Annotated in this window: 67 protein-coding genes (1 of these 67 only partly in view); 56 read left to right on the top strand and 11 right to left on the bottom strand. The window is 57.4% G+C overall.

All coding sequences use genetic code 11. The features are described 5' to 3' along the window. The 40 genes from rplC to pgsA form a co-directional block, all read left to right on the top strand. A protein-coding gene (gene rplC / locus WMO20_RS10665; protein WP_349186829.1) for a 50S ribosomal protein L3 crosses the window boundary here: on the top strand, positions 1-300 show its 3' portion. It extends 333 nt beyond the left edge of the window; 300 of the gene's 633 nt are visible here — the last part of the coding sequence; its start codon lies beyond the left edge, outside the window; the stop codon is at positions 298-300. Positions 301-314: 14 nt separating this feature from the next. After that, on the top strand, positions 315-938 hold the full coding sequence (gene rplD / locus WMO20_RS10660; RefSeq protein WP_005921886.1) for a 50S ribosomal protein L4: 624 nt from the start codon (positions 315-317) through the stop codon (positions 936-938). Then, positions 938-1,234 carry a 50S ribosomal protein L23 gene (rplW, locus tag WMO20_RS10655; protein ID WP_005921885.1) on the top strand — a complete coding sequence of 99 codons (297 nt, stop codon included), beginning with the start codon at positions 938-940 and terminating at the stop codon, positions 1,232-1,234. Before rplD ends, rplW begins: the two co-directional genes overlap by 1 nt. Positions 1,235-1,311: 77 nt before the next feature. Next, on the top strand, positions 1,312-2,142 hold the full coding sequence (rplB, locus tag WMO20_RS10650) for a 50S ribosomal protein L2 (RefSeq protein WP_112090935.1): 831 nt from the start codon (positions 1,312-1,314) through the stop codon (positions 2,140-2,142). A gap of 17 nt (positions 2,143-2,159) precedes the next feature. Further along, positions 2,160-2,426: a 30S ribosomal protein S19 gene (gene rpsS / locus WMO20_RS10645; protein WP_005921883.1), complete on the top strand. Its 267-nt coding sequence runs from the start codon at positions 2,160-2,162 to the stop codon at positions 2,424-2,426. An 18-nt stretch (positions 2,427-2,444) separates the two neighbouring features. Further along, entirely contained in the window at positions 2,445-2,780 is a 336-nt protein-coding gene (gene rplV / locus WMO20_RS10640) for a 50S ribosomal protein L22 (RefSeq protein WP_097785327.1), read from the top strand. A 12-nt stretch (positions 2,781-2,792) separates the two neighbouring features. Beyond that, positions 2,793-3,497: a 30S ribosomal protein S3 gene (gene rpsC / locus WMO20_RS10635; protein ID WP_005921881.1), complete on the top strand. Its 705-nt coding sequence runs from the start codon at positions 2,793-2,795 to the stop codon at positions 3,495-3,497. After that, positions 3,497-3,937, top strand: coding sequence for a 50S ribosomal protein L16 (rplP, locus tag WMO20_RS10630; RefSeq protein WP_005921880.1), 441 nt, complete (start codon positions 3,497-3,499; stop codon positions 3,935-3,937). Before rpsC ends, rplP begins: the two co-directional genes overlap by 1 nt. Beyond that, positions 3,927-4,112: a 50S ribosomal protein L29 gene (gene rpmC / locus WMO20_RS10625; RefSeq protein ID WP_005921879.1), complete on the top strand. Its 186-nt coding sequence runs from the start codon at positions 3,927-3,929 to the stop codon at positions 4,110-4,112. Before rplP ends, rpmC begins: the two co-directional genes overlap by 11 nt. A gap of 12 nt (positions 4,113-4,124) precedes the next feature. Then, complete coding sequence (gene rpsQ, locus WMO20_RS10620) at positions 4,125-4,382, top strand: 30S ribosomal protein S17 (RefSeq protein WP_005921877.1); 258 nt, start codon at positions 4,125-4,127, stop codon at positions 4,380-4,382. Between the two features lie 43 nt (positions 4,383-4,425). Next, complete coding sequence (rplN, locus tag WMO20_RS10615; protein ID WP_005921875.1) at positions 4,426-4,794, top strand: 50S ribosomal protein L14; 369 nt, start codon at positions 4,426-4,428, stop codon at positions 4,792-4,794. A 13-nt stretch (positions 4,795-4,807) separates the two neighbouring features. Then, positions 4,808-5,122: a 50S ribosomal protein L24 gene (rplX, locus tag WMO20_RS10610; RefSeq protein WP_015537247.1), complete on the top strand. Its 315-nt coding sequence runs from the start codon at positions 4,808-4,810 to the stop codon at positions 5,120-5,122. Between the two features lie 17 nt (positions 5,123-5,139). Further along, positions 5,140-5,685, top strand: a complete 546-nt coding sequence (gene rplE, locus WMO20_RS10605; RefSeq protein ID WP_112090933.1) for a 50S ribosomal protein L5 — start codon at positions 5,140-5,142, stop codon at positions 5,683-5,685. A gap of 17 nt (positions 5,686-5,702) precedes the next feature. Next, a complete protein-coding gene (locus WMO20_RS10600; protein ID WP_005921866.1) occupies positions 5,703-5,888 on the top strand; it encodes a type Z 30S ribosomal protein S14 in 186 nt (61 codons plus the stop codon). A gap of 112 nt (positions 5,889-6,000) precedes the next feature. After that, positions 6,001-6,399 carry a 30S ribosomal protein S8 gene (gene rpsH / locus WMO20_RS10595; protein WP_005921861.1) on the top strand — a complete coding sequence of 133 codons (399 nt, stop codon included), beginning with the start codon at positions 6,001-6,003 and terminating at the stop codon, positions 6,397-6,399. Positions 6,400-6,416: 17 nt separating this feature from the next. Beyond that, positions 6,417-6,968, top strand: coding sequence for a 50S ribosomal protein L6 (gene rplF / locus WMO20_RS10590; RefSeq protein ID WP_112090932.1), 552 nt, complete (start codon positions 6,417-6,419; stop codon positions 6,966-6,968). 18 nt (positions 6,969-6,986) lie between these two features. Beyond that, on the top strand, positions 6,987-7,346 hold the full coding sequence (gene rplR / locus WMO20_RS10585) for a 50S ribosomal protein L18 (protein WP_005921856.1): 360 nt from the start codon (positions 6,987-6,989) through the stop codon (positions 7,344-7,346). Positions 7,347-7,365: 19 nt separating this feature from the next. After that, positions 7,366-7,866, top strand: coding sequence for a 30S ribosomal protein S5 (rpsE, locus tag WMO20_RS10580; RefSeq protein ID WP_005921854.1), 501 nt, complete (start codon positions 7,366-7,368; stop codon positions 7,864-7,866). A 14-nt stretch (positions 7,867-7,880) separates the two neighbouring features. Then, a complete protein-coding gene (gene rpmD, locus WMO20_RS10575; protein ID WP_005921851.1) occupies positions 7,881-8,066 on the top strand; it encodes a 50S ribosomal protein L30 in 186 nt (61 codons plus the stop codon). A gap of 20 nt (positions 8,067-8,086) precedes the next feature. Further along, positions 8,087-8,527, top strand: coding sequence for a 50S ribosomal protein L15 (rplO, locus tag WMO20_RS10570; protein WP_349186827.1), 441 nt, complete (start codon positions 8,087-8,089; stop codon positions 8,525-8,527). 1 nt (position 8,528) lies between these two features. Next, complete coding sequence (gene secY, locus WMO20_RS10565) at positions 8,529-9,824, top strand: preprotein translocase subunit SecY (protein ID WP_112121781.1); 1,296 nt, start codon at positions 8,529-8,531, stop codon at positions 9,822-9,824. 120 nt (positions 9,825-9,944) lie between these two features. Beyond that, positions 9,945-10,577, top strand: coding sequence for an adenylate kinase (locus tag WMO20_RS10560; protein ID WP_005921841.1), 633 nt, complete (start codon positions 9,945-9,947; stop codon positions 10,575-10,577). Between the two features lie 2 nt (positions 10,578-10,579). Further along, positions 10,580-11,371, top strand: coding sequence for a type I methionyl aminopeptidase (gene map / locus WMO20_RS10555; protein WP_005921840.1), 792 nt, complete (start codon positions 10,580-10,582; stop codon positions 11,369-11,371). A gap of 625 nt (positions 11,372-11,996) precedes the next feature. Beyond that, complete coding sequence (locus WMO20_RS10550) at positions 11,997-12,227, top strand: hypothetical protein (protein ID WP_316540194.1); 231 nt, start codon at positions 11,997-11,999, stop codon at positions 12,225-12,227. Between the two features lie 34 nt (positions 12,228-12,261). Further along, the gene (infA, locus tag WMO20_RS10545) at positions 12,262-12,513 is read left to right on the top strand and encodes a translation initiation factor IF-1 (RefSeq protein ID WP_005937979.1); all 252 of its coding nucleotides are present in this window, start codon (positions 12,262-12,264) and stop codon (positions 12,511-12,513) included. A gap of 35 nt (positions 12,514-12,548) precedes the next feature. Beyond that, entirely contained in the window at positions 12,549-12,662 is a 114-nt protein-coding gene (gene rpmJ, locus WMO20_RS10540) for a 50S ribosomal protein L36 (protein WP_005921832.1), read from the top strand. A gap of 82 nt (positions 12,663-12,744) precedes the next feature. Beyond that, positions 12,745-13,116, top strand: a complete 372-nt coding sequence (gene rpsM, locus WMO20_RS10535; RefSeq protein ID WP_005921827.1) for a 30S ribosomal protein S13 — start codon at positions 12,745-12,747, stop codon at positions 13,114-13,116. A gap of 14 nt (positions 13,117-13,130) precedes the next feature. Continuing rightward, entirely contained in the window at positions 13,131-13,541 is a 411-nt protein-coding gene (gene rpsK, locus WMO20_RS10530; protein WP_005921825.1) for a 30S ribosomal protein S11, read from the top strand. A gap of 20 nt (positions 13,542-13,561) precedes the next feature. Beyond that, positions 13,562-14,164 carry a 30S ribosomal protein S4 gene (rpsD, locus tag WMO20_RS10525; protein ID WP_005921823.1) on the top strand — a complete coding sequence of 201 codons (603 nt, stop codon included), beginning with the start codon at positions 13,562-13,564 and terminating at the stop codon, positions 14,162-14,164. Positions 14,165-14,275: 111 nt separating this feature from the next. Further along, positions 14,276-15,232 (top strand): DNA-directed RNA polymerase subunit alpha, encoded by a 957-nt coding sequence (locus WMO20_RS10520; protein WP_015537248.1) that lies wholly within the window; start codon positions 14,276-14,278, stop codon positions 15,230-15,232. A 27-nt stretch (positions 15,233-15,259) separates the two neighbouring features. Continuing rightward, positions 15,260-15,601, top strand: a complete 342-nt coding sequence (rplQ, locus tag WMO20_RS10515; RefSeq protein WP_005921819.1) for a 50S ribosomal protein L17 — start codon at positions 15,260-15,262, stop codon at positions 15,599-15,601. Between the two features lie 329 nt (positions 15,602-15,930). Next, a complete protein-coding gene (locus WMO20_RS10510) occupies positions 15,931-17,244 on the top strand; it encodes a hypothetical protein (protein WP_349186826.1) in 1,314 nt (437 codons plus the stop codon). A gap of 17 nt (positions 17,245-17,261) precedes the next feature. After that, the gene (locus tag WMO20_RS10505) at positions 17,262-17,966 is read left to right on the top strand and encodes a response regulator transcription factor (protein WP_349186824.1); all 705 of its coding nucleotides are present in this window, start codon (positions 17,262-17,264) and stop codon (positions 17,964-17,966) included. A gap of 90 nt (positions 17,967-18,056) precedes the next feature. After that, positions 18,057-19,481 (top strand): sensor histidine kinase, encoded by a 1,425-nt coding sequence (locus tag WMO20_RS10500; RefSeq protein ID WP_349186823.1) that lies wholly within the window; start codon positions 18,057-18,059, stop codon positions 19,479-19,481. Positions 19,482-19,613: 132 nt separating this feature from the next. Further along, a complete protein-coding gene (locus WMO20_RS10495; protein ID WP_249235008.1) occupies positions 19,614-20,561 on the top strand; it encodes a DUF1385 domain-containing protein in 948 nt (315 codons plus the stop codon). After that, a complete protein-coding gene (locus WMO20_RS10490; RefSeq protein WP_349186822.1) occupies positions 20,555-21,526 on the top strand; it encodes a N5-glutamine methyltransferase family protein in 972 nt (323 codons plus the stop codon). The genes WMO20_RS10495 and WMO20_RS10490 overlap by 7 nt, the downstream gene beginning before the upstream one ends. A gap of 116 nt (positions 21,527-21,642) precedes the next feature. Then, positions 21,643-22,821, top strand: coding sequence for a recombinase RecA (gene recA / locus WMO20_RS10485; protein WP_349186820.1), 1,179 nt, complete (start codon positions 21,643-21,645; stop codon positions 22,819-22,821). Beyond that, positions 22,822-23,331, top strand: coding sequence for a regulatory protein RecX (locus WMO20_RS10480; RefSeq protein WP_349186818.1), 510 nt, complete (start codon positions 22,822-22,824; stop codon positions 23,329-23,331). Positions 23,332-23,387: 56 nt separating this feature from the next. Further along, the gene (gene rimO, locus WMO20_RS10475; RefSeq protein WP_316540189.1) at positions 23,388-24,713 is read left to right on the top strand and encodes a 30S ribosomal protein S12 methylthiotransferase RimO; all 1,326 of its coding nucleotides are present in this window, start codon (positions 23,388-23,390) and stop codon (positions 24,711-24,713) included. A gap of 20 nt (positions 24,714-24,733) precedes the next feature. After that, on the top strand, positions 24,734-25,333 hold the full coding sequence (pgsA, locus tag WMO20_RS10470) for a CDP-diacylglycerol--glycerol-3-phosphate 3-phosphatidyltransferase (protein WP_112090921.1): 600 nt from the start codon (positions 24,734-24,736) through the stop codon (positions 25,331-25,333). 583 nt (positions 25,334-25,916) lie between these two features. Here the strand turns inward: pgsA and WMO20_RS10465 are convergent. Continuing rightward, positions 25,917-27,080, bottom strand: coding sequence for a trigger factor (locus WMO20_RS10465; protein WP_349186817.1), 1,164 nt, complete (start codon positions 27,078-27,080; stop codon positions 25,917-25,919). Between the two features lie 263 nt (positions 27,081-27,343). On the opposite strand from WMO20_RS10465, the gene WMO20_RS10460 reads away from it, so the two are divergent. From WMO20_RS10460 to WMO20_RS10425, 8 genes are all read left to right on the top strand, one after another. Further along, positions 27,344-28,516, top strand: a complete 1,173-nt coding sequence (locus tag WMO20_RS10460; RefSeq protein WP_217296458.1) for an NAD(P)-dependent malic enzyme — start codon at positions 27,344-27,346, stop codon at positions 28,514-28,516. Positions 28,517-28,531: 15 nt separating this feature from the next. Next, positions 28,532-29,371, top strand: coding sequence for a fumarate hydratase (locus WMO20_RS10455; RefSeq protein ID WP_349186816.1), 840 nt, complete (start codon positions 28,532-28,534; stop codon positions 29,369-29,371). A gap of 162 nt (positions 29,372-29,533) precedes the next feature. Continuing rightward, a complete protein-coding gene (locus tag WMO20_RS10450) occupies positions 29,534-30,088 on the top strand; it encodes a Fe-S-containing hydro-lyase (RefSeq protein WP_308564891.1) in 555 nt (184 codons plus the stop codon). Positions 30,089-30,294: 206 nt separating this feature from the next. Further along, positions 30,295-30,684 carry a metal-dependent transcriptional regulator gene (locus WMO20_RS10445; protein ID WP_249241230.1) on the top strand — a complete coding sequence of 130 codons (390 nt, stop codon included), beginning with the start codon at positions 30,295-30,297 and terminating at the stop codon, positions 30,682-30,684. Positions 30,685-30,872: 188 nt separating this feature from the next. Continuing rightward, positions 30,873-32,051 (top strand): GGDEF domain-containing protein, encoded by a 1,179-nt coding sequence (locus WMO20_RS10440; RefSeq protein ID WP_349186814.1) that lies wholly within the window; start codon positions 30,873-30,875, stop codon positions 32,049-32,051. Positions 32,052-32,330: 279 nt separating this feature from the next. Beyond that, positions 32,331-35,627 (top strand): DEAD/DEAH box helicase, encoded by a 3,297-nt coding sequence (locus WMO20_RS10435; RefSeq protein WP_349186813.1) that lies wholly within the window; start codon positions 32,331-32,333, stop codon positions 35,625-35,627. 15 nt (positions 35,628-35,642) lie between these two features. Continuing rightward, a complete protein-coding gene (locus WMO20_RS10430; protein WP_349186811.1) occupies positions 35,643-36,632 on the top strand; it encodes a dipeptidase in 990 nt (329 codons plus the stop codon). Between the two features lie 159 nt (positions 36,633-36,791). Then, positions 36,792-37,565, top strand: coding sequence for a TSUP family transporter (locus WMO20_RS10425; protein WP_349186809.1), 774 nt, complete (start codon positions 36,792-36,794; stop codon positions 37,563-37,565). Positions 37,566-38,079: 514 nt separating this feature from the next. On the opposite strand, the gene WMO20_RS10420 is transcribed toward WMO20_RS10425, so the two are convergent. After that, on the bottom strand, positions 38,080-38,937 hold the full coding sequence (locus WMO20_RS10420) for a DegV family protein (protein WP_112090912.1): 858 nt from the start codon (positions 38,935-38,937) through the stop codon (positions 38,080-38,082). 200 nt (positions 38,938-39,137) lie between these two features. Here WMO20_RS10420 and WMO20_RS10415 point away from each other — a divergent pair, with 200 nt between their 5' ends. The 5 genes from WMO20_RS10415 to glpK all read left to right on the top strand — a co-directional run bounded on the left by WMO20_RS10415 (position 39,138) and on the right by glpK (position 44,805). Further along, positions 39,138-39,527 (top strand): CPBP family intramembrane glutamic endopeptidase, encoded by a 390-nt coding sequence (locus WMO20_RS10415; protein ID WP_349186808.1) that lies wholly within the window; start codon positions 39,138-39,140, stop codon positions 39,525-39,527. Positions 39,528-39,540: 13 nt separating this feature from the next. Further along, entirely contained in the window at positions 39,541-40,041 is a 501-nt protein-coding gene (locus WMO20_RS10410; protein WP_316540178.1) for a nucleoside deaminase, read from the top strand. Between the two features lie 371 nt (positions 40,042-40,412). Continuing rightward, on the top strand, positions 40,413-41,291 hold the full coding sequence (ymfI, locus tag WMO20_RS10405) for an elongation factor P 5-aminopentanone reductase (protein ID WP_435387767.1): 879 nt from the start codon (positions 40,413-40,415) through the stop codon (positions 41,289-41,291). 51 nt (positions 41,292-41,342) lie between these two features. Next, entirely contained in the window at positions 41,343-42,716 is a 1,374-nt protein-coding gene (locus WMO20_RS10400; RefSeq protein WP_112090909.1) for a sigma-70 family RNA polymerase sigma factor, read from the top strand. Between the two features lie 586 nt (positions 42,717-43,302). Beyond that, on the top strand, positions 43,303-44,805 hold the full coding sequence (glpK, locus tag WMO20_RS10395) for a glycerol kinase GlpK (RefSeq protein ID WP_112090908.1): 1,503 nt from the start codon (positions 43,303-43,305) through the stop codon (positions 44,803-44,805). A gap of 194 nt (positions 44,806-44,999) precedes the next feature. Here glpK and WMO20_RS10390 read toward each other — a convergent pair whose 3' ends face one another. Together WMO20_RS10390 and WMO20_RS10385 are read right to left on the bottom strand one after the other, a co-directional pair. Continuing rightward, positions 45,000-46,343, bottom strand: coding sequence for an MATE family efflux transporter (locus WMO20_RS10390; RefSeq protein WP_349186806.1), 1,344 nt, complete (start codon positions 46,341-46,343; stop codon positions 45,000-45,002). A 343-nt stretch (positions 46,344-46,686) separates the two neighbouring features. After that, positions 46,687-47,019: a winged helix-turn-helix transcriptional regulator gene (locus WMO20_RS10385; RefSeq protein WP_005943481.1), complete on the bottom strand. Its 333-nt coding sequence runs from the start codon at positions 47,017-47,019 to the stop codon at positions 46,687-46,689. Between the two features lie 142 nt (positions 47,020-47,161). Between WMO20_RS10385 and WMO20_RS10380 the strand changes: the two genes are divergently transcribed. Continuing rightward, complete coding sequence (locus WMO20_RS10380; protein WP_080788749.1) at positions 47,162-47,515, top strand: cupin domain-containing protein; 354 nt, start codon at positions 47,162-47,164, stop codon at positions 47,513-47,515. A gap of 172 nt (positions 47,516-47,687) precedes the next feature. On the opposite strand, the gene WMO20_RS10375 is transcribed toward WMO20_RS10380, so the two are convergent. Next, positions 47,688-48,938 (bottom strand): recombinase family protein, encoded by a 1,251-nt coding sequence (locus WMO20_RS10375; RefSeq protein WP_349186805.1) that lies wholly within the window; start codon positions 48,936-48,938, stop codon positions 47,688-47,690. 116 nt (positions 48,939-49,054) lie between these two features. Here WMO20_RS10375 and WMO20_RS10370 point away from each other — a divergent pair, with 116 nt between their 5' ends. Next, on the top strand, positions 49,055-49,183 hold the full coding sequence (locus WMO20_RS10370; RefSeq protein WP_242852859.1) for a DUF6061 family protein: 129 nt from the start codon (positions 49,055-49,057) through the stop codon (positions 49,181-49,183). Between the two features lie 222 nt (positions 49,184-49,405). On the opposite strand, the gene WMO20_RS10365 is transcribed toward WMO20_RS10370, so the two are convergent. From WMO20_RS10365 to WMO20_RS10340, 6 genes are all read right to left on the bottom strand, one after another. Next, on the bottom strand, positions 49,406-50,518 hold the full coding sequence (locus WMO20_RS10365) for an ABC transporter permease (RefSeq protein WP_349186804.1): 1,113 nt from the start codon (positions 50,516-50,518) through the stop codon (positions 49,406-49,408). 14 nt (positions 50,519-50,532) lie between these two features. Next, the gene (locus WMO20_RS10360; RefSeq protein WP_349186803.1) at positions 50,533-51,897 is read right to left on the bottom strand and encodes an ABC transporter permease; all 1,365 of its coding nucleotides are present in this window, start codon (positions 51,895-51,897) and stop codon (positions 50,533-50,535) included. Between the two features lie 17 nt (positions 51,898-51,914). After that, the gene (locus WMO20_RS10355) at positions 51,915-52,580 is read right to left on the bottom strand and encodes an ABC transporter ATP-binding protein (RefSeq protein ID WP_015536575.1); all 666 of its coding nucleotides are present in this window, start codon (positions 52,578-52,580) and stop codon (positions 51,915-51,917) included. 182 nt (positions 52,581-52,762) lie between these two features. Then, positions 52,763-53,794: a sensor histidine kinase gene (locus WMO20_RS10350; RefSeq protein WP_349186802.1), complete on the bottom strand. Its 1,032-nt coding sequence runs from the start codon at positions 53,792-53,794 to the stop codon at positions 52,763-52,765. Beyond that, entirely contained in the window at positions 53,791-54,483 is a 693-nt protein-coding gene (locus WMO20_RS10345; RefSeq protein ID WP_195386457.1) for a response regulator transcription factor, read from the bottom strand. The genes WMO20_RS10350 and WMO20_RS10345 overlap by 4 nt, the downstream gene beginning before the upstream one ends. 211 nt (positions 54,484-54,694) lie before the next feature. Further along, positions 54,695-54,832 (bottom strand): helix-turn-helix transcriptional regulator, encoded by a 138-nt coding sequence (locus WMO20_RS10340; RefSeq protein WP_081027757.1) that lies wholly within the window; start codon positions 54,830-54,832, stop codon positions 54,695-54,697. 267 nt (positions 54,833-55,099) lie between these two features. Between WMO20_RS10340 and WMO20_RS10335 the strand changes: the two genes are divergently transcribed. Next, positions 55,100-55,326: DUF3847 domain-containing protein (locus WMO20_RS10335; RefSeq protein ID WP_349186801.1), on the top strand; the 227-nt coding region annotated here is incomplete at its 3' end.

Raw genomic sequence — 55,326 nt, 5'->3', positions numbered from 1 at the left:
GGCGTTTCCAAGGGCAAGGGCTACCAGGGCGTTATCAAGCGCTTTGGCCAGCACCGTCTGCGTGAGAGCCACGGCACTGGCCCGGTGGCACGTCATGCAGGTTCTATGGGCGCTATTTCCAACCCCTCTCGCGTGTTCCCCGGCAAGCGCCTGCCCGGCCACATGGGCTATGTGCGCGTTACCGTGCAGAACCTGACCGTTGTCAAGGTTGACACCGAGAACAATCTGATCGCTGTCAAGGGTGCGGTTCCCGGTTCCAAGGGCACCATCATCACCCTGGCCAACAGCGTCAAGGCGTAAGGAGGAAAGCTACAATGGCAAAGTTTAATGTAGTCGATATGAACGGTCAGCACGTTAGCGAGATCGAGCTTTCCGACGCCGTGTTCGGTATCACCCCGAATGAGAAGGCTGTCCACATTGCTGTGGTGAACTTCCTGGCCAACCAGCGTCAGGGCACCCAGAACACCAAGATCCGCATGGAAGTTTCCGGCGGCGGCAAGAAGCCTTGGCGTCAGAAGGGCACCGGCCACGCTCGTCAGGGCTCCATCCGTGCTCCGCAGTGGACCCACGGCGGCGTTGCTCTGGGCCCCAAGCCCCGCAGCTACAACTACCACATCAACAACAAGGTCAAGCGTCTGGCTCTGCTGAGCGTCCTGTCCGACAAGGCTGCCAATGGCAACATGGTCGTCGTTGACAAGTTCGCTTGCGACGAGTACAAGACCAAGGCTGTGGTCGCTATGCTGAACGCTGTGGGCGCCGGCAAGAAGAACCTGCTGGTCAACGAGACTGTCGATGCAAAGTTCGTCAAGAGCGCTGGCAACATCGCCGGTGTCAAGACCACCTTCGCAGGCAGCGTGAACACCTACGATGTGCTGAACGCCGACAAGCTGATCATCAGCGTCGACGCAGCTAAGAAGCTCGAGGAGGTGCTTGGCTAATGAAAACCGCACATGATATCGTCCTGAAGCCGGTCATTACCGAGAACTCCATGGCTGGCATCGCTGACAAGAAGTACACCTTCAAGGTCGCTACCGATGCTACCAAGGTCGAGATCGCTCAGGCAGTTGAAGTTCTGTTCCCCGGCGTCAAGGTCGCTAAGGTGAACACCGTCTCCGTCCGCGGCCGCTTCCGCCGTCAGGGTATGCACGCCGGTTACACCGCTGCATCCAAGAAGGCTATCGTGACCCTGACCAAGGACTCCAAGGAGATCGAGTTCTTCAACAGCATGGTCTGATAGAACCCGCCGAGGGTTCCTCTATGGGGATATGACCCCGATAATAATTCATAAGATAAACAAAGGAGAATAGCACAATGGCTATCAAAAAGTATGGCCCCACTACTCCGGGCCGCCGCGGCATGACCGTCACGGATTACAGCGTCCTGAGCAAGGTCGCTCCTGAGCGCAGCCTGCTGGAGCCCATGAAGAAGCACAGCGGCCGCAACAACACCGGTCGTATCACCGTCCGCCATCAGGGCGGCGGCAACCGCACCAAGTATCGTGTCATCGACTTCAAGCGTCAGAAGACCGATATCCCCGCTACCGTTAAGACTCTCGAGTACGATCCGAACCGCAGCGCATTCATCGCTCTGGTCGAGTACACCGACGGCGTCAAGAGCTACATCATTGCTCCCGATGGCCTGAAGGTGGGCGACGTGGTCGTCAGCAGCAAGTCTGCCGATATCAAGCCCGGCAACTGCCTGCCCTTCGAGAACATCCCCGTCGGTACCATCATCCACAACATCGAGCTGTATCCCGGCCGCGGCGCTCAGCTGGTTCGTTCCGCTGGCAACATGGCTCAGCTGATGGCTAAGGAGAATGGCTACGCTCTGGTTCGTCTGCCCTCCGGTGAGATGCGCAACGTGCCCGTGAACTGCACCGCAGTCATCGGTCAGGTTTCCAACATCGACCACGAGAACGTCAACCTGGGCAAGGCAGGCCGCAAGCGCCACATGGGCGTGCGTCCCGGCAGCCGTGGTACCGTTATGAACCCCTGCGACCATCCCCACGGTGGTGGCGAGGGCCGCGCACCTGTTGGTCACTCCGGTCCTATGACTCCCTGGGGCAAGCCCGCTCTGGGTCTCAAGACTCGCAAGCATCATAAGCGCTCCGATAAGCTGATCGTGAAGCGTGCAGGTAAGTAAGAGAGGAGTTTAAGACAATGGGTAGAAGCATTAAAAAAGGACCTTTCGTCCAGGCTGCTCTTATGAAGCACGTTGAAGCGATGAACGCTTCCGGCAAGAAGCAGGTCATCAAGACCTGGAGCCGCGCCTCCACGATCTTCCCCGAATTCGTTGGTCACACCTTTGCCGTCCACGACGGCCGCAAGCACGTGCCTGTGTATGTGACTGAGGACATGGTTGGCCACAAGCTGGGTGAGTTCGTTCCCACCCGTACCTTCAAGGGCCACACTGGTAATTCTAAGTAATAGAGGGAGGAACACAACATGGAAGCTCGGGCAATTCTTCGTTATGCCCGCATTAGTCCTCGTAAGGTGTCTATCGTTATGGACCTGATCCGTAACAAGCCCCTGGACGAAGCGCTGGCAATCCTGCAGTACACCCCGAAGGCAGCTTGTGAGCCCCTTCTGAAGCTGGTGAAGTCTGCAGCCGCTAATGCGGAAAACAACTTCAATATGGACAAGAACAACCTCTACGTCGCCGAGTGCTTTGTTTGCCCCGGCCCGACGCTGAAGCGCATGATGCCTCGTGCACAGGGCCGCGGCTACCGCATCCTGAAGCGCACCAGCCACATGACCGTTGTTCTGAAAGAGAAAGAGTAAGGAGGGAAAACAATGGGCCAGAAAGTAAATCCGCACGGCATTCGTGTCGGCGTTATTAAAGACTGGGACAGCCGCTGGTTTGCCTCCAAGAAGGATTTCAGCGATAACCTCGTCGAGGATCACAAGATCCGCACTGAGCTGAAGGCTCAGCTGAAGGACGCTGGCGTCCCCAAGATCGAGATCGAGCGCACTGTGGATCCTTCCACTTCCGCTCCTCGCGTTAATGTTAACATCTACTGCGCTAAGCCCGGTATGGTCATCGGCAAGGGCGGCGAAGAGCGCATCGCCCTGCAGAACAAGCTGACCAAGGAGTATGGCAAGACCGTTATCGTCAATGTCATCGAGGTGAAGAGCCCCTCCACCAACGCACAGCTGGTTGCTGAGGACATCGCTCGTCAGCTGGAGAACCGCGTCACCTTCCGTCGTGCTATGAAGCAGTGCATGCGCAATGCCATGAGCCCCCGCGATCGCGCAACCGTTCCCGCAAAGGGCATCAAGGCAATGTGCTCCGGCCGTCTGGGCGGCGCTGATATCGCCCGCACCGAGAGCTACCACGAGGGCACCATCCCCCTGCAGACCCTGCGCGCCGACATCGATTACGGCTTTGCAGAGGCTGCTACCACCTACGGCCGCATCGGCGTTAAGGTGTGGATCTACAAGGGCGAGGTCCTCAAGAGCGCAAAGACCGCTCCTAAGAAGGAAGGAGGCAACAAGTAATGTTACTGCCTAAGCGTGTTAAGTACCGCCGCGTTCAGCGCGGCCGCATGACCGGCAAGGCTACCCGCGGCAACGTGGTGTGCCAGGGTCAGTACGGCCTTGTTGCTCTGGAGCCGGCATGGATCTCCTCCAAGCAGATCGAGGCTGCCCGTGTTGCCATGACTCGTTACATCAAGCGTGGCGGCAAGGTTTGGATCAAGATCTTCCCCGATAAGCCCGTGACTGAAAAGCCCGCTGAGACCCGCATGGGCTCCGGTAAGGGCTCTCCCGAATACTGGGTTGCAGTCGTGAAGCCCGGCCGCGTGATGTTCGAGCTGGCAGATGTCGATGAGGCAACTGCTCGCGAGGCTCTGCGTCTGGCTATGCACAAGCTGCCCATCAAGTGCAAATTTGTTGTCCGTGAGGACTCCGTGAAGGAGGATGGCACCAATGAAGGCTAATGAACTCCGCGAAATGCAGACCGCAGAGCTGACCAGCAAGCTGGCAGATCTGAAGGCTGAGCTGTTTAACCTGCGCTTCCAGCATGCCATCAACCAGCTGGAGAACCCCGGCCGCATCGAAGCAGTCAAGAAGGACATCGCCCGCGTGATGACCGTTCTGGCTGAGAAGCAGTAAGGAGGTTAAACGATGGAAGAACGTAATCTGAGAAAGACCCGCGTCGGCGTCGTCGTGTCCGACAAGATGGATAAGACCATCGTGGTTGCCGTTAAGGATAGCGTGCAGCACCCCCTGTACAAGAAGATCCTGAAGCGTACCGTGAAGTTCAAGGCTCGTGACGAGCAGAACGAGTGCGGTATCGGTGACCGTGTTGAGATCATGGAGTGCCGCCCCCTGAGCAAGGATGTGCGCTGGCGCCTGGTCCGTATCGTTGAGAAGGCAAAGTAATCTTTGCCCGCTGCTTTGAACAGTTTGAAAGGAGATATCTGATATGGTTCAGATGCAAACTTATCTCAAAGTTGCCGACAACACCGGTGCCAAGGAGCTGATGTGCTTCCGTGTGCTGGGCGGCACCCGCAAGAGATACGCAAACATTGGTGACGTCGTGGTCTGCTCTGTCAAGAAGGCAGCCCCCGGCGGCTCCGTTAAGAAGGGCGACGTCGTCAAGGCTGTCATCGTGCGCAGCAAGCATGGCGTGCGCCGCGACGACGGTTCCTACATCCGTTTTGATGAGAACGCCGCCGTTATCGTTATGGCCGACAAGAACCCCAAGGGTACTCGTATCTTTGGACCTGTTGCTCGCGAGCTGCGTGATGCCGGCTACACCAAGATCCTGAGCCTGGCTCCGGAATCGCTGTAAGGAGGTTTTAAAAATGAATAATCTTCATGTTAAAACCGGCGACAACGTGATGATCATCAGCGGCAAGGACAAGGGCCACACTGGTAAGGTCCTGCAGGTCAGCCCCGCTGAAGGCAAGGTCATCGTTGAAGGCCAGAACATGGTTACCAAGCACGTCAAGCCCCGCCGTCAGGGCGAGCAGGGCGGCATCGTTAAGGCCGAGGGCGCTATCTACGCTTCCAAGGTCATGCCCGTCTGCCCCAAGTGCGGCAAGGCCGTGCGTGTGGGTCACGTTGAGAAGGACGGCAAGATGGTTCGCGTCTGCAAGAAGTGCGGCGCTGAGCTGTAAGAAAGGAGTAAGGAACAATGGCTCGTTTGAAAGAACAGTATGTCAATGAAATTGCTCCTGCTCTGAACTCCAAGTTCGGTTACAAGAGCGTTATGCAGATCCCCAAGCTGGACAAGGTCGTCATCAACGTTGCCTGCGGCGAAGCCAAGGAAAACGAGAAGATCCTGGAAGCAGTTATGAAGGATCTGGGCCAGATCACTGGCCAGAAGGCAGTCGTCTGCCGTGCCAAGAAGAGCGTTGCTAACTTCAAGCTGCGTCAGGGCACCCCCATCGGCTGCAAGGTCACCCTGCGTGGTGAGCGTATGTACGAGTTCGTGGATCGCTTCTTCAACGTGGCTCTGCCCCGTGTGCGCGACTTCCGCGGCATCAACGGCAACGGCTTTGACGGCCGCGGCAACTTTGCCTGCGGCATCAAGGAGCAGATCATCTTCCCCGAGATCGACTTCGAGAAGGTCGATGCAGTCCGCGGCATGGATGTCTGCTTCGTCACCACCGCAAAGACTGACGAGGAGGGCAAGGAGCTGCTGAAGGCTCTGGGCGCTCCCTTCGCAGAGAACAACTAAGGGAGGAGATTTGTAAAATGGCTAAACTGTCTATGAAGCTGAAGCAGTCTCGTCCTGCTAAGTTCTCTACCCGTGCATACACCCGCTGCCGCATCTGCGGCCGTCCCCACTCCGTGCTGCGCAAGTACGGCGTGTGCCGTGTGTGCTTCCGTGAGCTGGCCTACAAGGGCGAGATCCCGGGCGTGAAGAAGGCTTCCTGGTAATTTACCAGAGGGCTGGATAGAATGTCGGATATCCGCCCCGGGGCAAACAACTTGTTTCGGGGCGGTATCATTATAAAACAAATGAGAGCTAATCTAAGGAGGTTAGTGGCAAATGCAGATTACTGATCCTATCGCGGACCTGCTGACTCGCATCCGCAACGCTAGCACTGCCAAACACCCTTCTGTGGAGATCCCCGCTTCCAACATGAAGAAGGCTATCTGCCAGATTCTGGTTGACGAGGGCTACATCAAGGGTATGCAGGTCAAGAACGACACTGTTCAGGGCACCATCGTTGTCACCCTGAAGTATCAGGCAAACGGCGAGCCCGTTATTGCCGGCCTGCGCCGTGTGTCCAAGCCCGGCCTGCGCATCTACACCAACTGCGAGGATATGCCCAAGGTCATGAAGGGCCTGGGCACCGCGATCATTTCCACCTCCAAGGGCATCATGACTGACAAGGCTGCACGTGCTGAGCACGTCGGCGGCGAAGTCCTGGCCTACGTGTGGTAAGAAAGGGGTAAAAGACAATGTCGAGAATTGGAAGAAAACCCATCGTCATTCCTGCCGGTGTCACTGTCACTGTCGATGAGGCAGCACACGCTGTCACCGTCAAGGGCCCCAAGGGCAGCCTGAATTCCAACTATCATCCCCTGATGACCGTTAAGGTCGAGGGCAATGAGGTTTTGGTTACCCGCCCCAATGACGAACCCAAGGCCCGCAGCCTGCACGGCCTGACCCGTACCAACATCGCTAACATGGTGAACGGTGTTGTGAACGGCTACGAGAAGAAGCTGGAGATCGTTGGCGTTGGTATGCGCTGCCAGAAGCAGGGCTCCAACCTGGTCATGAACCTGGGCTTCTCTCATCAGGTGAACGTCCCCGATACCGAGGACTGCACCATTGTGTGGCAGGATCCCAACCACTTCTCTGTTACCGGTATCGACAAGCAGAAGGTCGGCCAGTATGCTGCAGAGATCCGCGCCAAGAAGCCGCCTGAGCCGTACAAGGGCAAGGGCATCCGCTACGCTGGCGAGGTCGTCAAGCACAAAGAAGGCAAGGCCGGTAAGGGCAAGAAATAAGGTAAGGAGTGAAAGACAATGGTTAAGCAGATCGACAAGAACGAAGCTCGTCTTCGTCGTCATCGCCGCGTTCGCAACAAGATCAGCGGCACCGCAGCACGTCCTCGCCTGGATGTTTTCCGCTCCGCCAAGCACATCTACGCTCAGATCATCGATGATGAGCAGGGCGTTACTCTGGTGTCGGCGTCCACTATGGACAAGGACTTCAACGGCAACGGCGGCAACGTCGAGGCCGCTGCTGAGATCGGCAAGAAGGTTGCAGCAAAGGCTCTGGAAAAGGGCATCACCGAGGTCGTGTTCGACCGTGGTGGCTACGTTTATCATGGCCGTGTTAAGGCCCTGGCTGATGGCGCCCGTGAGGGCGGCCTGAAGCTGTAATGAGAGGAGGAAACACATTATGGCTATGAGAAACCGTGAAGACGACGGCATGATCACCAAGGTTGTGTCTATCAACCGCGTTTCCAAGACTGTCAAGGGCGGCCGCATCATGAAGTTTGCTGCTCTGGTTGTCGTTGGCGACGGCAAGGGCACCATCGGCTACGGCATCGGCAAGTCCGGTGAAGTTCCCGAGGCTATCCGCAAGGGTGAGGCCGCTGCCAAGAAGAATATGCACAAGGTTGCCCTGAAGGGCACCACCATCCCCCACGAGATCGTTGGCAAGTACGGCGCAGGCGCTGTTCTGCTCAAGCCGGCTGCACCCGGTACCGGTATGATCGCCGGCGGCCCCGTGCGTGCCGTCATTGAGGCTGCTGGCATCAAGGACGTTCGTGCGAAGTCTATGCGTTCCAACAACCCCATCAACGTTGTTGCTGCTACCTTTGCAGGTCTGTGCGGTCTGGTCAGCGCCGAGTCTGTCGCTGAGAAGCGCGGCAAGACCGTGAAAGAAATTCTGGGTTAAGGAGGTAACTAACCATGGCAGATAAGATGCTCAAGATCGAGCTGAAGAAGAGCCTGATCGGCCGCGGCGCTAAGCAGATCGCTACCGCTGAGGCTCTGGGCCTGAAGAAGCCGGGCGACGTTACCGTTCAGCCTGACAACGCCGCTACGCAGGGCAAGATCGCAAAGATCGGCTTCCTGCTCAGCGTCACCGAAGCCTAATAGCAGGGGGTATACGCACAATGAAGCTTCATGAATTGCACGCCAGCAAGGGCGCCAATAAGGCTGCAACCCGCAAGGGCCGCGGCATTGGCTCCGGCAATGGCAAGACTGCCGGCTTCGGCAGCAAGGGCCAGAAGGCCCGTTCCGGCGTGAAGCACGCTGGTTTCGAGGGCGGTCAGATGCCTCTGGCACGCCGCCTGCCCAAGGTTGGCTTTAACAACATCTTTGCTACCCAGTACGCCATCGTCAACGTGGCTGACCTGGAGGCTGCTTTCAATGCCGGCGATGTCGTCGATACCGAGGCTCTGAAGGCTAAGGGTCTGGTCAAGAAGACCCTGGACGGCGTTAAGGTTCTGGGCAACGGCGAGCTGACCAAGGCTCTGACCGTGAAGGCCACAGCCTATTCCGCTTCTGCCAAAGAGAAAATCGAGAAGGCAGGCGGAAAGGCTGAGGTGATGTAAGGTGTTCCAGACATTCCGTAACGCATGGAAGATCCCCGAGCTTAAAAATCGTCTTCTGTTCACGCTGGCGATCCTCGTGGTTTACCGTCTTGGCTGTGCCATCCCCGTGCCGTTCGTTTCCGGCTCTGCTCTGACGCAGATGTTTGCAAACGGCGATATGCTCTCGTACCTCAATATGATGAGCGGCGGCGCACTGGCAAGATGCACGCTCTTCGCGTTAGGTGTGACACCCTATATCAACGCCTCTATTATTGTGCAGCTGCTGACTGTAGCCATTCCTTCGCTGGAAAATCTGGCAAAGGAAGCGGACGGCCAGCAGAAGCTGCAGCAGATCAACCGGTATGCCGGTGCCGTGGTCGCACTGATCATGAGCATTGGCTACTACTTCGTGATCCGCAATATGGGTGCACTGAAGTATGTTTCCGGCGCAGTCGGCGTGTTCGCCGCTGTGGTCATCATCGCTACCTTCGTTGCAGGTGCTCAGCTGATCACTTGGGCGGGCGAGCAGATCGATGACAAGGGTATCGGCAACGGTGTTTCCCTTCTGATCTTCGCCTCCATCGTTTCCAACTGGTCCTCGCTGTACACCTCTGTGACGGGTCTGCTGACCCGCGCAGCGGCTGGCGAGCCTCAGTTCTATATCCTGCTGCCCGTTCTGGTAATTCTGGCACTGGTCGCTGTGGTCTTTGTGGTGGTCATGACCAACGCAGAGCGCCGCATCACCATCCAGTACGCCAAGCGTGTGGTGGGTCGGAAGCAGATGGGCGGCCAGAACAGCTACCTGCCCCTGAAGCTGAACATGAGCGGCGTCATGCCCATCATCTTCGCTTCGGCTCTGGTGTCCATCCCGGGCACCATCGGCAGCTTTTTGCAGATCGATCAGACCGCTCACCCGGTCTGGTATGCGTTCTTCCATACCTTCAACTACACCTCCTGGCTGTACGTTGTGATCTACCTGCTGCTGATTTTGGCATTCAACTACTTCTATGTGGCCATCCAGTACAACCCTGTTGAGATCGCCAACAATCTGCGCCGCAACAACGGCTCGATCCCCGGCTTCCGTCCCGGTAAGCCGACCAGCGATTTCATCACCCGCACCCTGAACAAGATCACCCTCATCGGTGCCATCTTCCTGGCTGCGGTGGCTGTACTGCCGATCATTCTGGGCAACCTGACCGGTATGAGCATTCAGCTGGGCGGTACCAGCCTGCTGATCGTGGTTGGTGTGGCACTGGATACCACCCGCAGCCTCGATAGCTTTATGACCATGCGCAACCACAAGGGTTTCCTTGGCTGATCTGAAGCAATAAAGATGTAAGAAAGCACTGGAAAGGAGAGTACGCTCATACTTTTCAGTGCTTTTTTGCTTTTGTACGTATGTTTCTATCATGTGGCATATAAGAAAGGAAGCGATCCTATGAATCTGATCCTGTTGGGCGCACCCGGCGCAGGCAAAGGCACGCAGGCCGAGATCATCTGCGCAAAGCTGAACATCCCTTCCATCAGCACCGGCAACATCCTGCGTGCTGCTGTCAAGGAGGGCACCGAGATGGGTCTGAAGGCCAAGAGCTTTATGGACGCCGGTGCTCTGGTGCCCGATGAAGTCATCATCGGCATCCTGAAGGAGCGTCTGGCACAGGCTGACTGCGCCAACGGCTTCATTCTGGACGGCGTGCCCCGCACCATTGCGCAGGCAGAGGCCATCGAGACCATGGGCATCCGCATCGACAAGGTGCTGGAACTGCAGGTTGAGGACAGCGTGATCGTGGAGCGCATGAGCGGCCGCCGCGTCTGCGAGAAGTGCGGCGCAAGCTACCACATCCTGAACAAGAAGAGCAAGGTGGAGGGCGTCTGCGACCTGTGCGGCGGCAAGACCGTCATCCGCAAGGACGACCAGCCCGCAACCGTGCTGGATCGTTTGAAAGCCTACCATGAGCAGACCGAGCCGCTGGTGGAGTTCTACCGCACCCGCGGCAAGTTGGCAGAGATCAAGTTCTGCCCCTCCATCGAGGAGACTACGGCTGAAGTCATGAAGGCTTTGGAGGCATAAGCGTGATCCAGATCAAAAATGCAAAAGAGCTGGACGGTATGCGCCGAGCAAACGCCCTGAGCGCAGCTGCCCTGAAGTACGGCGGAGAGCACATCGAAGCAGGCATGACCACTTGGGAGCTGGATAAGCTGATCTACGACTTCATCGTGAAGCACGGCGGCATCCCCAACTTCAAGGGTCTGTACGGTTTTCCCGGTACAGCCTGCATCAGCCTGAACGATACCGTCATCCACGGCATCCCCTCTCATGATATCGTCATCCGCCCGGGTGACATCGTGAGCATCGACACCGGTGCCAAGGTGGACGGCTTCAACGGCGACAACGCCTGCACCTACGCGGTGGGCAAGGTGGACTTGGAAGCCCAGCGCCTGCTGGAAGTGACCAAGGCTTCTCTGTACAAGGGCATCGGGCAGGCCGTGGCGGGCAACCGCATCGGTGATATCGGCTACGCCGTGCAGAGCTACTGCGAGGACGCGGGCTTCTCTGTGGTGCGTGACTTTGTGGGTCACGGCACCGGCAAGGAGCTGCACGAGGACCCCGAGGTACCCAACTACGGCCATCAGGGACGCGGGCCCCGTCTGGTGCCCGGCATGACCATCGCCATTGAGCCGATGATCTGTCAGGGTGACTACAAGATCAAGCAGCTCAGCGACGGCTGGACTGTCAAGACCAAGGACGGCGGGCTGGCTGCTCACTTTGAGCACTCTATCGCCATCCTGAAGGACCGCACCGAGATCATGACCCGCAGCTGGGATGACCCGGATTTTGACCCGGCCACCTTCAGCCTGAAGTAAGCAACCATTAAAAGGAGCCGCTGCACAGACGATGTGCGGCGGCTTCTTTTGCGTATGGAGCATTCTTGTCGCAGTTGCTTTTTGGTTAGCGGGCTCGCCCTCTCAGTCAAAGCCTGTCGGCTTTGCCAGCTCTCCCAAAGGGAGAGCCCTTGGCATAACGGTAAAGTTTCCGGCACAGTGCAAAGGCGTCCCCTTGGGGGAGCTGGCGAACGTAGTGAGCCTGAGGGGGTGGCTTCAGCACTGCCGAAAGCGGCACTGCAAATGTCGTCTCCCGCTACGACCCCTCTGCGTGAAAATGCGTTTGGAGCGCTCCGCAGAGCGCGACAAACGCAAAAATAAAAATAATCCTTCCTCTGATTATGCCCAGAGCGATGCGGAGGGCATTTTAAATCGTTTTGTCTGTCTGAAAAGGCTGTCTGCGGAGAAACGGCAGACGGCCTTTTCCGCTCCTCCACCCTGCAATTTGTGCAATTGTGACAAGTTTTCGTGAAAAAGTTTCACCTTCACGGTGGAGAACCGCGAAAGCCGGACGTAGCAGAAAAGAGCTTTTACACAGAATAATTTTTTATCGGAAATACGGAAAAAACCTCTTGCAAATTGACAACAAAAGGTGTATAATCTATAAATGGCTGTGGAAGCCAGATACTTCCTCGACGGACAGGCTCAGTCTGCCCGTTTTGCGGATTTTGTGCCGCAGGAGATGAAGTATGTGGCGCTCATCGCCACCTGTCCGTCTGGGAATCGGCGTGAAAGCTCCCCGAAAGAGAAGCGGCAAACTGCACAAAAACGGGCGCAGGCACGGAAGAATGCAGTGCTTTCTGTTTTTAGGGGCGGGAGCACCGGTGCTCAATTATGACAAACTGAGCAGATCCAATGAGGAGGCAAATAGCTTGTCTAAAGAAGACGTCATCGAGATCGAAGGCATTGTGCGTGAAGCCATGCCCAACGCCATCTTTAAGGTGGAAATGTTGAGCGAGGATAAGAACACCGGGAAGCTCACTCCCAGCGGTCACATCCTCTTAGCGCACATCTCCGGCAAGCTGCGGACCAATTTCATCCGTATCCTGCCCGGGGACAAGGTAACCGTGGAAATGTCGCCCTATGATCTTTCTAAGGGCCGCATCACCTGGCGCTCCAAATAAGCGTCAGGGCATCAACCAAAAGGAGGTTCAACATCATGAAGGTCAAGCCTTCCGTGAAACCCATCTGCGAAAAGTGCAAGGTCATCCGCCGCAAAGGCCGCGTGATGGTCATCTGCCAGAACCCCAAGCACAAGCAGCGCCAGGGCTAATTCGGGCGCCTGGGGGTCAAGTGCGTAGAGTCCCGGCGCAGACCCCGACACTGACATGGGATGATTTTTGGAGGAAACTACTATGGCACGTATTGCCGGCGTTGACCTGCCCCGCGAGAAGCGCGTTCAGGTGGGTCTCACCTACGTTTATGGTATCGGCCAGACCACTGCTAACAAGATCCTGGAAGCAACTGGCATCAACCCCGATACCCGCGTCAAGGATCTGACTCTGGACGAAGAGGCTAAGATCCGTGACTACATCGATCAGGCAAACATCCTCGTTGAAGGCGACCTGCGCCGCAACGTGGCTCTGGACATCAAGCGTCTGGTCGAGATCCAGTCCTTCCGTGGCACCCGCCATCGCAAGAATCTGCCCTGCCGCGGCCAGCGCACCAAGACCAATGCACGTACCTGCAAGGGTCCCAAGCGCACTGTCGCAAACAAGAAGAAGTAAGGAGGATTTGAGAAATGGCAAGTGCAAATAACGCCAAGAAGGGCGCAAATGTCCGCATGAAGCGGAAAGAGCGCAAGAACATTGCTGCTGGTCAGGCTCACATCCAGTCTACCTTCAACAATACTGTCGTTACTATCACCGACCTGCAGGGTAATGCAGTGTCTTGGTGCTCCTCCGGCTCCCTGAACTTCCGTGGCAGCCGCAAGAGCACCCCGTTCGCAGCTCAGTCCGCTGCCGAGACCGCAGCTAAGACTGCTATCGAGCACGGCATGAAGACTGTTGAAGTTTACGTCAAGGGCCCCGGCGCTGGCCGTGAGTCCGCTATCCGTGCGCTGCAGGCTACCGGTCTGGAAGTCACCCTGATCAAGGACGTGACTCCCATCCCCCACAACGGCTGCCGTCCCCCGAAGCGCCGTCGTGTCTGATCGAAGGAGGAAATTGAATTATGGCAAAGAATACGCAGCCTATCGCAAAGCGTTGCAAGGCCCTGGGCATTTCTCCTGCGGTCATGGGCTATGCAAAGAAGAATACCACCCGCAACTCCAACGGCAACGTCCGCAAGAAGCAGTCTGAGTACGCATCTCAGCTGAAGGAGAAGCAGAAGGTCAAGTTCATCTACGGCGTTCTGGAGAAGCAGTTCCACAACGCTTACCTGAAGGCAGAGTCTCGCCCCGGCAAGACCGGTGAGAACCTGCTCCAGATCATGGAGTGCCGTCTGGACAACGTCGTGTTCCGTCTGGGCTTTGCTCAGACCCGCCGCGACGCTCGTCAGCTGGTGTCTCACGCTCACTTCACCGTCAACGGCAAGAAGGTCAACATCCCCTCTTACCAGGTGAAGGCCGGCGATGTGATCGAAGTGCGCGAGTCCAGCCGCAGCTCTGCAAAGTTTGCAAAGCTGACCGGTGCCGAGGCTCCCGTCGTGGCTCTGCCCGCATGGCTGAACCGCGAGACCGGTTCTCTGAAGGGCGTTGTCGCTAAGCTGCCCGAGCGCAGCGATATCGACTACGAAGTCGCAGAGCACCTCATCGTCGAGCTGTACTCCAAGTAATCCATTAAGAAGGCGTTGCCTTCCTTCTGGATGGTACGCTTTCGCATTCTTTTTTGAAAGAATTCAATAATGGGCCGGTGGAAACACCGGTTTGACAAGGAGGGCATAGATATGATGGAGATTGAACGTCCCAAGATCGAAACGGCAAGCCTGTCCCCGGACGGCCGCTACGGTAAATTCGTGGCAGAACCTCTGGAGCGTGGCTTTGGCATCACACTGGGCAATAGCCTGCGTCGTGTGCTTCTTTCCTCTCTGCCCGGTGTCGCCGTGACCAGCGTCAAGATTGACGGTGTGGTCCACGAGTTCTCCACCATTGAGGGCGTCAAGGAAGACGTTACCGAAATTGTCCTGAACCTGAAGGGTATTGCTGCAAAGCTGTACACTGATGGTCCGAAGACAGTGCGTGTTGAGGCAGTTGGTCCCTGTGAGGTCACTGCTGACAACATCAAGCAGGGCGACGACATCGAAATTCTGAACCCTGAGTGGCACATTGCAACTCTGGGCGAGGGTGCCAAGCTCGTTATGGAGCTGACTTTCGACAAGGGTCGCGGCTATGTGCCCGCAGAGCGCAACAAACAGGCTATCATCGAGAAGAACGATATCAACACCCTTCCCGTTGACAGCATTTACACCCCTGTGCTCAAGGTGAATTATAACGTCGAGAGCACCCGTGTTGGACAGGCCATTGATTATGACAAGCTGACCATTGAGGTTTGGACCGATGGCACGATCAACGCACAGGAAGCCGTTTCTCTGGCTGCCCGTGTGCTGACCGAGCACCTGAACCTGTTCGTCAACCTGTCGGACGAGGCCGCCGGCGCTGAGATCATGGTAGAAAAGACCAACGACGACAAGGAGAAGGCTCTGGAGATGACCATCGAAGAGCTGGATCTGAGCGTGCGTTCCTTCAACTGCCTGAAGCGCGCAGGGATCAACACGGTGGAAGATCTGGTCAGCAAGAGCGAGGACGAGATGATGAAGGTCCGCAACCTCGGTCGCAAGAGCCTGGAGGAAGTCATGGCAAAGCTGGACTCCCTCGGCTTCAAGCTGAACACGGATGACGAATAACTAAAATAATTTAAGGAGTGAAACGGGATGCCCGGTACCAGAAAGCTCGGTAGAACCAGCGACAGCCGCAACGCTATGATGCGCGCTATGGTTACCTACCTGTTAGAGAATGGCAAGATTGAGACCACTGTCACTCGCGCTAAGGACGTTCGTTCCATGGCCGAGAAGATGATCAGCCTTGGCAAGGCCAGCGACCTGCACACCAAGCGTCAGGTCTACGCCTACATCACCAAGGAAGATGTTGCAAAGAAGCTGTTTGACGAGATCAGCCCCAAGTACGCTGACCGCAACGGCGGCTACACCCGCATCATCAAGATCGGCGCTCGCCGCGGCGATGCAGCTGAGATGGCAGTTCTGGAGCTCGTCTGATCCTGCTCTGACTGTTTGATACAGTAACCAAAGAAACCATTGCACAGCTTTTGTGCAGTGGTTTCTTTTTTGTTTATATGGGTTACCCCCTCAGTCGCTGCGCGACAGCTCCCCCAAGGGGGCGCCTTTCGGTGCTGCCGCAAAGTTTCCCGCCACCGCGAAAAGCCGTCCCCTTGGGGAAGGTGGCATCGCCGTAGGCGATGACGGAAGGGGTAATCCCCCGCCGCGCATTCCAAATCGTTCTCCGCGTATGCCCAACCCCTTTTTTGTGTCCGCAAAGTGTGGTATACTGAAAATAGTTTTTTATGCCCGGAAGGAGGTTGACCGGTATGAACAGAACCCGCAGGCTGCGGCTGGTGCTGTGCACGCTGCTGTGCTTTGTGCTGTGCAGCTGCCAGACCGTGCTGCCGGCCAACGAAAAGGCACAGGTAGAGGAGCTGCTGCGTGCCCCGAAGCTTTCCGGCGATTACGGCGCGCTGCAAACTGCCCTGAACGACTGGCTGGGTGAGAGCGCCCAGCTGAAATATCCCATTCAGGGCGAGCTGCTTTCTCCCTTTGTGCTGCAGGATCTGGATGGCGACGGCCAGCAGGATGCGGCGGTGCTGTATACCACCGCCCAGACAGCCAACGTCTGCATAGCCATTTTGCAGCGGGATGATGCCGGAAGCTGGCAGGTGCGTCAGAGCGTGGAAGGCCTTGCCGAAACGGTGGAGAACGTCAGCCTTGCTCAGCTGCAGGATACAGACAGCTGCCAGCTGGTGGTGGGCTATACCGCTGCCCAGAATGACCACTATCTGGCGGTGTACTCTTATCAGGACGGCACTCTGTCCACCATTCTCGAGCAGCAGTACGAGCAGTATCTGGTGGAAAATATCACCGGCGGCAGCAGTCAGGATCTGATCCTGATGTCCACACAGGAGGACGGCAGTGTGCAGATCGAGCTGCTGACCGCAGACCGGGAGGGCAGCTTCCGGCAGGTGGCGGTCAACGGCCTTTCCGCAGATAAGTTTTCCGGCTGCGCTTCGGTGGCGGCGGGTGCAGGCGCAGACGGGCGGCATTATCTGGTGCTGGACGGCTGGACCGGCATTTCTGGCAACAATCTGGCTTCGGTGCTGTTATGCTACGACGAGAACAGCCAGCAAATGGTGCCCGCCACAAGGATCAGCAGCCAGCGGCTGTATAACGCCTCTCTGCGCAATGTACCCACGCTGGTCAGCCGGGACTTGGACGGAGACGGCATCGTGGAGATCCCCACCCAGCCGGACGAGGCGGGTCTGCTGAACCTGAGCCAGAGCCGCCGCATGGATTTTATCGTCTGGATGGACTACACCAGCAGCCACCCGGAAAAAAGCTTTGGCCTGCTGGACGAGGAGACCAACTGTTATATCGAGCTGCCCGCCGAGTGGGAGGGCAACCTGAAACTGACCGACAGCGAGGAATATGACGGCGCAGTGGAGCTGCGCACCGTAGACGAGGATGAGCTGGTGCTGACGGTACGGCTGGCAAGGACCTCGGCCAATTCTACCGGCTGGACAAGGCTCGGCGTGGTGGCGTCCCGCCAGCTGCAGGCCAGAATGGGCCCGGGCGTTTTGCTTGCCGACACAAACTATCGCCTTTCCAAGGCATTGTATCTGCTGAATTAAGGAATGGAGGATGCTGCATGGTACGAGTGCTTGTTGTAGAAGATGAAACCAATATCCGCGATATGATCGCCCTGAACCTGCGCCATGCGGGGATGGAGGTGGTGGAGGCTGAAAGCGCCGAAGCCGCCCTGCCGCTGCTGGCGCAGAAACCCGGCTGCGATGCCGCCATTCTGGACGTGATGCTGCCGGGCATGAACGGATTCTCGCTGTGCGAGACCATCCGCCGCACCGACCAGCAGATCGGCATCATCATCCTCAGCGCCAAGGGGCAGGAGCAGGATAAGATCCGCGGGCTGTCCATCGGCGCAGACGATTACATGACCAAGCCTTTCAGCGTCAGCGAACTGCTGGCGCGGGTGGAAGCGCTGTGCCGCCGCGTGATCCGCACCAAGGAAGGGGACAGCCGGGAGAACGTCCCGCTGGGCACTTTGACCAGCGGCGAGTTCGTGCTGGACGAGAACCGCCGCGTGCTGCTGAAAGCCGGTCAGCCCATTGAGCTGACGCAGGTGGAGTTCCAGATCATGGAGCTGTTTTTCCGCAATCCGGGCACCGCGTTGGTGCGCGAAAAGATCCTGAAAGGGGTCTGGGGCGAGAACTACTTCGGCGACGTAAAGATCGTGGATGTGAACATTCGCCGCCTGCGCATGAAGGTGGAGGACGAACCCAGCCACCCCGCCCACATCATGACCGTGTGGGGCTACGGCTACCGGTGGGAAGAATAAAAATGTGATTCAGGAAAGTCCTACGGACTTTCCTGAATCACAAAAAAATATTTTTTTATTATCTATACTCACCGAAAGGAGGACACTGTTATGCGAAGCGGTATCACCCGCCGCTGGCTGCGGGGCAATCTGCTCATCACCGTACTGGTAGTGCTGCTGGCCGAAGCAATGTTTCTGTACAGCTATACCCGCAGCTACTACGGCAGTGTGCAGCAGATCATGTACCGACGGTTCTCCTCGGTGACCGGTCAGCTGAAAATGTATACCGGCGATACCGCCCAGAGCGCGGCGGTCAGCCGCAGTCTGGCGCTGCGGCGCATGGTGGAACAGTTTGCCGATAAGGATAAATACGAGTTCATGCTGCTGGACAGCTACGGCAGCGTGATCGCCTCCTCCAGCGGTACGGACGCGGAGGGCATCGTCAGCAGCAGGGACTTTGAACAGGCGCTCGGTGCGCCGGACGGTCTGGGCGTGGCGGTGTACCGCACCCAGTCCGGCGAGATGGTCATGGCGGCCTGCTCGCTGGTGCCCTACGACGCCGAGGACGTGGCGGCTCTGCGGCTGGTCACCAGTCTGGCGCTGGTGGAGCGGCAGGTCAAAAACGCCGTCATCGTCAGTGTGTTCATTGCGGTGGCGATCCTGCTGTTCACGGTCATGTCCGGACTGTACTTTGTGCGGGGCATCGTGGTGCCGCTGGGGCAGGTGGAGCGCACCGCCGCCGGCATCGCCCGGGGCGAGCTGGACGTGCGTCTGCCCCTGACCGGCGACCCCCACGACGAGGTGGACCGGCTGCGCGGCACTATCAACCAGATGGCTGAGGGTCTGGAAGAGACCGAGAAGATGAAGAACGAGTTCATCAGCTCGGTGTCTCACGAACTGCGCACCCCGCTTACCTCCATCCGGGGCTGGGTGGAGACCTTGATGACCTTGGACGACCCCACGGACGAGAACTACCGCAAGGGGCTGGAGATCATCAACAACGAGACCGGGCGGCTGAACAATATGGTGGAGGAACTGCTGGATTTCAGCCGCCTGCAGAACGGACGCATCCGCATGGAGTGCCGCCCGCTGGACTTGGTGGCAGAGCTGACCGATGCTGTGCTCTTCTGCGAGGCACGCATCCGGCAGGAGGGGCTGCTGCTCCACTACACCGAGCCGGAGGAGATGATCCCCGTCTATGCCGACCCGGACCGTCTGCGGCAGGTGTTCATCAATATTCTGGATAACGCCATCAAATACTCCGCCCCCGGCGGGCATATTACGGTCAAGCTGTGGGCAGGGGAGTACAAAGCCTTTGTGGAGATCATCGATCAGGGACGCGGCATTCCGCCGGAGGATCTGGAAAACGTAAAGACCAAGTTCTACAAGGGCAGCAACTCGGTGCGCGGCAGCGGCATCGGTCTGGCGCTGGTGGATTCCATCATGACCGCGCTGGACGGCACGCTGGATATCAAGAGCACCCTCGGGCGCGGCACCGTGGTCACGCTGGGTCTGCCGCTGTACCATAAGGCGTGAGCAGCGCCCAAAACACAGATTTTGTCACATTTGTGTGCTAGAATGAGCTTTGCGCGGGGATATGCCCCGGATAAAATACAAAAAAGACCGTCCTATGCCGCAAGCGGCAGGGACGGATATCGGGAGAAACCAATGAATCAACCTAAAAAGGAACGCTTTAAGACCAGCGTGGGCGGGCAGGCACTGATGGAGGGCATCATGATGCGCGGCCCCAAGCAGATGTGCTGCGCTGTGCGCAAGCCGGACGGCACCATTGAGACCAAGCTCGACCCTACCCCCACCCACGGGGTATGGACGAAGATCCCGCTGGTGCGCGGCGCCATTTCCATGATCGAGAGCATGATCGTGGGCTACCGCTACATGATGTACTCGGCACAGGTAAGCATGGGGGACGATTACGACCCCGCCGAGGAGGAAACCGCCTTTGAAAAATGGGTGGGGGAGCATCTGGGCGAGAAAGCCGAGAATGCACTGCTGACCGTGGCGGCGGTGCTGGGCGGTCTGCTGGCGATTTTGCTGTTCACCGTGCTGCCCACCTTCCTTGTGGGCGGGGTGAACCGTCTGCTGCCGCTGGGGCGCTGGGGCAAGGTGGTGCTGGAAGCCGTGCTGAAGGTGGCCATCTTCCTGACCTATATGGTGGGCATCTCTAAAATGAAGGAGATCCACCGGGTGTTTGAATACCACGGCGCAGAGCACAAGACCATTGCCTGCTACGAGGCGGGCGACCCGCTGACCGTGGAGAATGTGCGCAAGTATACCCGTTTCCATCCCCGCTGCGGCACCAGCTTCCTCATTCTGGTGGTCATCGTCAGCGTGTTTTTGTACAGCGTGCTGCCGTGGGGCAGCATCGGCCTGCGGGTGGTGTGCAAGCTGCTGCTGCTGCCGCTGGTCATGGGCATCAGCTACGAGCTGCTCAAGTGGTGCGGCCGGTCGGATAACATTGCTACCCGCATCATCCGTCAGCCGGGCATCTGGGTGCAGCATCTTACCGTCTTTGAGCCGGACGACAGCATGATCGAGGTAGCCATTGCCGCCATCACCCCCGTGCTGCCCGAAAACCCGGAGGAAGGCAAATGGTAAACGAAGCAATGCTCCCCCGCACAGCGGTGCGGGAGGTGGAACAGCGGCTGACCGCCGCAGGCTGCCCGGACGCGGATTTTGACGCGCGGGAGCTGTTCCGGCTGGCGACCGGGCGGGACGTGCGGCTTTCCGACCGTCCGCTGACCGCAGAGCAGGCGGCGGCGCTGGAAGTGCTCTGCACCCGCCGCGCCGCGCGGGAGCCGCTGCAATACCTCTGCGGCAGCTGGAGCTTTTTAGATTTTGAGTTGGCGGTAGGCCCCGGGGTGCTCTGTCCCCGGGCAGATACCGAGGTGGTGGCGCAGGCCGCCGCCGAGACCCTTGCGGGCATTGCAGCGCCCCGGGTGCTGGACCTCTGCGCCGGGACAGGCTGTCTGGGGTTGGGAGTCAAGCGCTTTTGTCCCGCCGCGCAGGTGACCTGCGTGGAAAAAAGCCCTGCGGCCTTTACCTATCTGGAAAAGAACGCCCGCTGCGCTCTGACCGGGCAGGGCAGACAGACCGAGAACGTGCTGGAACCTTCTGCGCTTGAACAGGCAGATGCCCCGGCCTTGGACTGGGGCCCGGCGCTGAACGTGCTGCGGGCAGGCAAAAAGCCCGTCTACGCGGTGCAGCCGGTGCAGGGCGACCTGTTCACCTACTGGGAAACGCTGCCGGAGGGGCAGCTGGAGCTCATCGTCTCGAACCCGCCCTACCTGACCGCCGCCGAGATGGAGCAGCTGCAGCCCGAGGTGGCGCAGGAGCCTGCTATGGCGCTGGAAGCCGGGGAGGACGGCCTTGTATTCTACCGGGCGCTGGCGCAGCACTACCAAAATGCGCTGTGCCCCGGCGGGGCGCTGGTGTTGGAGATCGGCTGGCAGCAGCGGGAAGCTGTAAGCGCCCTGCTGGCAGAGAACGGATGGGCAGATATCCGCTGCATACAGGACTTTGGCGGCAACGACCGCTGTGTGACTGCCCGCCGCCCAAAATAAATTGGAAAAAACAAACAACTTCTTGTTGTAATATTTTGATTTTGTGTTATACTAAGAAGGAAAGCGAAGGACAGCCCGCCCTCTGCGGGCCCAAAGGATAAAAGGAGCAGCAGGCTATGGCAAAAAATCAGAACAATAACGTTGCACCGGCTACCCAAAAGACCGAGCCGGAAGCCAAGAAGGATGCGCTGGCTACGGCGCTGGCGCAGATCGAAAAGCAGTTCGGCAAGGGTGCCGTCATGAAGCTGGGCGACAACGCCTCCATGCAGGTGGATGCCATTTCCACCGGCAGTCTGGGGCTGGATCTGGCGCTGGGCGTGGGCGGTGTGCCGCGCGGGCGCATCATCGAGGTGTACGGCCCGGAATCCAGCGGTAAGACCACGCTGGCACTGCACATCCTTGCCGAAGCCCAGAAGAAGGGCGGCGAGGTGGCCTTTATCGACGTTGAGCACGCACTGGACCCCACCTATGCCGAGGCGCTGGGTGTGGATATCAACAACCTGCTGGTCAGCCAGCCGGACACCGGCGAGCAGGCCATGGAGATCTGCGAAGCACTGGTACGCTCCGGTGCGATTGATGCCATCGTAGTGGACTCGGTAGCCGCCATGGTGCCCCGCGCCGAGATCGAGGGCGAGATGGGCGACAGCCATGTGGGCTTGCAGGCACGTCTGATGAGTCAGGCCATGCGCAAGCTGACCAGCGTCATCGGCAAGACCAACACGGTCTGCGTGTTCATCAACCAGCTGCGTGAGAAGGTGGGCGTCATGTACGGCAACCCGGAGGTGACCACCGGCGGCCGCGCCCTGAAATACTACGCCTCGGTGCGTATCGACATCCGCCGCGTGGAGGGTCTGAAGGACTCCTCCGGCCAGTTCATCGGCAACCACACCCGTGCCAAGATCGTCAAGAACAAGGTGGCTCCGCCGTTCCGTGAAGCCGAGTTCGACATCATGTTCGGTGAGGGCATCTCCAAAATGAGCGAGCTCATTGATGTGGGCGTCAAGCTGGGCATCGTGCAGAAGAGCGGCGCATGGTTCAACTACGGCGATATCCGTCTGGGTCAGGGCCGCGACAACGCCAAGCAGTTCCTGAAGGATAACCCCGAGATCGCCAATGACATCGAGGGGCAGATCCGCGCCAACGCCGATAAGCTGTACGCCACCCGCCGTCCGGCAGGCCGCGCCGCAGCCGCCGTAGCGGAGAAGCCTGCCGACCCTGCCGCCGCAAAGGAGCCGGTGGTCAAGGCACCCACCCGCAGCAGCGAGAGCGAGCTGGATATCATGGTGGAGGACTAAATGGCCTTCTACCGCCGCCGACCCCGCCCGGATGCGGAAAAGTGCGCCGACCCCACCAAGGCGCGGGCCAGTGCGCTGGAAACGCTGGCCGGGCAGGAGGTCTCTGCCAATATGCTGTATGAGCGGCTGTGCCGCCGCTATACCGAGCAGGCTGCTGCCGCCGCTGTGGCGGAGATGGTGCAGCTGGACTATGTGAACGATGCCCGCTACGCCGAAGCACGGGCGCACAGCCTGCTGGCTGCCCGCAAAAGCCGCCGCGCCGCCGCCCAGAGCCTGCGCCAGAAGGGGCTTGCCCCCGCCGAGGTGGCAGGTGCGCTGGAAGCGGTCTACGCCCCGGAGGACGGCGGCGACGACCCGGAGCTGGAAGCCGCCGCCGCGCTGGTGGACAGCCGCTACCGCAAAAAGCTTGCTATCGGCCGTCGCGACCTTGTGGTGGCGGCGCTGCAGCGCCGCGGCTTTGCCTACACCACTATTAAAGAAGCCATCCGCAGGGTGGAGGAGGGGGAATGACCCTCCCGTAAAATTTTAAAAGCATCCCTCAAAAGAGAAAGAGAGTATCATCCCTTATGAAAATTGCGTGTATTTCCCTTGGCTGTCCGAAAAATCAGGTGGATCTGGATGTGATGGTGCACATCCTGCTGTCTGCCGGGCACGAGACTGTGGCCGATCTGGCCGAAGCAGATGTCATTCTTGTGAACACCTGCGGCTTTATCGAGAGCGCCAAGACCGAAGCCATTGAAAACATTCTGGAAGCCTGCGCCTACAAGCAGCAGAACCCGAACCTGAAGGTCATCGTTACCGGCTGCCTTGCCGAGCGCTACCGAAGCCAGATCGAGGAAGAGATCCCGGAGGTGGACGCCGTTGTAGGCTGTGCTTCCAACAAGGCCATTGACACCATCGTGGAGCGGCTGTTCCACGGCGAGGATCATCTGGAAAGCTACGGTGCCAAAAAGGACTTCCCGCTGGGCGGCAAGCGCGTCATCGGCACGCCCGCCCACTATGCGTACTTAAAGATCGCCGAGGGCTGCAACAACCGCTGCCATTACTGCGCTATCCCGGGCATCCGCGGCCCGCTGCACAGCCGCGATATGGCCGACTGCGTAGCCGAAGCCCGCTGGCTGGCGGGTGAGGGCGTGAAGGAGCTTATTGTTGTGGCGCAGGATCCCACCGCCTACGGCGAGGACTGGGGCAAGCCCGGCAGCATCTGTGAGCTTCTGGACAAGCTGAACAAGGTGCCGGGGCTGGAATGGATCCGCATCATGTACGCCTACCCGGAGCGCATCACCGATGAATTTATTGCCGCCATGAAGCGCAACGAGAAGGTGGTGCCTTACCTCGACCTGCCCATCCAGCACTGCAACGATACCATCCTCAAGAACATGAACCGCCGCTCCAACCGCGCGGAGCTGCTGGAGGTCATCGGCAAGCTGCGCCGTGAGATCCCCGGCATCACCCTGCGCACCACCCTGATCGCGGGCTTCCCCGGCGAGACCGAGGAGCAGTTCGAGGATCTGTGCAACTTTGTCAAGGAGGTGCAGTTCGACCGTCTGGGCTGCTTTGCCTACTCCGCCGAGGAAAACACCGTGGCGGCACGGATGGACGGCCAGATCGAGCAGGAGGTCAAGGACAAGCGTGCTGAGCTGGTAATGCAGATCCAGACCGGCATCATGGCACAGAAGCAGGCCGAAAAGGTGGGCCAGACCGTGCACGTTCTGTGTGACGGCATCGACGAGGAAAACGGCCTGTACCTCTGCCGCACCACCGGCGATGCGCCGGAGGTGGACGGCTGCGTCTGCGTTTCCAGCGAGGAACCGCTGTACCCCGGCCAGTTCTATGATGTGCTGGTAGAGGACAGCGACCTTTACGATCTGTATGGTACGGTCGTAAAATAACGAATTGGAGGATAAAACCTATGAATCTGCCCAATAAGCTTACCCTGACCCGCATCATTCTGGTGCCGGTGTTCATGATCTTTGTGTCTCTGACTGGTCTGGACGGCATCGTGGACGGTACATTCAACGCCGCCTTCTACCTGCTGGCAGGCATCGTGTTTGCCGCTGCCAGCTTCACCGACTTTCTGGACGGCCATCTGGCACGCAAGTGGCACATGGTCACCGATTTCGGCAAGTTTGCCGACCCGCTGGCTGACAAGCTGCTGACCACCGTGGCCTTCATCTATATGTTGCGGGATGGTGTGTGCAGCCCCGTGGTGCTGTGCATCATTCTGGCACGTGAGTTTGCGGTGTCCGGTCTGCGCATGGTGGCCGCCGGTGCCAAGGACGGCAAGGTCATCGCCGCCAATATGTGGGGCAAGGTAAAGACCGTTTTGCAGATGCTGAGCATCATCTTCTACTTCTTCGGCACTGCCCTGAGCTACCGCGGCACGGTGGAAAGCGTTTCCATCGTGGTGGTGATCTCCATCGCCCTGTGCTGGCTGGTGGCTGCTGTGACCGCCATCTCCGGCATCAAGTACCTGTGGGATAACCGCAGCTTTATCAACACTGCAAAATAAAAATGTGGAAAACAAAGGCCGCTGCACCTCACCGTGCAGCGGCCTTTTGCTTGTGTGGGACGATTTTGAATGCCCTCCGCGTTGCTCTGGGCATATTCAGCGGAAGAATTATTTTAAATTTCGGGTTTCAGAAAAGTCTGCGGACTTTTCTGAAACCCATTTTCACGAAGGAAGTCGTGAAGGGGAACGGCAGATGCCGAGATACCCCTTCCGTCTTGCCGCTTCGCGTCAAGCCACCTTCCCCAAGGGGACGGCTGAACTCCCTCAGTCAAAACCTGACGGTTTTGCCAGCTCCCTCTGGGAGGGAGCCTTTGGCATGGCGGGAAAGTCTCCGGTTTTGCCAAGGGCCCCATCTCAGAGGGGGCTGTCGCCGTAGGCGACTGGGGGAGTTTTATCCCCCGCAGCGCCGCGCTTTCGCAGAAAGCGGCGCGGCAGCTGCCGTTTTCCTCCACGACCCCTCTCGTGAAAATGCAATGCCGGAGCGTCCGCAGACGCTCCGGCATTGCTCTATTAAAAATAATTTTTCCGCTGAACATGGCTAGAGCGTAGCGGAAGCCATTTAAAATCGTGTTTCGACGCACTGTCAGGAAAGCACCGCGCTTTCCTCCACCTTGTCCAGCACAGCCAGCTGCAAGGCGTTCAGCATACTGCGCTGTGCGCCATAGGTGTCGGCGTAGGAGCTGTTGACACTGTCGATCTGTTCCTGCGTGGGGGTGATATCCAGCTGTTCCGCAATGGCCTGAAAGACCAGATCCTGCTTGGCCAGATGCTCAAAATAGGCGTCAGAATCTGCAAGCATCGCGTTGGCATCGGCGTAGCCCTTGGCCTGTGCGTAGGCGTCCAGCTCCATGCCGTACTGGGTAGCAAGCTGAGAGTGGTAGTTCAGGAACATACGGATGTAGTAGCTGGTGATCTGGGTGGGGATCTCCTTGAAGGTGGCGTTATTGAGCAGATAGTCCATCACGGCGTTGTCCAGATTGTTGGCGTACAGGGCGCTGTCAAAGTACTGGCGCAGGGCGTCTGCGGTGTGCAGGTCGTCGCTGGCGGCAAAATTGGTCTCCACCCACTCATCGGTCAGGGTGGGCACAACGCTCTGGGTGATGGCGTTCAGTGTCACGCTGAACACGGCTTCCTTGCCGCTGAGGGTGATGGTGTTGCCCTCGGCGTCGGTGGAGTCGCCGTAGCCCTCCGGGAAGGTGACGGTCACATCAAAGGTGTCACCGATATTGTGGCCGATGATCTGATCCTCGAAGCCGTCAATGAAGGTGTGGCTGCCCAGCGTCAGGTCATAGCCGGTGGCAGTGCCGCCGGTAAAGGCTACGCCGTCCACCGCGCCGGAATAGTCGATGTTCACAGTGTCGCCGCTCTGGGCTGCCCGGCCGGTGATGTTCTGGGTGGTGGCGTACTGGTTCAGCAAGGTGTCGATCTGGGTCTGGATCTCGGTCTCGGTGGGCTCAATGTCTGCCTTAGAAAGCGGCAGCGCGGATACATCATCCGGCAAGGTCACATAGTCCAGTGCGCGGATGCCGGTCCAGTGGCCGTTATCGTCCAGTCCCTCGGAGTAATCGAAGCTGGAATAATCGAAATCCGACACCTTGCCGTAGACGGACACGCTTGCGCCGGATGCGGCAGAGGATGCCGTGGTGCTGCCCTGCTTTTTGAGCAGCATAAAGCAGGCCGCAGCTACGCACAGCACAGCAGCCACCGCGCACAGCACACACAACAGGATCTTGGTAATGCGTTTCAAAAGAGATACCTCCTAAAAATAGCAGACCGTTTTCACGGAGAATGCAAATATCATACCATCCTATTATAACGGAAAAATGCGAAAAAAAAAGATTTTTGCTAAAATTCCACAAATGCCGCCCGGCACAGGTATCACTTTTGCCCGCTTTTGGGCGGGAAATGCCGCAAAACCGGTGGAAATACCCGGGCGGTTCTGTTACAATAAAACTGTATGAGCCTTTCCCTGCGGGGGAAAGCCTTTTGCTGAAATTGGAGGATAAAACCATGGATTACAATAAAGCAGCTCTGGAAATGCACGAGTCCCACAAGGGAAAGGTGGGCATCGTGAGCAAGGTGGAGGTCGCCACCCGCGACGACCTGTCCACCGCCTACACCCCCGGTGTGGCCGAGCCCTGCCGCAAGATCAAGGAAAACCCCGACGATGTGTATAAGTACACCTTCAAGGGCAACATGGTGGCCGTTGTCTCCAACGGTACTGCCGTGCTGGGTCTGGGCGATATCGGCCCGGAAGCCGGTCTGCCGGTCATGGAGGGCAAGGCTGTGCTGTTCAAGGAGTTCGGCGGCGTGGACGCCTTCCCCATCTGCATCGACGCCCACGACGCTGCCAGCGTCATTGCTGCCTGCAAGGCCATCGCGCCCACCTTTGGCGGCATCAATCTGGAGGATATCAAGAGCCCGGAGTGCTTCGAGATCGAGGAGACCCTGGAGCGGGAGCTGGACATCCCCGTGTTCCACGACGACCAGCACGGCACGGCTATCGTGGTCACCGCTGCTCTCATCAACGCCCTGCGGGTGGTGAATAAGAAGATGGAGGACGTGCACATCGTCCTGAACGGCCCCGGCGCAGCCGGTACCGCCATCATCAAGATGCTCATGACCGCCGGTGCCAAGGACATCGTGGCGGTAGATCAGTTCGGCACCCTGTACAAGGGCTGCAACAGCGCCGAAGCACACAAGAACTGGCTGGGCGAGGTGACCAACCCCCGCCAGATCAAGGGCGGTCTGAAGGAAGCGCTGGAGGGTGCAGACGTGTTCATCGGCGTGTCCCGCCCCGGCATCCTGACCACCGAGCTGTGCAAGACCATGAACAAGGACGCCATCGTCTTTGCCATGGCAAACCCCACCCCGGAGATCATGCCGGATGAAGCCAAGGCGGGCGGCGTGCGGGTGATGGCTACCGGCCGCAGCGACTTCCCCAATCAGGTCAACAACGTGCTGTGCTTCCCCGGCCTGTTCAAGGGCGCGCTCAGCGTCCGCGCCCGGGATATCAACAATGAGATGAAGCTGGCCGCTGCCTACGCCATTGCAGACCTCATCACCGATGCCGACCGCAGCGAGGAGAACATCATCCCCGGCGCGTTCGACCCCCGCGTGGCCGAAGCTGTGGCAAATGCCGTGGCAAAAGCTGCCCGCGAGACCGGCGTGGCACGGCTGTAAGCGGAGGACACAGGCATGAGAACGATCTCCGCACAGAGCATTACGGATACGGTGGCGCAGCTCTGCATCAAGGCCAACACCCAGCTGCCGCAGGACGTGCAGGCCGCGCTGGAAAAAGCCCGGGAGGAAGAGCCGTGGCCGCTGGCAAAGAACACATTAGACCTGCTGTGGTCGAACCTTAGCGCCGCAAAGGAAAAAGACCTGCCCATCTGTCAGGACACCGGCATGGCCTGCGTGTTCGTGGAGCTGGGCACCGATGTGCACATTGACGGCAGCTTTGAAGCCGCCATCCACGAGGGCGTGCGCCGGGGCTATACGGACGGCTACCTGCGCAAGAGCATCGTGGCCGACCCACTGCGCCGGGGCAACACCGGCGACAACACCCCGGCGGCCATCACGGTGCATCTGGTGGACGGCGAGGGCTGCCGCATCACGGTAGCACCCAAGGGCTTTGGCAGCGAGAACATGAGCCGCATCCAGATGCTCAAGCCCGCCGACGGCGTGGAGGGCTTTAAAAGGTTCGTGGTGGATACTGTAAAGCAGGCCGGCTCCAACCCCTGCCCGCCCATCGTGCTGGGCATCGGCGTGGGCGGCAGCTTTGACAAGGTGGCGTATCTTGCCAAAAAGGCGCTGCTGCGCCCGCTGGACATCCCCAACCCCGACCCCTACTACGCCCAGCTGGAGCAGGAGCTGCTTACCGCCATCAATGCACTGGGCATCGGCCCGCAGGGCTTTGGCGGCAAGACCACCTGCCTTGGCCTTGCCATTGAGCAGATGCCCACCCATGTGGCGGGGCTGCCAGTGGCTGTGAACGTTTCCTGTCATGTGACCCGCCGCGCCAGCGCGGAGCTGTAAGAGACTCCGCCCTCTCAGGCCGCTTCGCGTCCAGCTCTCCCAAAGGGAGAGCCCTTGGCAAAGAGGTAAAGTTTGTGTGGACTGCCAAGGCCTCCCACTTTGGGGGAGGTGGCATCGCGTGAGCGATGACGGAGAGGGCGAGGATGCCAAAGGAGTATTGCTGTGGAATATAAAATTACCACCCCCTGCACCGCGCAGGATCTGGCCCCGCTGAAAGCGGGGGATACCGTGCTGCTTTCCGGTGTGGTGTACACCGCCCGGGATCAGGCACACAAGCGGATGATGGAAGCGCTGGACAAGGGCGAGACCCTGCCCTTTGCGCTGGAAGGCAGCGCTATCTATTATGTAGGCCCCACCCCGGAGCGCCCGGGCGAGGTCATCGGCTCGGCAGGGCCTACCACCAGCGGACGCATGGATGCCATGAGCCCCCGGCTGCTGGACCTTGGCAACAAGATCATGATCGGCAAGGGCAAGCGGGACGCCGCCGTCAAAGACGCTGTGGTGCGCAACGGTGCGGTGTATCTGGCTGCGCTGGGCGGTGCCGGTGCGCTGATGGCAAAAAGCGTGCAGACGCTGGAAGTGATCGCATGGCCGGACTTGGGCTGTGAAGCGGTGCGCCGCCTGACTGTGCAGGATATGCCTCTGACCGTTGTGCTGGACGCCCATGGCGGCGATCTGTACGAGGAAGGCCCAGCCGCCTATCTGGCTGCGCGGTAAATTGCACCCTTTGCACAAAACAGGAGCGGTGCAAAACCGACAAAACAGCAGTTCTGTGCAGAGAAATATGGTTAGTTTAACCAAACTTGCTGCGAATTGCTTGCATCAACCGCAAAAATGTGATATCCTTTAACATACGACAGAGGGTACACATACCCTGTCGGAAAAATCCCCCAGAGGGAATAAGGCAGGAGGCCGGACAAACCATGCAGATCCACCAGTCCGCGGAAGATTATCTTGAAACGATCCTGATGCTGAGCCAGCGTATGGGCAAAGTGCGCTCCATTGACGTTGTCAATGAGCTGGGCTTTACCAAAGCCAGCGTGAGCATCGCCATGAAAAAGCTGCGGGAGAACGGCTATATCGCGGTGGACGGCGAAGGCAACCTGACCCTGCTGGAGCCCGGGCTGGAGATCGCTCAGCGCATTTACAGCCGCCACCAGCTGCTGACCCACTTCTTTGTGCAGCTGGGCGTGGACGAGCAGACCGCCGCCGAGGACGCCTGCAAGGCAGAGCATATCCTCAGCGAGCAGACGCTGGAAAAGATCCGCGAAAGCGCCCTGCGCAACGACGCCACCCATCCGCAGGCAAAGTGATTTGAGTTCAAAAGATACCGGAACGCCGAAAGACGTTCCGGTGTCTTTTTTTGTACGAATTTTTCGGTTTGTGTTGCATATTTGTTATGGATTTGGTACAATGGGTTTGTGCGAAAAAGGAACGTTGGAAGAGCGGAAAAGGGTCGGACGGCGCAAAGCCGCCCTAGGGTAAAGGAGAGCGTTGCGGCATGGATGCGATTGCGCATACTCAGGTCAGTGGGCTCTGTCTGGTCACACTGGTGGTTTTGCTGCGGGCGCAGCAGAAAATGCGGGATAAAAGTCTGCCCGGGCGGCAGTTTACGGCGCTGCTGTGGTTTGCCGGGGCGCTGACGATCATAGATTATGGCAGTGCGCTGGCGCAGCTGGGCGCGTGGGAGGAGCTGGGCATTCCCTTGACCTACCGGCTGAACGCCGGGGGCAGCATTTTGTTTTATCTGCTGGCGGCGTGCTGCTGCTTGCTGGTGTTTTTGTATGTGGAGGCAGAGCTGGGGCGTACATGGATGGAGGACGGCCGCAGGCTGGCACTCAGCGCCGCACCGGTGACACTGCTTTTGCTGGTGCTGCTGACGGCGCGGGACGAAAACGGCTTCTACTATCTGGACGCAGAGGGGCTGCGGGGCAGCACCCTGTTCTGGGGGGCGAAGCTGGTGGGGCTTGCCTATCTGGCAGCAGCCTTTCTCCGTTGCAGCTGGACGCTGAGCCACTGGAAGCAGGAAACACCCAAAGAAGAACTGAAAACCCTGCTGCTGCTCGCGCTTGCACCGGCGGCAGGCTTTCTGCTGCAGGACTGGCTGCCCGGGCGCGGGCTGCTGTGCTGCGGCATTACGCTGGGGCTGGTGTGCGTGTATGTGCTGGTATTGCAGACCAAGTTCACGGTGGACACCCTGACCGGCGTCAGCAACCGCATCGTGGCGCTGCGCTATCTGGAAAGCGAGCTGCCCTATTACCGCCGCCACCCCAACCGCTCGCTGCACTTCCTCATGATGGACATGGATCATTTCAAGCACATCAACGACCAATACGGCCACTTGGAGGGCGATGCCGCACTGGTGCTGCTGGCGGGCATTTTGAAAAAGGTGTGCGCCAACTATAACGGCGTGCTGGCGCGCTACGGCGGCGATGAATTCTGCATCGCCTGCGGCTGCAACAGCGTGGAGGTGCGCACCCTGATCGCTTCCATCCAGCGGGAGCTGGATGCCGCCAACGCCGCCTCCGGCAAGCCCTACCAGATCGAGATCAGCATCGGCTGCGCCCGCCTTGAGCCGGACATTGCCACCGTGCACGACCTGATCGATAAAGCCGATCAGGAAATGTACCACCTCAAGACCCGCAAGCGCGGCACAGCCCCCGCAGAAAAACAGGGCTGAACAGTTGTGAACTTACTATAGCACGATAAATGCCGTTTGCCTTTACGGCCTTTCCCGTGAAAAATGCAATACCGGAGCGTCCGCAGACGCTCCGGTATTGCTCTATATAAAAATAATTCTTCCGCTGAAGATGGCCAAAGCAAAGCGGAGGCCATTCAAAATCGTCTCGTCCCGCGCTTTCTAAACGTTTTTTACCCTTCTGCCCTTGCATCCCGGGGTGGAACGCGGTATTCTTGTAGAATAGACCGGAACCGCGACAGCACAGGGGAGGGAGACCACATGGACGCACAGGAGATCCGCGCATTGCTGGGCAAAAGCATCTTTGAGCGGGCACAGAAGTACCGCAAGCGCATCCTGCAAAGCAGCTGCACCACCAACGAGGACGGGGTGCGGCACCTGACAGCGCTGGTGCAGGGCAGCGGGCCGGACTGCTATTATACGCAGGTCTGGCTGCGGGAAAACGGCAGCTTTGTCAGCGCCTCCTGCGACTGCCCCTATAACCAGAACGGCGACGGCACCTACTGTAAGCATATTGGCGCGCTACTGCTGCAGGACGCGGAAAAGAACCCGCCTGCCCCGGCAAAAAAGCCGGAGAGCATTCCCGGGGTGCAGCGGGGCGTGGCAGGCTTGAGCACCGAACCCCGCAAGGACAGCTACAGCGCCGGGCTGGATATGCTGTTCGGCCGCAAGTGGCGGGGTGAGGAGCCGGAGACCGACTATGAAGCCCAGCTTCTGCTGAAACGCTACCAGCGGGAGGATGCGCAGCAGCAGCCCCCGCCCGCTGCCCAGCGCACCGGCTTTGCCCTGCTGGAGCCGGAGCTTACGCCGCACAATGGCCGTATCTGGCTGCGGCTGCGGGTCTCGGACGGCATCGGCGGGCGGCAGTATCTGGTAAAAAGCATCCCGCAGTTTCTGGATGCGGTCGAGCAGGGCGAAAGCGTCAGCTACGGCAAGTCGCTGGCGTTTGTGCACCGGTGGGACGCCTTTGCCCCGGATGCGCAGCAATTGCTGCGGCTGCTGCGCCGTCAGGTGAGCGCCCGGCAGGCGTTTGAAGCCGAGGGTACGGTGCGCTCCGGCTGGGAGAAAGGCCCGGCGGGCGGTCTGCCGCTGACCGGCGAGGGCTTAGATGCCCTTGTGGAGCTTTACGCCGCCGAGGGCGTTGTGGGCGGCTATACCCTTAAAGAGGGTCTGCCGGTCATCAGCCTGAAGGTGGAGCGCCGCAAGGGCGGCGTGCAGCTGAGCTGTACCCCGGCGCTCAGCGGGGTGCAGGGGCTGGACTATGCTTATCTGCTGGGCGAAACCACCCTCTGGCGGATGCAGCGGGAGGAGTGCCGCCGGGTGCTGCCGGTGCTGGATACCTTTGGCGGGCGCAGTTTGTTCTTTACCAGCACGGATGCCGCCGCCTTTTGCAGCTATGTGCTGCCGGAGCTGGGCAACCGGGTCAACATCGTGGACCCCGACCGGCTGCTGCTGAACCAGATCCCGCTGGAACCGGTGGTGCAGTTCTATCTGGACGCCGACCGGGGGCTTACCGTCACGGCGTACCCGGTCTTTCTGTACGGCGAGGACAGGGTAGCCCCCGGCGAGCCGGTGCCGCCGGATCTTTTGCGGGATGCCCGCACCGAGAACCGGGCAAAGCGGCTGCTGGAAACCTATCTGGAACCCGAGAGCGGCAAGCCCGGGCATTACAGCATTTCCGGGGAGGAAGCGCTTTTCCAGCTGCTGGAAGAGGGCATTCCCGCCCTGCTGGCCATGGGCGAGGTGTACCAGACCGATGCCTTCCGCAACCTACAAGCCGCCCCGCCTAAGATCTCGGTAGGGGTATCGGTGCATGGCAGTGTGCTGGATTTGGAGGTGGACACCGGCGCCTTCCCGGTGGAGGAGCTGCGGGAGCTTTTGCAGTCCCTGCACCAGAAAAAGCGCTACCACCGCCTGCGGGACGGCAGTCTGCTGCGGCTGGACGACAGTCTGGAAGGGCTGGACGAGCTGAACGACACACTGGAGCTTTCCGGCGCAAAGCTGAAGGACGGCCACGCCGCTCTGCCGCTCTACCGCGCGCCCACGCTGGACTGGGCGCTTTCGGGGCAGAACGGCCTGCGGTTCGACCGGGACGACGCTTTCCGGCGCATCAGCCGCAGCTTCCACGCCGTGCGGGACAGCGAGTATACCCCGCCGCTCTCCCTGCAAAAGACCCTGCGCAAATACCAGCGGGACGGCTACCGCTGGCTGCGCACACTGGACGGCTACGGTATGGGCGGCATTCTGGCCGATGATATGGGTCTGGGCAAGACCGTGCAGGTGCTCAGCTACCTGCTGGCGATGAAGGAGGGCGGGCAGCAGCTGCCCAGCCTTATCGTCTGCCCGGCATCGCTGGTGCTGAACTGGCAGGAGGAATGCCAGAAGTTCACCCCGCAGCTGCAAAGCGTTGCCATGGATGGCGATGCCGCCCATCGCGCCGCGCTGGTCGATGGGTGGGCGCAGGCGGACATCGTCATTACCAGCTACGACCTGCTGCGCCGGGACGAAAAACTGTATGCCGGGCAAAACTTTTACGCCTGCATTCTGGACGAAGCGCAGGCCATCAAGAACCACACCACCCAGAAATACAAGGCGGTGTGCCGGGTGAACAGCCGGGTGCGCTTTGCGCTGACCGGCACCCCGGTGGAGAACCGCTTGGGCGAGCTGTGGAGCATCTTCTCCTTTTTGATGCCCGGGTATCTGCCCCCTTACAAGACCTTCTGTGCCCGGTTTGAAAAGCCCATCGTGCAGGACGAAGATGCCAACGCCGTGCGGCGGCTGAACCAGTTCACCGGCCCCTTCATCCTGCGGCGCATGAAGTCCGAGGTATTGCGGGAACTGCCGCCCAAAACCGAGAATGTGCGCCGCGTTGAGCTGGAAACCGAGCAGCGCAAGCTGTATCTGGCGGCGGTGGTGGATGCCCGGGAAAAGCTGCGGGCGGCAAAGCCGGAGGACAAGATGACCGTGTTTGCCGTGCTGATGCGGCTGCGGGAGATCTGCTGCGACCCGCGCCTTGTGGCAGACAACTGGACGGGCAGCAGCGCCAAGCTGGACGCCTGTCTGGAACTTGTCACCGAGGCAGTGGCAGGCGGGCACCGCATTCTGCTGTTCAGCCAGTTCACCTCCATGCTGGAGCTGCTGGCAAAACGGCTGGACGAAGCCGGGGTAAGCCACTTTACCCTGCAGGGCTCTACCCCGAAGCCGGTGCGTGCCGAGCAGGTGCGCCGGTTCAATCAGGGCGAGGCGGACGTCTTTCTCATCTCGCTGCGGGCGGGCGGCACGGGTCTGAACCTGACCGCCGCCGATATCGTCATCCACTACGACCCGTGGTGGAACCTTGCCGCGCAGAATCAGGCTACCGACCGCGCCTACCGCATCGGCCAGCGCAACCCGGTACAGGTGTACCGGCTGATCGCGCAGGACACCATTGAGGAAAAGATCGTGGAGCTGCAACAGGCCAAGCAGTCGCTGGCCGACACCGTTACCGGTGGGGCAGACGGCGCGATTTTGTCCATGAACCCCGAACAGCTGCTGCAGCTGCTGGGAGAAGAAGCATAAAGGAGTGCATCCATCATGAAGGTTTGGGATCTGCATTGCGATACCCTGTACGAACTGCGCCGCGCCGAAAAGGCGGGCGCACCCAAAAGCTTTTTGCACAACGATCTGCATATCGACCTTGAAAAATTGCAGCAGGGAGATTATCTGCTGCAATGCTTTGCGGCCTATGTGGATCTGGCCGACCCCGCTCCCGGGGCTGACCCGCTGGTAAGCGTGCTGGAAGAGATCGACATCTTCAAGCGGCTCATGGCGGCTTACCCGGAAAAGATCGCCCCGGTGTACACCGCCGCCGACCTTGAGCGCAACCGCGCCGAGGGCAAGTTCAGCGCCATGCTGACGGTGGAAGAGGGCGGCTGCTGTAAGGGCAGTCTGGGCGTGCTGCGGCGGCTGCAGGAACTGGGCGTGCGCATGATGACCCTGACATGGAACTATCCCAACGAGCTGGCAGCCCCCAACGCAAACCCCGGCGGGCCGCTGGTGGCCAACACCGAGACCGGCCTGACCGAGCGGGGCTTTGCCTTTTTGGAGGAGATGGAAAGGCTGCACATCACCGCAGACGTGAGCCACCTTTCCGATAAGGGCTTCTGGGACATCGCAAACCACAGCACCCGCCCCTTTGCGGCAAGCCACTCCAACTGCCGTGCGCTGTCGCCCCACAACCGCAACCTGACCGACGAGATGATCCGTGCACTGGCAGAAAAGGGCGGCATTGCGGGGCTGAATTACTGCGCTTCCTTTGTGGACGCAGACTCGGCACACCCCAAGCTCTGTCGCAGCACGGTGGAGCGGCTGGCAAAGCACGCGGCACACTTCAAGCAGGTGGGCGGCATTGAGGTCATCAGCCTTGGCAGCGACTTTGACGGCATCGGCGGCCAGCACGAGCTGGAAACGGCAGCAGATATGCCGCTGCTGGCCGAGGCACTGCGCCGCGAGGGCTTTACCGAGGACGAGGTGGAGGCCATCTACTGGCGCAACGCCTGCCGCTTCTTTAAAAACAATCTGTAATAAAACGTCTTAAAATTGCAAAATGTGCCCGGGATACCCCTGCGCTGCGCGGGTATCCCGGGCTGTGTATTGCCCTGCGAGGGGAGGTTTTATATGGTCTAAGGCGCGCGTCTCCTGAAAAAGAACAAACGACTTGGAAAGATAAGAGGAATTATAACAATGGGTATCACGATTTCGCCGTGGATGATGGCGTTTCTCATGCTGATGACCGGCTTTGCAGGCTTTGTGGATTCGGCAGCCGGCGGCGGTGGGCTGATCAGCCTGCCTGCCTATCTGTTTGCCGGGCTGCCGCCCCACTACACCTATGCCACCAACAAGTTCAGCGCCGCCTGCGGCACCACCTTTGCCACGGCAAACTTTTTCAAAAGCGGTGCCATAAACGTGAAGGTGGGCGTTCTTGCAGCCATCGGCAGCTTTGCGGGCAGTGCGCTGGGCGCGCACATCGTGCTGCTGCTCAGTGACGAGATGCTGCGCACCATGATGTTCATCATCCTGCCGGTGGCGGCGGTCATCATCCTGTGGCAGCGCAACCTGCCGGACGAGAACCGGGATGACGGCACGCTGGATCTGAAAAAGATCTTACTGGCGCTGGCCATCGGTTTGGGCATCGGCCTGTACGATGGCGTTATGGGCCCGGGCACCGGCACCTTTGCCATCATTGCCTTTACCACCCTGATGGGCTTTGATCTGCGCACCGCCAACGGTAACGGCAAGGTGCTCAATCTGGCCAGCAACTACGCCAGTCTGTTTACCTACCTGATGAACGGTCTGGTGGTGTTCCACATCGGCATCCCCTGCGCCATCAGCAACATTCTGGGCAACCTGCTTGGCTCCCATTTTGCCCTGAAAAAGGGTGCCCGCTTCATCCGCCCCATGATGCTGGTGGTGCTGGTGCTGCTGCTGGGCAAGCTCATCTCGGACGCGGTGCTGTAAGGGCAGGGCGGGACGATTCAGAATGCGCTCCGCGTTCGCTTTGCGCATCAGTAGCGGAAAGAATATTTTTATTTGTAGTTCCGAAACGCCTGCGGGCGTTTCGGAACTACTTTTTCACAGAGAGGGGTCGTAGAGAAAAGCGGCAGTTGCAGCGCCGCTTTCTGCGAAAGCGCGGTGCTGCGGGAAGCAACCTCGCCCTCTCCGTCTGCTCACTACGTTCGCATCCACCTCTCCCAAAGGGAGAGGCTCTGGCGAAACCGCAAGCCTTGCGGTTCGACTGGAAACTTTGCCGCTATGCCAAGGGCTCTCCCTTTGAGGAAAGACTTCCCCCGCGCCGGGGGAAGATGTCGCGTAGCGACAAAAGGGGGAATCTGGCGCGTTAGCGCCTGAGAGGGCGAGGGTGTTGCCAACAAGGGTGCACATCCCAAAACAGCGCTATTACTTCCCATTCCCCCACAAAAAACAAGTCGGGCAGCCCGCGGGCTGTCCGACTTGTTTTAGCTTTCAATAGGTTTTATTCCAGCACCAGTTCTTTATCAAAGAATGCAATGCCGAAGGCGCCGGGGCCGGTGTGGGTGCCGATGACGCAGCCGATCTGGCGCACCAGCGGTGCGTCCAGATGCAGGTTGTCCTGCAGGTAGGTCAGCAGCGGCTGCAGCTCCCGGTGGTTGACGGTGTAGCCCAGCAGCGGGGTGTAGCCCGGGTGGATGCCGCCCATCTCGTCGATCTTCTTGAACAGCGCCACATACACGCCGGGCAGACCGCGTGCCTTACCGGCCAGCGCCACCTTGCCCTCTATGACGGCGAGGATGGGCTTGATGCCCAGCATACCGCCCGCCACAGCGGCGGCGGCGGACAGTCTGCCGCCCTTGCGCAGGTACTTCAGATCGTCCACGGCAGCTACCAGATGCAGGTGCTGCTTAGCCTTTTCCAGATCGGCGGCGATCTGGTGGATCGTCTTGCCGGCGTCCCGCAGCTGCACAGCCAGCCGCACCAGCAAAGACTGCCCCAGACAGACGTTCTCGGTGTTCACGAACACCACATTGTCCACGTTGGCAAGGTCGGCAGCAAGTCTTGCGCACTGACCGGTGCCGGACAGCGCATCGGACAAAAAGATGCCCAGCACCTCGTCCCCGGCGGCAGCAGCGTCCAGATACAGCTGCTCGAACTGCTCCGGGCTGGGCTGGCTGGTAGTGGGCAGCTTGCGGCAGGCTGCCAGATGGGCATAGTATTCGCTGGGGGTCATGTCGATGCCGTCCCGCAGGACGGTGCCGTCCTCCAGCGTCACGTTCAGGGGGATCACGGTCACGCCCAGCTGCTGCGCCTCGGCGGGCAGGATGTCGCACGCGGAATCGGTGAGGATACGGATCATAATAATACCTCCGGTCTACCGGTAAATTACAGTATACGCAACGTTTTCATCAAAAAGGTTGGAAATTATTATACCACCATTTAGGGCGATATGTCAATAATTTGCATAAATTTGCCACGACAGAACGCCGAAACCTTGCACACCCGGCGGCAGATATGGTACTATAACCGGGAACGAATCATAGCAGGAGGAGACCGACCATGCACAAGCTGAACCCCCGCACCGCCGCACTGCTTTCGGCCTTTGGCTGGGCGGTGGGGTATCTGCTGGCAGGCAAGGCGCTGGCGGTGCTGCTGCCCGTGCCGCCCGGCGGCGCGGCACGGTTTTTCCGGGTCTGCCTGCTGGCTCCGCTGGCAGAGGAAGGGGTGTTCCGGGGCGCGGTGCAGCGCCGGGCGCAGCCGCTGGGCAGGGAACAGGCCATTCTTTTGCAGGCGGTGCTGTTCGCCCTGCAGCACGGCAGCGCCGCCGCCATGGCCTACGCGCTGGTGTGCGGGCTGGGGCTGGGGTGGCTTGCCGACCGCACCGGGCATCTCTGGCCGGGAATGCTGCTGCACAGCGCAAACAACCTGCTGGTGCTGGCGATGGGATGAGAGGATGGGATACATGACCGATTTTGAACTGATGGGTCTTGCGCTGGAAGAAGCCGCCAAAGCCGCTGCCTTGGGCGAGGTGCCGGTGGGCGCGGTGGTGGCGCGGCACGGCGAGGTGGTAGCTATGGCGCACAACACCCGGGAGACCGAGAAAAACGCTTTGCACCACGCGGAACTGCTGGCCATTGATGCCGCCTGCAAGGCACTGGGCGGCTGGCGGCTGTGGGAGTGTGAGCTGTTCGTTACCTTAGAGCCCTGCCCCATGTGCGCGGGCGGCATCATCAACAGCCGTCTGCGCCGGGTGGTGTACGGCGCCGCCGACACCAAGGCTGGGTGCTGCGGCTCGGTGACCGACCTGTTCGCGCTGCCCTTCAACCACCACCCGGTGGTGGAAAAGGGGCTGCGGGAGGCCGAAGCGCAGCAGCTTTTGCAGGCGTTTTTTGTTTCCCTGCGGGAAAAGCGGGCGGGCAGACCCCGCTGGAAGCCCCCGGTGCCCGAAAACAGGGGAAAATAAGGAAAAATAGTGGGAACTGCGTAAAAAATTGCGGTTCCCACTTTCTTTTTGGGCTGGATTGTGGTATATTATTCAATGGAATCTTGTCGAAACCCATCATAAGCACAGGCAGGCACGCCAAAGCACCGGACCTTTGCCGGACATACGAACGGAACGCTGCACTGTCTGGGGATGGGCACAGGGTTTTTCCGGCTGGGCGCACTTACGCCGAGCCGAGAATACCGAACAGGAGGGATACACTCTTGTACGAGGACGAGTTTGAACTGACCTTTCAGGTGCCGGAGGAAGAGAGCGCACCGGAGCCCCTTGCCGCACCGGCTGCAAAGCCGGCTGCGCCGGTGGAGCCGGTGGTGGACGAGCCCACCCGCATCATGACGCTGGAAAAAACGGCAGCGCCTGTGGTGGACGAACCTACCCGGGTGATCACGCTGGAAAAACCCGCAGAGCCACAGCCGCCTGCGCCGCCGCAGCCCGAAGAGCCTGCGCCGCAGCCCGTAAAAGAACGGCCTGCCCCTGCCGCGCCCGCTGCGGCGCGCCGGGTGCTGATCTCCGGCGGTGACCGGGGCATCGGCGCTGCCGCTGCCCGCGCCTTTGCGGCAGCAGGGTATCAGGTGGCGGTGCTCTACCACCAGAATGCCGCTGCTGCCGCTGCGCTGGAACAGCAGCTGCCCGGGTGCATCGCCATCCAGTGCGATGTAGCCAGCCGCGCCAGCTGTGAGCTGGCGTTCCATGCAGTGGAGCAGGCCATGGGCAGGGTGGATGTACTGGTGTGCAACGCCGGCATCGCGCAGCAGAAGCTGTTTACCGACATCACCCCGGCAGAGTGGCAGCGGATGCTGGACGTGAACCTGAGCGGTGCGTTCCATCTGTGCCAGCTGGCACTGCCCGGCATGATCCGCCGCAAGCAGGGCCGCATTCTGACCGTGAGCAGTATGTGGGGCCAGACCGGCGGCAGCTGCGAGGTGCACTATTCTGCCGCGAAAGCCGGGCTCATCGGCCTGACCAAGGCACTGGCCAAGGAAGAAGGCCCCAGCGGCATCACGGTGAACTGCGTAGCGCCGGGGGTCATCGAGACCGATATGATGGCGGCTTTTACCGCCGAGGACAAGGCGGCGCTGGCCGAGGAGACCCCTGTGGGGCGGCTGGGCACCCCGGAAGAAGTTGCAAAGCTGCTGGTCTTTCTGGCCAGCGAGGATGCCGGATACATCACCGGACAGGTGTTCGGGGTGAACGGCGGTCTTGTGATCTGATGCACAGGGCAATATTACACAATTTTCCCCGGAGCGGGAAGGAGAGAAAAAATGGGCATGACTTTGAAGGAACTGTTGACTAAGGGCGAGGGCACTCTCTCTGCACAGGAGGCCAAGGCGCTGGCGGCACAATGCCGCATGGATGTAGACACCCTCTACACCCTGCTGGAAGAGCGCGGCATCAAGATCCTGGAGGAAGAGAACGAGCCGAGTCTGGACGTGGACAGCATCATTGCTGAGGTGGAGAACGCCGAGAACAACAACGATGACATGGGCCTTGCCGATGAAAACGAAGAGGATGCCGAGGAGAACCCGGCAGACCTGAAGGCTGCCATGGACGAGCTGCTGGATGACCCGGTGAAGAACTACCTCAAGCAGATCGGTCAGATCCCGCTGCTGAGCGCCGAGCAGGAGGTGGAACTGAGCCGCCGCATCCATGCCGGTGCCGAGGCTGCGCACATTCTGCAGGCAGACCGCCAGAAGTACGACGCACCGGAGTACATCAAGAAGAACAGCGCCCGCTTCTCCTTTGAAGAGGACGAGAACAGCCGCAGCTACAACGAGGATCTGGACGAGGACAGCGAAAAGTCCGCCGAGGATGCTGAGGAAAAGGCAGACGAGGAAAAGGCCATGGAAGCCGTGGAGAACGGCCCTCTGAGCGAGGAGCGCCGTCAGGAGCTGCTCAAGACCCGCCGTGACGGCCTGAACGCCCGCCGCAGCCTGAGCGAAGCAAACCTGCGTCTGGTGGTGTCCATCGCCAAGAAGCACGTCGGTCATAATCTTGCCTTCCTTGATCTCATTCAGGAGGGCAACATCGGCCTGATCAAGGCTGCGGAAAAGTTCGACTGCGACCGCGGCTTCCGCTTCTCCACCTATGCTACATGGTGGATCCGTCAGGCCATCACCCGCGCCATTGCGGATCAGGCCCGTACCATCCGCATTCCGGTGCACATGGTGGAGACCATCAACCGGATGCGTCAGGCCACCAACCAGCTGGTGTACCAGAACGGTCACGAACCCACCCCGGAAGAGCTGGCAAAGGCCATGGACATGAGCGTGGAGCGCGTGCGCGAGATCCAGCGCATGGCACAGGAGCCCGCCAGCTTGGAAAGCCCCGTGGGTGAGGAAGAGGATTCCTCTCTGGGCGATTTCGTTGCTGACGAAAACGCCGAAGCACCCGGCAAGGCAGCCGACCGCGCCATGGTGGCACAGCAGATCAATCTGGCGCTCAAGAGCCTGACCCCCCGCGAGGAAAAGGTCATCCGTCTGCGCTTTGGTCTGGACGACGGCCGTCCCCGCACGCTGGAAGAGGTCGGCCGCGACTTCGGCGTCACCCGCGAGCGTGTGCGCCAGATCGAGGCCAAGGCCATCCGCAAGCTGCACAGCCGCAAGTGCCTGACCCTGCTCAACGGCCTGATCGAGTGATCGCCCGCCGGGCAGGCAGAACGATTTGAAATGCGCGCCGCATTTGCTTTGCGCATCATTCAAGGAAATTTTATTTTTGATTTGGGGTTCAGGAAAGTCTGCGGACTTTCCTGAACCCTTTTTTCACAGGAGGGGTCATGGCGGGAAATGTCGTTTATCTCTGCGGCCTTTTCCGTGAAAATGCGTTTGGAGCGGCCCGCAGAACTTGTCGGGGCAAAGCCCCTCCATCTGCTAACGCAGACCGCTCTGCCGCTTAAAAGCCCCACTGGGGCTTTCATTGCTACGCTGCGCTCCGCAAACGCGGTCGCTCCAAACGCGAAATATAAAGAATTGTTCCGCTATTTATGCGCAGAGCGAAGCGGAGCGCATTTTAAATGTCTTTCGGCAGAGTGTTCAACGGCGGGGCGGCGGTGTTGTACGGAATATCCAAAAATTGCGCGGATGCTTGTATTTTGCTTGCGGAGCGTGTACAATAAGCACAGAATATGTTTGCGCAGAGCAGGAGAGCGACAGACAGAGCAGATGGCTTTGTTTGGTGCGCTCTTTTTTGTTTTGCGCTCAAGCTTCAGAGCAAGGAGAGAGCATTATGAGCCAGACCAAATATATCCTCTCATTGGATCAGGGCACTACCAGCAGCCGGGCGATCCTGTTTGACAACGAGCAGAACATTGTCTGCGTGCAGCAGCGGGAATTTGAGCAGATCTACCCCCATCAGGGCTGGGTGGAGCACAACCCTATGGAGATCTGGTCCAGCCAGTACGGCGTGATGAACGAGGTCATTGCCCAGAGCGGCGTAGACCCCAGGGACATTGCGGGCATCGGTATCACCAACCAGCGCGAGACTACGATCCTGTGGGATAAGAACACCGGACGCCCGGTGTATAACGCCATCGTCTGGCAGTGCCGCCGCACCGCGCCCCTTGTGGACGAGCTGCTCCGGACCCCCGGCATGGCGGACTATATCCGGGAAAACACCGGCCTTGTGCCGGACGCCTATTTCTCTGCCACCAAGATCAAGTGGATCTTAGAGAACGTCCCCGGTGCACGGGAAAAGGCCGAAGCAGGGGAGCTTTTGTTCGGCACGGTGGACACTTGGCTGGTCTGGAAGCTGACCGGCGGCAAGGTGCACGTTACCGACCGCACCAACGCCAGCCGCACCATGCTGTACAACATCCGCACGCTGGATTGGGATGACACCCTGCTCAAGGCACTGGACATCCCCCGCTGCATCCTGCCCAGTGTGAAGGACTCCAGCGAGGTATACGGCTACACCAACATTCAGGGCGTGGATGTGCCGGTAGCCGGTATTGCGGGCGACCAGCAGGCTGCGCTGTTCGGGCAGGGCTGCTTTAAGCCCGGCGACGTGAAAAACACCTACGGCACCGGCTGTTTCCTGTTGATGAACACCGGCAACAAGATCTACCAGAGCAAGAACGGTCTGGTCACCACCATCGCCATCAGCCTTGACGGCGAGGTGGAGTATGCGCTGGAAGGCTCCGTCTTTGTGGGCGGCGCAGTCATCCAGTGGATCCGGGACGGGATGCACCTCATTCAAGACAGCTGCGATTCCGAGTACTATGCCCAGAAGGTGCCGGACAACGGCGGCGTGTACATCGTGCCAGCCTTTACCGGTCTGGGCGCGCCCTACTGGGATATGTATGCCCGGGGTGCCATTCTGGGCATTACCCGCGGCACCACCCAGAACCACATCATCCGCGCGGCCGAGGAATCCATCGCCTACCAGAGCGCCGACCTGATGTGGGCGATGGAAAAGGACACCGATATCACCATCAGCACCCTGAAGGTGGACGGCGGTGCCAGCCGCGACCACTTCCTGATGCAGTTCCAGTCCGATATCCTGAACAAGGAGGTGCTGCGCCCGGCCATCCGGGAGACCACCGCCCTTGGTGCGGCGTATCTGGCCGGTCTTGCCACCGGCGTGTGGAAGAGCCGGGAGGAGATCAGCCACCTGTGGAGCTGCAACCAGCTGTTTGAACCCAAAATGGACGCTGCCCAGCGGGAAAAACTGGTCAAGGGCTGGCACAAGGCCGTGGGCCGCAGTCAGGACTGGGCGGAGCACGAGGTGTAAGGCAGAAAACTTCTGACAGGATAACGCGATACCCCCGGCAGGCTGCCGCCGCAAGAACGATAGCCTGCCGGGGGTATTTTGTGCCGTTCCGCTCCAGCATGGACGGGTGGATGACGCAGCAAAAAAAGCCCCTGACCGAGGTCAGAGGCTTTGATCAAGGGGTGCGAAGCTCCAAACTTTGCCAGAAACAGAGGTTATCGGGTGGAAGCCGCATTGTCTGCGGGCCACGATCTTCTGAGCGCCGCATAGGAGACAAGGAAGTTTGCCAGCCAGCCCGCCGGGACGGCAAGCCAGACAAAGGCGATGCCGAAACGCGGTGCGCAGATCAGGGCAACGGACAGACGGATCGCAAGGTTTACCATGTTGGCAATAAGAAACGGGCGCATGACGCCAAGCCCGCGCAGGACGCCGTCGGTCGCCATCTTGATGCCCATGAAGATGAAGAAATAGCCGAGCCATCTCATGTAATCACCGGACACCTGATAAGCCAACGCGGTTCCGTCCTTGCCCAAGAACAGCGAGGAGATCTGGGTATGCAGGGTCTCGATGACCACGAATGCAAGAACGGCAAAGCAGAGATCCAGAATCAGTGCGGCGTGGTAGCCTTTTTTGAGACGATCGGTTTTCTTTGCGCCGAGATTCTGGGAAACGTAGGGCGAAACGGCATTGCCGATGGATACAAAGATCAGGGAGAAAACATTCTCTACCCGCATCGTTGCCGAATACCCTGCAAGTGCCTGTGTGCCAAAGGGATTTACCACAGCCTGCACGATCATCATACCGATGGACACGGTGGACTGCTGTAAAATCGACGGGACGGCAAGGCGAAGCATGGACTGCAGCTCCTGCCCGTCGAACCAGTGAAAGGGGCTTTTGTACCGCCGCATCCGCGCAAAGAAGATCAAAAGCGAGAACACAGCAGAAATGCCCTGTGCGATCAGGGTCGCAAGGGCTGCGCCGAACACGCCGAGATCAAGACCGGCTACCATCCACAGATCCATAAAGATATTCAGGATGGACGAGAAGATCAGCAGCCCCAGCGGGATCTTGGATTCCCCGATAGAGGTGAACATGGTGGAAAGAATGTTGTACATGAACAGGAACGGGAAGCCTGCAAAATAGACCCGCAGGTACAGCACTGCATCTTCCAGAATGTCGGCAGGGGTCTGCAAGCCGTTCATCATCGAATGAGAAAAGCAAAAGCCAAAAACGCCAAGGACGATGCTCAGGATCAAAAAGCTGAGCAGGGATGTTGACACGATGGTCTTCATTTTGCCATAGTCTTTGGCACCAAAATAGCGGCTTACAAGCACGCCTGCACCCACACCTGCACCAAGCGCCACACAAATAAAAACGTTGGTCAGCGCAGCACAGGCACCGACAGCCGCAAGCGCGGAGGAACCAACAAACTGACCGACGATGATGGAGTCGGCCATGTTGTAGACCTGCTGGAAAAAGCTGCCGAGGATCATCGGCATTGCAAAAACCGTCAGCGCTTTCAGGGGCGCATCGGTGATCAGATATTCATCCTTTGACATGATTCCATTCCTTCTGAAATTTATTGCTCTTCTGAGTCAAATCCAAGTATACCACACCCGTCAAAAAAATACACCCCAAGATGCCGGAATTGACAGGCAGATGTTCTGCTACTGCCAACCACAAAAAAATCCCCAGACCGAATGGTCTGGGGATGTGGTGGAGCATTGTCCACAGCACTCGAACCTAAAACTTCTTCAACAATAATTGCAAAAGTTGAGGGAAAACGTGAGAGCAAGAACCGTCCCGTGGCCACAAATTTTCAATTCTTGAAAATTTCCAGCCCCTTGGGACAGCTTTCTTGTTGGGGCGTGCGGAGCCCCAAACCCTGCTTCATAATATCGATCATGACCGATCAACGACTGATTTATAGTAATTGCCAAAGTCTGCAAGTGCATTGACGATTGGTAACATTTCCGTTCCGAGATCGGTCAACCCGTATTCTACTTTGGGAGGATTTTCGTGATAATCACGGCGGTAGGCAAGCCCATCATCAATCATCTGTCTTAAGCTCTCGGTCAAAACTTTCTGCGAGATCCCGTCGATGCTTCTTTGCAACTCATTGAATCTCCATGGACGCTCTTTCAGATTGCGCAGAAGCAAGAGTTTCCATTTTCCGCCAATCAGGGATACTGCTGTTGCAACCGGACATTCCGGCAGTTCTTCTTTTGTACGCATATCAGTCACCTCTGTGTATAGTATAGCACATTCATTTTTGAGTGTACAGTTACAAAAAGGTGCGTACTTGTTTTTGAATGTGCGAGCTCCTATACTTAGCTCAGGCAATGGAAGATTGCGAATCAAAATGGAGGTGCTTACAATGGCAAGCTACACAAAAATGACAGTTGGAAAAGAAAATCGGACGGAGCTTCATGAAAAGCTCGCCCTGACTGGTGCGGAGATCAGTCTGAATACGCTTCCTGCGGGAGCAAATGTTCCGTTTGTCCACTCCCACAAGGCAAATGAGGAAATCTACGGTGTTCTTTCCGGCAAAGGCAAGGTCGTTATCGATGGCGAAGAAATCAGCCTTGCAGCAGGCGACTGGCTGAAGATTTCTCCCGTGGCAAAACGTCAGTTCTTTGCTGCAAGCAATTCTGAGATCACTTATATTTGTATTCAGGTCAAGGAGAATTCTCTCGAAGGCTATACTGCAACGGATGCTGTGATCTACTGATAAAACATATCAAAACAAAAGGCAGGATACCACTACCATAGTGATACCCTGCCTTTGCTTATTTTTATTCTCGTCCTGTCACAACAAAAAATCCCCGGACCGAATGGTCTGGCGGCATCTTTCTTGGTAGACATTCCTACGCGTTGGGAACCGCGCACTAATCAAAGCCCTGCTAGGGCTTTGATTGCCCCGCCTGCGGCGCGGCCGTGCTGTTCGAGCCCTGTACCGTCCTGCTCTGACGTGGGTTAGTGGATGACGCAACAAAAAAGCCCCTGACCGAAGTCAGGGACTCTTGTTTTGGTGGAGCATTGTCCACGGCACTCGAACCCAACACTTCCTCACGGGTGACCGTTTTGGCATCATCCGTGAAGTTGAAATTGAGTACGACCCGGTCATCAAAGACGTAGACCGAGTTGACAAAGGTATCAATGATCTGCCGCTGGTGTTCTGTGCTGCCCACGTCACCCTTGCGGAATTTTTCAAGCCAGAACCGAATCCACTCACGGGTCAGGACGGGCTTTTTCAGCTCTTCTTCCAGAATGCTGGTGTTCAGGGCTTCTTTCCGGGCTTCCAGCTCGTCCAACCGCTGCTTGGTGGTCGGGGTCAGGACGCCCTGTTCAATGGCTTCCAGAAGGTTTGCCAGCCGCTTCTCCGTGTCCCGGAGCTGCTCTTTCAGGACAGGCAGCCGGGTGTTCTCCTTCTGCTGGGCATCCATGACCAAATCTATCAGCCGTTCGATGATTTCATCGCTGAAAATCACCTTAATGGCGGTATCCACCACGAACCGTTCCAGCGGCTCCTTGCGGATGGCTTTCAGGTCGCAGTGCGCCTTGCCGTGGCGTTTGGCGTTGCCGCACTTGTAATAATAGTAGGTGTTCCCCATGTGGCTGGTGCCGCTTTCGCCGCCCATCAGGGTGCCGCACTTGCCACAGAACAGCTTAGTGGTCAGCAGATAGCTCACATCCTCTTTTGCAGGCCGACCGTGGGCGATCCTGTTCTGCTCGAAACGCTGCTGCACCCGGTCGAACAAATCCTGGTCAACAATAGCCGGAATGCCGCCCGGCGTCACAATGTCCTTGTAGCGGTATTCGCCGATGTAGCGGCGGTTGCGGAAGATCTGGAAGAAGCTGTTCTTTACGAACGGCTTCCCGGTGCGGGTACGCAGGCCGCGCTCGTTCAGGGATGCTGCGATCTTCTCAGCCGGTTCGCCATCGGCATACCGGGTGAAGATCTCCTGCACGATGGGAGCCGTTTCCGGGTCGATATGGTACAGCCTGTCCTCCTTGCCGATGGTGAAGCCCAGCGGCACCACACCGCCGTTGTACTTGCACTGGAGGGCGTTTTCGCGCTCACCGCGCGCCACTTTCAGGGCGAGTTCGGCGGAATAGTATTCCGCCATGCCAATCAGCATACTCTCCACCATAATGCCTTCAGGCCCCTGCGATGCAGGACAGTGCGGTTGGGTGACTTAAGAGAAAGAAAAAAGAGACCTCATATCGTTGAAAATCAAATTCAAAAATCATTTAAGGAGCAATTCAAATGAAACGAAATCAGTATTTCGACCATAATCACTCTCAAAAAGCGCTTTACTGCCGCTACAACATGGACACCAACCGGGTGGAAGCCCAATTTAATGATGGCACTATCGTCAATTTCGCATTATTGTAATAACAGATTGCTTCTTCCATGAATGGTAATATTATCATCAAACTTTTGGAAGAACTATAAATGTCCGAGGTGCCTTTGATTTCGACAGAAAAACAGGCTGAATTGTTACAAAGCTCGGACATTTCAAAAGAATTTTTTGAAAAATACTAAAGAAGCGGAGCAGCTAAAATCTGCTCCGCTTCGATATGATTGATCTAAGGATGTTTTGCTATTTGATAAAACTCACTCTGTCAACCGCAATCGCTCCACAACTGGAAGGTTAACGTCAGTTTTGTAGACCCATATAGGCACAATAAGGCAGATTAGCAACACCAGTCCAGACACCAGCACCAGTGGGATAAATGGATAGGAGAAAACAGCATAATAGGCCACTTTACTAAAAACCATATATAGCAAGATGAAGATTGCTGTTCCAATGGTGACTGCAAGGGAAAGGGAAACGCCCCAATAATAGAAACCTTCCATAAATAGCATTCGTTTGATTTGTCGCTTTGTCATTCCAATGCTTTCAAGAACAGCTAATTCATAGCGCCGAGTATTTACATTGACAACCATTGTATTGACAAAGTTCATGACACCAACAAGCAGCAGGATCACGGACAACCCTGTTCCTAAAACCTTTGCTGTAATGAGATATTCCTGCATTTCTTCTCGCCGTTCATATCGGGATATAATATCAATGTTAGCTTGTGATGCGGTGATTTGCTTTAATTCTTGCAGTATACTTTCGTCATGTTGACCATCCGTATCAAAGGCCACGCGGAACACTCTATATTGCGGAAAGAGTTCTTTCAAAGCTGTTTGACTAATATACAAATCAGGAGCCGTCCCTCTCTCATTGCCTCCTCCTGCTCGAAACCCTTCATTCAAATAACCGTTCGCTACAATAAAGGAATGCTGTCCGTTCTGCGTCTGGATTGTTATTTCCTGCCCTGGCTGAATAAGGCCTTCTACTGTTTTGGACAGCAGCACAACCTTTCCTTGTTCAAAGGCAGACGTGTCAATAGGCAAGTTTAAGGTTTTATTGATTTCTTCCAAATATGCACTGTCAATTCCAAAAACCCCGCTAAAAAAGTTTTGCTGATAATTTTCTAATTTTGCCGGATCAGAAAAATCAATGCCGTTTACTCCGTCTAATGACGCAAGAAACTCGTGAAATACAGCATCGTCATATACAACATCTGCTGCTACTTGAGGATAAGGTGCATAGGTCAACCTCAAATTCTCAATGCCGTCAAGCTGACCAATCTCTGAAACCATTTCGCTGGAAATTAAATCTTCTCTTTCGTGGATACTATATGTGAGTGCAAAATCGCTTACTCCCCATTGGCTCACATAATTCTCCGGGCTTAAACCATGTAATAGCCCTGTGACGACAAGGAACAAGGAAAGGCCGAAAAAAGCGATGCAAAAACAAGGGTTGTACTCTTAGCATTACGAAAGACATTGTTCCATGCCATTCTGGACAACTTCATTTTGCTACAATTTCTGGCGCTGCTCTTTGTGCTGGCTGCTGTATATTGGAGTGCTGCTATTGGTGAAACACTTCCGGCAATTTTGGCGGGCTTCATGCTTGCAATCATAACGGTAATGAACGTAAATATGGCCGCTCCTATGAAAATAAACGGCGAAAAAGATACTTTTGTTCCCACATCAGAATTTGTTGAATACATCATATTCAGGAAGTAAGGAACAATGCCAAAGGAAACAACCGCACCAAGTAACAGACCAATCGGAATACCAATACAAGAGATTCGGATTGCCTGCTTATAGATAATTCTCTTTATCTGCCTTTGGGTCGTTCCAATCGTTTTAAGACGGCCATAGAATTGCACATCTTTTACGACAGAGACATAAAGAATATTATAAATCAGCAGATAGCCGCTAAAGGATATAAAAACTGCTAAAATTATTACAGCTAAAATAATAGTTCCACCATTTGCCTGTTCTAATGGTGCAATTTCAAATGTTTGCCCTTCTGTAAAGTCAATCTCACGCCGCAATCTTTCACAGTTTTTGTCAGCATTATCATTGCCTTGAAAACGGATCATTGCCGTAACACTATTATCCAGTGATACATTTAAGCTATCCTTAAAAGCGGATGAAACATAAACATAACCACGATTATTTGTGCGCATTGGAATGTAGTCCGTATAGTAGCCCGACAGCAAAAAGGTGTCTGAGACATAATTATAGCTATCGCCAATTTGGTACGACAACACAATCTCCATCCCTATTTGCGGATCAGAAATGCCCATCTGTTCAAGCACCCATGTAGGTAGCATAATTTCGTTTTTACTTGATGGGTAATTTCCTACAACACCTGATATAGTAGGAAGACGGTGGTGTTCCCACTCGGTATCATCTATCCAAACTATACCTAATCTCGCATTTTGCAGTTGCTCTGTATCAACACTGCCTAAACGCTGCTGTATACCTACGTCAAGGACAAGGTTTGATTTTGAAATGTCAACCAACTGATTTTCTGTTACATTTGTGATTCCGACATCAGCGGTAGTTCCCATTAACCGAATTTGTTGCATTTGGTAGGTTTCAAAGTAACTAAAACCAATACTGAATGTCGCAGTTATCATAAATGCAGTTAGCACAAGAGCAATGATTGCAAATAAATTACGCTGCCGTTCATGGTGCAAACTGCGCTTTGCCAGTTTCTTTTCAATGTTACTGGTATCATTTTCAAAAGGCCATGTCATAGTCTGCCACCCCCTACTTATTCCACAATTTTGCCGTCCTCAATGCGGACAATCCGATCTGCAAGACGGGCAATATCGTTGTTGTGGGTAATCATCACAACGGTTTGCCGGAACTCCGCACTGGTGCGCTTGATAAGCCCCAGCACCTCAGTGCTGGTCTTGCTGTCAAGATTGCCGGTCGGTTCGTCCGCCAGCACGATAGCCGGTTTGGTAATCAAGGCGCGGGCGATAGCCACACGCTGCTGCTGTCCGCCGGATAGATTGTTCGGCATATTTTTCAGTTTATCTTCCAGCCCCAGTAGGTGAACAATTTCGTCCAAAAACTTCTGATCCACCGTGTCCCCGTCCAACTCCACCGGCAGGACAATGTTCTCATACACATTCAGGATGGGAACAAGGTTATAGTTCTGGAAGATAAAGCCGATGTTGCGGCGGCGAAAGATGGTAAGCTGCTCGTCGTTCTTCTTTGCCAGTTCTTCGCCTCGGACAATCACGGTTCCGCTGGTGGGAGTGTCCAACCCGCCCATCATGTGAAGCAGGGTGGACTTGCCGCTACCAGAGGTTCCCACAACAGCCACAAACTCGCCGTCCTCCACGGAGAAATTTACGCCGTCAAGGGCGCGGGTAATGTTCGGTTCTGTACCGTAATACTTTTTCAGGTCAATCGTCTGTAAAACGCTCATATTCAAAACTCCTTTCAAGGCTTCCTACCTGTTGATAAGTGTATTGTAAAACCCAAATGTCCGCGAAATGTTACAGCGGCTAAAAAAATTCATTGAAAATTGAGGTGAAATGTTACAACGCTCGGACATTTCATTTTATCTCTGCACTTCGGGCCAACTTGACCCGAAGCAGAAAGTTTCTCTCAACGCAAGGGAAGCATAATGGAAAATTCCGAACCCTTGCCCGGCTCCGAAACCACTTTGATATAGCCACCCTGCCGCGTTACGATCTCGCGGGCCAGATACAGGCCAATGCCCACACCCTGCTGTTCGTGTACTTCTTCCTCACGATAAAAGCGCTGGAAGATAGCGGCCTGATTGCTTTCGGAAATGCCCTTGCCAGTGTCGGTCACTTTGATTTCCACATACATTTCCCACAGCACCACAGACACAGCGATTTTCCCGCCTGCCGGGGTGTACTTCACCGCATTGTCCAGCAGGTTAAAGAGGGCTTCCGATGTCCACTTGCTGTCATGGGAAACGGTCAAATCCTCCGGGCAGTCCACGGACACGGCGATTTCCTTTTTCTCCGCTGCATACACGATCCCACTCATGGCCTGTGCCACGGTATCAAAGAGGCGGCCCGGTTTCTTGTCCAACTGGATCACGCCTGTTTCCAGACGGGAGGTTTTCACAAGAGCCTGAAAGAGAAAGTCCAGCTTATCCGTCTGGCTGCGGATTCCCCGGATAAAGTCGGTGCGCTCTGCCTCGGCCATAGGCTTTTCCAGCAGGGTGTCCGTTGCCATTTTCAGATTGCTTACCGGCGTTTTCACCTGATGGGAAATATCCGATACAAGGGTCTGTAACTCCTGCCGTTCCTCGTCCACCCGGCGGCGGTTCTCCTGCATGATCTGGTAAAGCCTTGCCAGCCGGTGTCCGATTCTGGCAAGCTGGGTTTCGCTGTCCTCTGGCCGCTGGGGCGCTTCATTTCCGGCAATCATGTGGTCTAAGGTCTGGCACAGGTCAGCGGTAAACTGTGATAACCGTTTTCCAAACGCCTGCGTCAGTACAAAAATCCCTACAATGGCGCACAACAGCAGCGCCCCGCCCGTCAGCAGCACCGCCGTCTGTTTTGTCACAAGAAAAAGGGCTATGGTGATCCCGGACATGGAGAGGGCAAACCCTATTGCCACCCGGCCAAACAGCCGCTTTACCGAGAGGTTTTGAAACTTCATTTTGCCTCGCCTCCCGTCCATTGATAGCCCATGCCGTAAACGGTCTTGATGTAGGGCGCGCCGCCGTCGGATTCAATCTTGCTGCGAATCCGGCTGATAGAAGTTGTCAGGGTGTGTTCGTCTACAAACCTTTCGTCTATATCCCACAGCTTTTCCAAAAGCTGCCCACGGGTCAGCACTTGCCGGGGATTTTTGCGGAACAGGTTCAGCATTTTGTACTCCATCGGGGATAGGGTCAGGGGCTTGCCATTTAAGGAAGCCGTCTGTTCCGAGAAGTCCAGAAACAGCCGCCCATCGTCGTAAATGTCCTTGGCCGGTTTGTGGTGTTCCAGCATGGCGAACATGGCTTTGATTTTCCGCTGCAAGGCCCCGATCACAAAGGGCTTTGTGATGTAGTCCACCGCGCCCACCTCATAGCCCCGTATCTGGTCGCTCTCCTGATCGTTGGCGGTCAGGAAAATCACGATGGTATCCGGGTGCTGGGGCTTTATCAGCTTGCACAGTTCAAAACCGTTCCCGTCCGGCAGGTTGATGTCCAGCAGCACTAAATCAAATTCCCGCTGGCGGATGGCTTCGGCTGCGGTTCTGGCATTTAGGGCAGAAGTCACGCCGTAGCCGTCTGCGGTCAGGTTATAGGCCAACATCTTATTCAAAAAACTGTCGTCCTCGACAATTAAAATCTGCTTCATATCCTCACTTCCTTTGCTTTTTGCAGATAGTATAACAGGCAAATGTCCGTGAAATGTTACAAGGACAAATATATTTATCATTTTACAGCTTTTTTATGTGTACTGCAATTTTATAAAAGAAAGGACAGCAGTATCATCAAATTGCTGTCCTTGCGGTTTATTATAGCTGGTAGTGTATAAGCGTGGGTTCATCATATTTGGTGTGGTATCTTTAACTATGGGAAACTCCCCGCTCCCATTTTGAAACTGCTTTATCCGTAACATTTAGCTTTTGTGCAAGTTCCAGTTGTGTCCACCCCCTTTCCTTTCTTAATTCCGAGATGAACGTACCAAATTTTTGACTATCCATGTCGATTGTCCTTTCTCTTGAACTGTCTCAATCCATATCACGTTTTCCGATTTATTTCCACCTACGATTTGTAGAGTCCTTCATTTACTTCTCTACTTTCTGTTTACTTTAAGAAAATGATCGTAACAGCGTCCATGTTTTCGCTCGCCACTTTTCCAATGGATTATGACAGTTTTAGCGAGAGATTATCCATATTGATTATGTGTAGTGTGCCACGAACCAACAAAAATATCGAATGTCACTAATGCTGTAAAGGAGCGTGATGCCATGACCCAACCCAAAACCGACCTAGCCTATCTCCGCAGCGAAAAAGCCAAGGCAGAGCAGAAGCTGCGCTCTTGTCAGCACCGAGAGAAAATTCTTGAACGCCAGATGTCAGAGCTGAACCGAAAAGAGCGCGTGCATCGTCTTTGCACTCGTGCCGGAATGCTGGAAAGTTTTCTGATTGCGCCGGAAGAACTCACCAACGATCAGGTGATGGAGCTGCTGAAAAT

This window comes from Faecalibacterium intestinale (assembly GCF_040096575.1).
In the GTDB taxonomy this organism is placed as follows: domain Bacteria; phylum Bacillota; class Clostridia; order Oscillospirales; family Ruminococcaceae; genus Faecalibacterium; species Faecalibacterium intestinale.
The sequence above is the reverse complement of the archived record's forward strand: the minus strand, read 5'-3'. Positions and strand labels throughout refer to the sequence as shown.

Coding starts and splice junctions, on each gene's coding strand:
- WMO20_RS10345 (WP_195386457.1), bottom strand. CDS start 54,483: ATGAAGCAGATTTTAATTGTCGAGGACGACAGTTTTTTGAATAAGATG.
- rplP (WP_005921880.1), top strand. CDS start 3,497: ATGTTACTGCCTAAGCGTGTTAAGTACCGCCGCGTTCAGCGCGGCCGC.
- rplO (WP_349186827.1), top strand. CDS start 8,087: ATGAAGCTTCATGAATTGCACGCCAGCAAGGGCGCCAATAAGGCTGCA.
- WMO20_RS10430 (WP_349186811.1), top strand. CDS start 35,643: ATGAAGGTTTGGGATCTGCATTGCGATACCCTGTACGAACTGCGCCGC.
- rpsD (WP_005921823.1), top strand. CDS start 13,562: ATGGCAAAGAATACGCAGCCTATCGCAAAGCGTTGCAAGGCCCTGGGC.
- rpsC (WP_005921881.1), top strand. CDS start 2,793: ATGGGCCAGAAAGTAAATCCGCACGGCATTCGTGTCGGCGTTATTAAA.
- WMO20_RS10505 (WP_349186824.1), top strand. CDS start 17,262: ATGGTACGAGTGCTTGTTGTAGAAGATGAAACCAATATCCGCGATATG.
- recA (WP_349186820.1), top strand. CDS start 21,643: ATGGCAAAAAATCAGAACAATAACGTTGCACCGGCTACCCAAAAGACC.
- WMO20_RS10435 (WP_349186813.1), top strand. CDS start 32,331: ATGGACGCACAGGAGATCCGCGCATTGCTGGGCAAAAGCATCTTTGAG.
- WMO20_RS10510 (WP_349186826.1), top strand. CDS start 15,931: ATGAACAGAACCCGCAGGCTGCGGCTGGTGCTGTGCACGCTGCTGTGC.
- rplB (WP_112090935.1), top strand. CDS start 1,312: ATGGCTATCAAAAAGTATGGCCCCACTACTCCGGGCCGCCGCGGCATG.
- WMO20_RS10455 (WP_349186816.1), top strand. CDS start 28,532: ATGAGAACGATCTCCGCACAGAGCATTACGGATACGGTGGCGCAGCTC.
- WMO20_RS10400 (WP_112090909.1), top strand. CDS start 41,343: ATGGGCATGACTTTGAAGGAACTGTTGACTAAGGGCGAGGGCACTCTC.
- rplR (WP_005921856.1), top strand. CDS start 6,987: ATGGTTAAGCAGATCGACAAGAACGAAGCTCGTCTTCGTCGTCATCGC.
- ymfI (WP_435387767.1), top strand. CDS start 40,413: ATGACGCTGGAAAAAACGGCAGCGCCTGTGGTGGACGAACCTACCCGG.
- WMO20_RS10560 (WP_005921841.1), top strand. CDS start 9,945: ATGAATCTGATCCTGTTGGGCGCACCCGGCGCAGGCAAAGGCACGCAG.
- rplV (WP_097785327.1), top strand. CDS start 2,445: ATGGAAGCTCGGGCAATTCTTCGTTATGCCCGCATTAGTCCTCGTAAG.
- rimO (WP_316540189.1), top strand. CDS start 23,388: ATGAAAATTGCGTGTATTTCCCTTGGCTGTCCGAAAAATCAGGTGGAT.
- rplW (WP_005921885.1), top strand. CDS start 938: ATGAAAACCGCACATGATATCGTCCTGAAGCCGGTCATTACCGAGAAC.
- rplX (WP_015537247.1), top strand. CDS start 4,808: ATGAATAATCTTCATGTTAAAACCGGCGACAACGTGATGATCATCAGC.
- WMO20_RS10360 (WP_349186803.1), bottom strand. CDS start 51,897: ATGACATGGCCTTTTGAAAATGATACCAGTAACATTGAAAAGAAACTG.
- WMO20_RS10425 (WP_349186809.1), top strand. CDS start 36,792: ATGGGTATCACGATTTCGCCGTGGATGATGGCGTTTCTCATGCTGATG.
- WMO20_RS10500 (WP_349186823.1), top strand. CDS start 18,057: ATGCGAAGCGGTATCACCCGCCGCTGGCTGCGGGGCAATCTGCTCATC.
- WMO20_RS10520 (WP_015537248.1), top strand. CDS start 14,276: ATGATGGAGATTGAACGTCCCAAGATCGAAACGGCAAGCCTGTCCCCG.
- WMO20_RS10480 (WP_349186818.1), top strand. CDS start 22,822: ATGGCCTTCTACCGCCGCCGACCCCGCCCGGATGCGGAAAAGTGCGCC.
- rpsE (WP_005921854.1), top strand. CDS start 7,366: ATGGCTATGAGAAACCGTGAAGACGACGGCATGATCACCAAGGTTGTG.
- WMO20_RS10495 (WP_249235008.1), top strand. CDS start 19,614: ATGAATCAACCTAAAAAGGAACGCTTTAAGACCAGCGTGGGCGGGCAG.
- WMO20_RS10445 (WP_249241230.1), top strand. CDS start 30,295: ATGCAGATCCACCAGTCCGCGGAAGATTATCTTGAAACGATCCTGATG.
- rplE (WP_112090933.1), top strand. CDS start 5,140: ATGGCTCGTTTGAAAGAACAGTATGTCAATGAAATTGCTCCTGCTCTG.
- rpmJ (WP_005921832.1), top strand. CDS start 12,549: ATGAAGGTCAAGCCTTCCGTGAAACCCATCTGCGAAAAGTGCAAGGTC.
- rpmC (WP_005921879.1), top strand. CDS start 3,927: ATGAAGGCTAATGAACTCCGCGAAATGCAGACCGCAGAGCTGACCAGC.
- WMO20_RS10600 (WP_005921866.1), top strand. CDS start 5,703: ATGGCTAAACTGTCTATGAAGCTGAAGCAGTCTCGTCCTGCTAAGTTC.
- WMO20_RS10490 (WP_349186822.1), top strand. CDS start 20,555: ATGGTAAACGAAGCAATGCTCCCCCGCACAGCGGTGCGGGAGGTGGAA.
- rpsQ (WP_005921877.1), top strand. CDS start 4,125: ATGGAAGAACGTAATCTGAGAAAGACCCGCGTCGGCGTCGTCGTGTCC.
- WMO20_RS10550 (WP_316540194.1), top strand. CDS start 11,997: ATGGCTGTGGAAGCCAGATACTTCCTCGACGGACAGGCTCAGTCTGCC.
- WMO20_RS10460 (WP_217296458.1), top strand. CDS start 27,344: ATGGATTACAATAAAGCAGCTCTGGAAATGCACGAGTCCCACAAGGGA.
- WMO20_RS10340 (WP_081027757.1), bottom strand. CDS start 54,832: ATGGATAGTCAAAAATTTGGTACGTTCATCTCGGAATTAAGAAAGGAA.
- rpsK (WP_005921825.1), top strand. CDS start 13,131: ATGGCAAGTGCAAATAACGCCAAGAAGGGCGCAAATGTCCGCATGAAG.
- WMO20_RS10375 (WP_349186805.1), bottom strand. CDS start 48,938: ATGGTGGAGAGTATGCTGATTGGCATGGCGGAATACTATTCCGCCGAA.
- WMO20_RS10355 (WP_015536575.1), bottom strand. CDS start 52,580: ATGAGCGTTTTACAGACGATTGACCTGAAAAAGTATTACGGTACAGAA.
- rpsS (WP_005921883.1), top strand. CDS start 2,160: ATGGGTAGAAGCATTAAAAAAGGACCTTTCGTCCAGGCTGCTCTTATG.
- glpK (WP_112090908.1), top strand. CDS start 43,303: ATGAGCCAGACCAAATATATCCTCTCATTGGATCAGGGCACTACCAGC.
- WMO20_RS10350 (WP_349186802.1), bottom strand. CDS start 53,794: ATGAAGTTTCAAAACCTCTCGGTAAAGCGGCTGTTTGGCCGGGTGGCA.
- rplQ (WP_005921819.1), top strand. CDS start 15,260: ATGCCCGGTACCAGAAAGCTCGGTAGAACCAGCGACAGCCGCAACGCT.
- WMO20_RS10385 (WP_005943481.1), bottom strand. CDS start 47,019: ATGCGTACAAAAGAAGAACTGCCGGAATGTCCGGTTGCAACAGCAGTA.
- WMO20_RS10390 (WP_349186806.1), bottom strand. CDS start 46,343: ATGTCAAAGGATGAATATCTGATCACCGATGCGCCCCTGAAAGCGCTG.
- rpsH (WP_005921861.1), top strand. CDS start 6,001: ATGCAGATTACTGATCCTATCGCGGACCTGCTGACTCGCATCCGCAAC.
- WMO20_RS10415 (WP_349186808.1), top strand. CDS start 39,138: ATGCACAAGCTGAACCCCCGCACCGCCGCACTGCTTTCGGCCTTTGGC.
- pgsA (WP_112090921.1), top strand. CDS start 24,734: ATGAATCTGCCCAATAAGCTTACCCTGACCCGCATCATTCTGGTGCCG.
- rplD (WP_005921886.1), top strand. CDS start 315: ATGGCAAAGTTTAATGTAGTCGATATGAACGGTCAGCACGTTAGCGAG.
- WMO20_RS10370 (WP_242852859.1), top strand. CDS start 49,055: ATGAAACGAAATCAGTATTTCGACCATAATCACTCTCAAAAAGCGCTT.
- rpmD (WP_005921851.1), top strand. CDS start 7,881: ATGGCAGATAAGATGCTCAAGATCGAGCTGAAGAAGAGCCTGATCGGC.
- WMO20_RS10410 (WP_316540178.1), top strand. CDS start 39,541: ATGACCGATTTTGAACTGATGGGTCTTGCGCTGGAAGAAGCCGCCAAA.
- rplN (WP_005921875.1), top strand. CDS start 4,426: ATGGTTCAGATGCAAACTTATCTCAAAGTTGCCGACAACACCGGTGCC.
- WMO20_RS10380 (WP_080788749.1), top strand. CDS start 47,162: ATGGCAAGCTACACAAAAATGACAGTTGGAAAAGAAAATCGGACGGAG.
- WMO20_RS10420 (WP_112090912.1), bottom strand. CDS start 38,937: ATGATCCGTATCCTCACCGATTCCGCGTGCGACATCCTGCCCGCCGAG.
- WMO20_RS10440 (WP_349186814.1), top strand. CDS start 30,873: ATGGATGCGATTGCGCATACTCAGGTCAGTGGGCTCTGTCTGGTCACA.
- rpsM (WP_005921827.1), top strand. CDS start 12,745: ATGGCACGTATTGCCGGCGTTGACCTGCCCCGCGAGAAGCGCGTTCAG.
- rplF (WP_112090932.1), top strand. CDS start 6,417: ATGTCGAGAATTGGAAGAAAACCCATCGTCATTCCTGCCGGTGTCACT.